At 66.3% G+C, this 54,319-nt stretch carries 61 protein-coding genes, 1 tRNA gene and 1 riboswitch (1 of these 63 cut by a window edge); of the genes, 47 read left to right on the forward strand and 15 right to left on the reverse strand.

The features are described 5' to 3' along the window. Positions 1 to 526: 526 nt before the first annotated feature. Entirely contained in the window at positions 527 to 2,002 is a 1,476-nt protein-coding gene (locus AC1RPL_RS17135; protein ID WP_493070971.1) for a lipopolysaccharide biosynthesis protein, read from the forward strand. Here AC1RPL_RS17135 and AC1RPL_RS17140 read toward each other — a convergent pair. The 5 genes from AC1RPL_RS17140 to hisS all read right to left on the reverse strand — a co-directional run bounded on the left by AC1RPL_RS17140 (position 1,999) and on the right by hisS (position 7,262). Further along, positions 1,999 to 2,427: a CBS domain-containing protein gene (locus AC1RPL_RS17140; RefSeq protein ID WP_493070973.1), complete on the reverse strand. Its 429-nt coding sequence runs from the start codon at positions 2,425 to 2,427 to the stop codon at positions 1,999 to 2,001. The two genes, AC1RPL_RS17135 and AC1RPL_RS17140, sit on opposite strands and share 4 nt — an antisense overlap. Before the next feature lie 169 nt (positions 2,428 to 2,596). Beyond that, positions 2,597 to 3,490, reverse strand: coding sequence for a DUF4167 domain-containing protein (locus AC1RPL_RS17145; protein WP_493070975.1), 894 nt, complete (start codon positions 3,488 to 3,490; stop codon positions 2,597 to 2,599). 270 nt (positions 3,491 to 3,760) lie between these two features. Beyond that, positions 3,761 to 4,624 carry a peptide chain release factor N(5)-glutamine methyltransferase gene (gene prmC, locus AC1RPL_RS17150; RefSeq protein WP_493070977.1) on the reverse strand — a complete coding sequence of 288 codons (864 nt, stop codon included), beginning with the start codon at positions 4,622 to 4,624 and terminating at the stop codon, positions 3,761 to 3,763. A gap of 329 nt (positions 4,625 to 4,953) precedes the next feature. After that, a complete protein-coding gene (gene prfA / locus AC1RPL_RS17155) occupies positions 4,954 to 6,024 on the reverse strand; it encodes a peptide chain release factor 1 (RefSeq protein ID WP_493070979.1) in 1,071 nt (356 codons plus the stop codon). Then, positions 6,021 to 7,262, reverse strand: coding sequence for a histidine--tRNA ligase (gene hisS / locus AC1RPL_RS17160; protein WP_493070981.1), 1,242 nt, complete (start codon positions 7,260 to 7,262; stop codon positions 6,021 to 6,023). The genes prfA and hisS overlap by 4 nt, the downstream gene beginning before the upstream one ends. A gap of 321 nt (positions 7,263 to 7,583) precedes the next feature. Here hisS and AC1RPL_RS17165 point away from each other — a divergent pair, with 321 nt between their 5' ends. The 5 genes from AC1RPL_RS17165 to AC1RPL_RS17185 all read left to right on the forward strand — a co-directional run bounded on the left by AC1RPL_RS17165 (position 7,584) and on the right by AC1RPL_RS17185 (position 16,882). Next, a complete protein-coding gene (locus AC1RPL_RS17165) occupies positions 7,584 to 8,795 on the forward strand; it encodes an efflux RND transporter periplasmic adaptor subunit (RefSeq protein WP_493070983.1) in 1,212 nt (403 codons plus the stop codon). 6 nt (positions 8,796 to 8,801) lie between these two features. Further along, a complete protein-coding gene (locus tag AC1RPL_RS17170) occupies positions 8,802 to 11,999 on the forward strand; it encodes an efflux RND transporter permease subunit (RefSeq protein WP_493070985.1) in 3,198 nt (1,065 codons plus the stop codon). Next, positions 11,996 to 13,420, forward strand: coding sequence for an efflux transporter outer membrane subunit (locus AC1RPL_RS17175; RefSeq protein ID WP_493070987.1), 1,425 nt, complete (start codon positions 11,996 to 11,998; stop codon positions 13,418 to 13,420). Before AC1RPL_RS17170 ends, AC1RPL_RS17175 begins: the two co-directional genes overlap by 4 nt. Positions 13,421 to 13,655: 235 nt before the next feature. After that, a complete protein-coding gene (locus AC1RPL_RS17180; RefSeq protein ID WP_493070989.1) occupies positions 13,656 to 14,438 on the forward strand; it encodes an enoyl-CoA hydratase-related protein in 783 nt (260 codons plus the stop codon). 100 nt (positions 14,439 to 14,538) lie between these two features. After that, positions 14,539 to 14,754, forward strand: a riboswitch (cobalamin riboswitch). Between the two features lie 181 nt (positions 14,755 to 14,935). Beyond that, positions 14,936 to 16,882, forward strand: a complete 1,947-nt coding sequence (locus AC1RPL_RS17185; protein ID WP_493070991.1) for a TonB-dependent receptor plug domain-containing protein — start codon at positions 14,936 to 14,938, stop codon at positions 16,880 to 16,882. Positions 16,883 to 16,954: 72 nt separating this feature from the next. Here the strand turns inward: AC1RPL_RS17185 and AC1RPL_RS17190 are convergent, their stop codons facing one another. After that, complete coding sequence (locus AC1RPL_RS17190) at positions 16,955 to 17,902, reverse strand: formylglycine-generating enzyme family protein (protein WP_493070992.1); 948 nt, start codon at positions 17,900 to 17,902, stop codon at positions 16,955 to 16,957. A gap of 208 nt (positions 17,903 to 18,110) precedes the next feature. Between AC1RPL_RS17190 and AC1RPL_RS17195 the strand changes: the two genes are divergently transcribed. Continuing rightward, positions 18,111 to 18,184 (forward strand) — tRNA-Gly (locus tag AC1RPL_RS17195). A gap of 641 nt (positions 18,185 to 18,825) precedes the next feature. On the opposite strand, the gene AC1RPL_RS17200 is transcribed toward AC1RPL_RS17195, so the two are convergent. Together AC1RPL_RS17200 and AC1RPL_RS17205 are read right to left on the reverse strand one after the other, a co-directional pair. Then, complete coding sequence (locus tag AC1RPL_RS17200) at positions 18,826 to 19,131, reverse strand: hypothetical protein (protein WP_493070994.1); 306 nt, start codon at positions 19,129 to 19,131, stop codon at positions 18,826 to 18,828. A 2-nt stretch (positions 19,132 to 19,133) separates the two neighbouring features. Then, complete coding sequence (locus AC1RPL_RS17205) at positions 19,134 to 19,574, reverse strand: hypothetical protein (protein ID WP_493070996.1); 441 nt, start codon at positions 19,572 to 19,574, stop codon at positions 19,134 to 19,136. Positions 19,575 to 19,645: 71 nt separating this feature from the next. Here AC1RPL_RS17205 and AC1RPL_RS17210 point away from each other — a divergent pair, with 71 nt between their 5' ends. From AC1RPL_RS17210 to AC1RPL_RS17220, 3 genes are all read left to right on the forward strand, one after another. Continuing rightward, positions 19,646 to 20,272, forward strand: a complete 627-nt coding sequence (locus tag AC1RPL_RS17210) for an SOS response-associated peptidase family protein (protein ID WP_493070998.1) — start codon at positions 19,646 to 19,648, stop codon at positions 20,270 to 20,272. Positions 20,273 to 20,333: 61 nt separating this feature from the next. After that, on the forward strand, positions 20,334 to 20,636 hold the full coding sequence (locus AC1RPL_RS17215; RefSeq protein ID WP_493071000.1) for a hypothetical protein: 303 nt from the start codon (positions 20,334 to 20,336) through the stop codon (positions 20,634 to 20,636). After that, positions 20,636 to 21,202, forward strand: a complete 567-nt coding sequence (locus tag AC1RPL_RS17220; protein WP_493071002.1) for a hypothetical protein — start codon at positions 20,636 to 20,638, stop codon at positions 21,200 to 21,202. Before AC1RPL_RS17215 ends, AC1RPL_RS17220 begins: the two co-directional genes overlap by 1 nt. Before the next feature lie 164 nt (positions 21,203 to 21,366). Here AC1RPL_RS17220 and AC1RPL_RS17225 read toward each other — a convergent pair whose 3' ends face one another. From AC1RPL_RS17225 to AC1RPL_RS17245, 5 genes are all read right to left on the reverse strand, one after another. Further along, positions 21,367 to 21,594: a hypothetical protein gene (locus AC1RPL_RS17225; protein ID WP_493071003.1), complete on the reverse strand. Its 228-nt coding sequence runs from the start codon at positions 21,592 to 21,594 to the stop codon at positions 21,367 to 21,369. A 197-nt stretch (positions 21,595 to 21,791) separates the two neighbouring features. Further along, positions 21,792 to 21,968 carry a DUF3606 domain-containing protein gene (locus AC1RPL_RS17230; RefSeq protein WP_493071005.1) on the reverse strand — a complete coding sequence of 59 codons (177 nt, stop codon included), beginning with the start codon at positions 21,966 to 21,968 and terminating at the stop codon, positions 21,792 to 21,794. A gap of 330 nt (positions 21,969 to 22,298) precedes the next feature. Then, complete coding sequence (locus AC1RPL_RS17235) at positions 22,299 to 23,099, reverse strand: DNA adenine methylase (RefSeq protein ID WP_493071007.1); 801 nt, start codon at positions 23,097 to 23,099, stop codon at positions 22,299 to 22,301. A gap of 138 nt (positions 23,100 to 23,237) precedes the next feature. After that, complete coding sequence (locus tag AC1RPL_RS17240) at positions 23,238 to 24,320, reverse strand: phage portal protein (RefSeq protein ID WP_493071009.1); 1,083 nt, start codon at positions 24,318 to 24,320, stop codon at positions 23,238 to 23,240. Between the two features lie 14 nt (positions 24,321 to 24,334). Further along, complete coding sequence (locus AC1RPL_RS17245) at positions 24,335 to 26,236, reverse strand: terminase large subunit domain-containing protein (protein ID WP_493071011.1); 1,902 nt, start codon at positions 26,234 to 26,236, stop codon at positions 24,335 to 24,337. A 166-nt stretch (positions 26,237 to 26,402) separates the two neighbouring features. Between AC1RPL_RS17245 and AC1RPL_RS17250 the strand changes: the two genes are divergently transcribed. The 24 genes from AC1RPL_RS17250 to AC1RPL_RS17365 all read left to right on the forward strand — a co-directional run bounded on the left by AC1RPL_RS17250 (position 26,403) and on the right by AC1RPL_RS17365 (position 44,680). Continuing rightward, on the forward strand, positions 26,403 to 27,245 hold the full coding sequence (locus tag AC1RPL_RS17250; RefSeq protein ID WP_493071013.1) for a GPO family capsid scaffolding protein: 843 nt from the start codon (positions 26,403 to 26,405) through the stop codon (positions 27,243 to 27,245). 47 nt (positions 27,246 to 27,292) lie between these two features. After that, complete coding sequence (locus AC1RPL_RS17255; protein ID WP_493071015.1) at positions 27,293 to 28,417, forward strand: phage major capsid protein, P2 family; 1,125 nt, start codon at positions 27,293 to 27,295, stop codon at positions 28,415 to 28,417. Between the two features lie 110 nt (positions 28,418 to 28,527). Further along, the gene (gene gpM / locus AC1RPL_RS17260; RefSeq protein ID WP_493071017.1) at positions 28,528 to 29,280 is read left to right on the forward strand and encodes a phage terminase small subunit; all 753 of its coding nucleotides are present in this window, start codon (positions 28,528 to 28,530) and stop codon (positions 29,278 to 29,280) included. Between the two features lie 105 nt (positions 29,281 to 29,385). Then, positions 29,386 to 29,886 carry a head completion/stabilization protein gene (locus AC1RPL_RS17265; RefSeq protein WP_493071019.1) on the forward strand — a complete coding sequence of 167 codons (501 nt, stop codon included), beginning with the start codon at positions 29,386 to 29,388 and terminating at the stop codon, positions 29,884 to 29,886. Further along, positions 29,883 to 30,095, forward strand: coding sequence for a tail protein X (locus AC1RPL_RS17270; RefSeq protein WP_493071021.1), 213 nt, complete (start codon positions 29,883 to 29,885; stop codon positions 30,093 to 30,095). The genes AC1RPL_RS17265 and AC1RPL_RS17270 overlap by 4 nt, the downstream gene beginning before the upstream one ends. 13 nt (positions 30,096 to 30,108) lie before the next feature. Further along, entirely contained in the window at positions 30,109 to 30,591 is a 483-nt protein-coding gene (locus tag AC1RPL_RS17275; RefSeq protein WP_493071023.1) for a phage tail protein, read from the forward strand. A 3-nt stretch (positions 30,592 to 30,594) separates the two neighbouring features. Continuing rightward, the gene (locus AC1RPL_RS17280; RefSeq protein WP_493071025.1) at positions 30,595 to 31,080 is read left to right on the forward strand and encodes a phage virion morphogenesis protein; all 486 of its coding nucleotides are present in this window, start codon (positions 30,595 to 30,597) and stop codon (positions 31,078 to 31,080) included. Between the two features lie 60 nt (positions 31,081 to 31,140). Beyond that, on the forward strand, positions 31,141 to 32,064 hold the full coding sequence (locus AC1RPL_RS17285) for a baseplate assembly protein (RefSeq protein WP_493071027.1): 924 nt from the start codon (positions 31,141 to 31,143) through the stop codon (positions 32,062 to 32,064). Then, on the forward strand, positions 32,061 to 32,612 hold the full coding sequence (locus tag AC1RPL_RS17290; RefSeq protein ID WP_493071029.1) for a phage tail protein I: 552 nt from the start codon (positions 32,061 to 32,063) through the stop codon (positions 32,610 to 32,612). The genes AC1RPL_RS17285 and AC1RPL_RS17290 overlap by 4 nt, the downstream gene beginning before the upstream one ends. A gap of 11 nt (positions 32,613 to 32,623) precedes the next feature. After that, the gene (locus tag AC1RPL_RS17295) at positions 32,624 to 35,134 is read left to right on the forward strand and encodes a gp53-like domain-containing protein (RefSeq protein WP_493071031.1); all 2,511 of its coding nucleotides are present in this window, start codon (positions 32,624 to 32,626) and stop codon (positions 35,132 to 35,134) included. Positions 35,135 to 35,155: 21 nt separating this feature from the next. Further along, positions 35,156 to 35,431 carry a hypothetical protein gene (locus tag AC1RPL_RS17300; RefSeq protein ID WP_493071033.1) on the forward strand — a complete coding sequence of 92 codons (276 nt, stop codon included), beginning with the start codon at positions 35,156 to 35,158 and terminating at the stop codon, positions 35,429 to 35,431. A 143-nt stretch (positions 35,432 to 35,574) separates the two neighbouring features. Beyond that, entirely contained in the window at positions 35,575 to 35,772 is a 198-nt protein-coding gene (locus tag AC1RPL_RS17305; protein WP_493071035.1) for a hypothetical protein, read from the forward strand. After that, positions 35,769 to 36,395, forward strand: coding sequence for a lysozyme (locus AC1RPL_RS17310; protein ID WP_493071037.1), 627 nt, complete (start codon positions 35,769 to 35,771; stop codon positions 36,393 to 36,395). Before AC1RPL_RS17305 ends, AC1RPL_RS17310 begins: the two co-directional genes overlap by 4 nt. After that, positions 36,392 to 36,736 (forward strand): hypothetical protein, encoded by a 345-nt coding sequence (locus tag AC1RPL_RS17315; protein WP_493071039.1) that lies wholly within the window; start codon positions 36,392 to 36,394, stop codon positions 36,734 to 36,736. Before AC1RPL_RS17310 ends, AC1RPL_RS17315 begins: the two co-directional genes overlap by 4 nt. Then, a complete protein-coding gene (locus AC1RPL_RS17320; RefSeq protein WP_493071041.1) occupies positions 36,733 to 37,122 on the forward strand; it encodes a hypothetical protein in 390 nt (129 codons plus the stop codon). Before AC1RPL_RS17315 ends, AC1RPL_RS17320 begins: the two co-directional genes overlap by 4 nt. 174 nt (positions 37,123 to 37,296) lie before the next feature. After that, positions 37,297 to 37,905 (forward strand): phage baseplate assembly protein V, encoded by a 609-nt coding sequence (locus tag AC1RPL_RS17325; protein WP_493071042.1) that lies wholly within the window; start codon positions 37,297 to 37,299, stop codon positions 37,903 to 37,905. 75 nt (positions 37,906 to 37,980) lie between these two features. After that, positions 37,981 to 38,346 (forward strand): GPW/gp25 family protein, encoded by a 366-nt coding sequence (locus AC1RPL_RS17330; RefSeq protein ID WP_493071044.1) that lies wholly within the window; start codon positions 37,981 to 37,983, stop codon positions 38,344 to 38,346. An 11-nt stretch (positions 38,347 to 38,357) separates the two neighbouring features. Next, positions 38,358 to 39,485 carry a phage tail sheath subtilisin-like domain-containing protein gene (locus AC1RPL_RS17335; protein ID WP_493071046.1) on the forward strand — a complete coding sequence of 376 codons (1,128 nt, stop codon included), beginning with the start codon at positions 38,358 to 38,360 and terminating at the stop codon, positions 39,483 to 39,485. Between the two features lie 40 nt (positions 39,486 to 39,525). Next, positions 39,526 to 40,035 carry a phage major tail tube protein gene (locus AC1RPL_RS17340; protein ID WP_493071048.1) on the forward strand — a complete coding sequence of 170 codons (510 nt, stop codon included), beginning with the start codon at positions 39,526 to 39,528 and terminating at the stop codon, positions 40,033 to 40,035. A 117-nt stretch (positions 40,036 to 40,152) separates the two neighbouring features. After that, positions 40,153 to 40,524 carry a phage tail assembly protein gene (locus AC1RPL_RS17345; RefSeq protein WP_493071050.1) on the forward strand — a complete coding sequence of 124 codons (372 nt, stop codon included), beginning with the start codon at positions 40,153 to 40,155 and terminating at the stop codon, positions 40,522 to 40,524. Then, positions 40,524 to 40,658, forward strand: coding sequence for a GpE family phage tail protein (locus AC1RPL_RS17350; RefSeq protein ID WP_493071053.1), 135 nt, complete (start codon positions 40,524 to 40,526; stop codon positions 40,656 to 40,658). Before AC1RPL_RS17345 ends, AC1RPL_RS17350 begins: the two co-directional genes overlap by 1 nt. After that, positions 40,655 to 43,291, forward strand: coding sequence for a phage tail tape measure protein (locus AC1RPL_RS17355; protein ID WP_493071055.1), 2,637 nt, complete (start codon positions 40,655 to 40,657; stop codon positions 43,289 to 43,291). The genes AC1RPL_RS17350 and AC1RPL_RS17355 overlap by 4 nt, the downstream gene beginning before the upstream one ends. Further along, positions 43,291 to 43,683, forward strand: a complete 393-nt coding sequence (locus AC1RPL_RS17360) for a phage tail protein (RefSeq protein ID WP_493071057.1) — start codon at positions 43,291 to 43,293, stop codon at positions 43,681 to 43,683. The genes AC1RPL_RS17355 and AC1RPL_RS17360 overlap by 1 nt, the downstream gene beginning before the upstream one ends. Position 43,684: 1 nt before the next feature. Further along, positions 43,685 to 44,680, forward strand: a complete 996-nt coding sequence (locus AC1RPL_RS17365) for a contractile injection system protein, VgrG/Pvc8 family (RefSeq protein WP_493071059.1) — start codon at positions 43,685 to 43,687, stop codon at positions 44,678 to 44,680. Positions 44,681 to 44,706: 26 nt separating this feature from the next. Here the strand turns inward: AC1RPL_RS17365 and AC1RPL_RS17370 are convergent, their stop codons facing one another. Both AC1RPL_RS17370 and AC1RPL_RS17375 read right to left on the reverse strand, forming a co-directional pair. After that, positions 44,707 to 45,213, reverse strand: a complete 507-nt coding sequence (locus AC1RPL_RS17370; protein ID WP_493071060.1) for a hypothetical protein — start codon at positions 45,211 to 45,213, stop codon at positions 44,707 to 44,709. Positions 45,214 to 45,220: 7 nt separating this feature from the next. Then, positions 45,221 to 45,880 carry an XRE family transcriptional regulator gene (locus tag AC1RPL_RS17375; protein ID WP_493071062.1) on the reverse strand — a complete coding sequence of 220 codons (660 nt, stop codon included), beginning with the start codon at positions 45,878 to 45,880 and terminating at the stop codon, positions 45,221 to 45,223. A gap of 83 nt (positions 45,881 to 45,963) precedes the next feature. Here AC1RPL_RS17375 and AC1RPL_RS17380 point away from each other — a divergent pair, with 83 nt between their 5' ends. The 13 genes from AC1RPL_RS17380 to AC1RPL_RS17440 form a co-directional block, all read left to right on the forward strand. Then, positions 45,964 to 46,293, forward strand: coding sequence for a transcriptional regulator (locus AC1RPL_RS17380; protein WP_493071064.1), 330 nt, complete (start codon positions 45,964 to 45,966; stop codon positions 46,291 to 46,293). A 91-nt stretch (positions 46,294 to 46,384) separates the two neighbouring features. Next, complete coding sequence (locus AC1RPL_RS17385) at positions 46,385 to 46,834, forward strand: hypothetical protein (protein WP_493071065.1); 450 nt, start codon at positions 46,385 to 46,387, stop codon at positions 46,832 to 46,834. 35 nt (positions 46,835 to 46,869) lie between these two features. Beyond that, complete coding sequence (locus tag AC1RPL_RS17390) at positions 46,870 to 47,211, forward strand: ogr/Delta-like zinc finger family protein (protein ID WP_493071067.1); 342 nt, start codon at positions 46,870 to 46,872, stop codon at positions 47,209 to 47,211. Between the two features lie 83 nt (positions 47,212 to 47,294). Further along, the gene (locus AC1RPL_RS17395) at positions 47,295 to 47,627 is read left to right on the forward strand and encodes a hypothetical protein (protein ID WP_493071069.1); all 333 of its coding nucleotides are present in this window, start codon (positions 47,295 to 47,297) and stop codon (positions 47,625 to 47,627) included. 179 nt (positions 47,628 to 47,806) lie between these two features. Continuing rightward, positions 47,807 to 50,281: a toprim domain-containing protein gene (locus tag AC1RPL_RS17400; RefSeq protein WP_493071071.1), complete on the forward strand. Its 2,475-nt coding sequence runs from the start codon at positions 47,807 to 47,809 to the stop codon at positions 50,279 to 50,281. 11 nt (positions 50,282 to 50,292) lie between these two features. After that, a complete protein-coding gene (locus AC1RPL_RS17405; RefSeq protein WP_493071073.1) occupies positions 50,293 to 50,751 on the forward strand; it encodes a hypothetical protein in 459 nt (152 codons plus the stop codon). Further along, the gene (locus tag AC1RPL_RS17410) at positions 50,751 to 50,924 is read left to right on the forward strand and encodes a hypothetical protein (protein WP_493071074.1); all 174 of its coding nucleotides are present in this window, start codon (positions 50,751 to 50,753) and stop codon (positions 50,922 to 50,924) included. Before AC1RPL_RS17405 ends, AC1RPL_RS17410 begins: the two co-directional genes overlap by 1 nt. Then, positions 50,921 to 51,220, forward strand: a complete 300-nt coding sequence (locus AC1RPL_RS17415) for a hypothetical protein (protein ID WP_493071076.1) — start codon at positions 50,921 to 50,923, stop codon at positions 51,218 to 51,220. The genes AC1RPL_RS17410 and AC1RPL_RS17415 overlap by 4 nt, the downstream gene beginning before the upstream one ends. Next, positions 51,220 to 51,477, forward strand: coding sequence for a hypothetical protein (locus AC1RPL_RS17420; RefSeq protein ID WP_493071078.1), 258 nt, complete (start codon positions 51,220 to 51,222; stop codon positions 51,475 to 51,477). The genes AC1RPL_RS17415 and AC1RPL_RS17420 overlap by 1 nt, the downstream gene beginning before the upstream one ends. Continuing rightward, complete coding sequence (locus AC1RPL_RS17425; protein WP_493071080.1) at positions 51,477 to 51,830, forward strand: hypothetical protein; 354 nt, start codon at positions 51,477 to 51,479, stop codon at positions 51,828 to 51,830. Before AC1RPL_RS17420 ends, AC1RPL_RS17425 begins: the two co-directional genes overlap by 1 nt. After that, entirely contained in the window at positions 51,827 to 52,477 is a 651-nt protein-coding gene (locus AC1RPL_RS17430) for a DNA translocase FtsK (protein WP_493071081.1), read from the forward strand. The genes AC1RPL_RS17425 and AC1RPL_RS17430 overlap by 4 nt, the downstream gene beginning before the upstream one ends. After that, complete coding sequence (locus AC1RPL_RS17435) at positions 52,477 to 54,186, forward strand: DNA cytosine methyltransferase (protein ID WP_493071082.1); 1,710 nt, start codon at positions 52,477 to 52,479, stop codon at positions 54,184 to 54,186. Before AC1RPL_RS17430 ends, AC1RPL_RS17435 begins: the two co-directional genes overlap by 1 nt. Continuing rightward, positions 54,183 to 54,319, forward strand: the 5' portion of a protein-coding gene (locus AC1RPL_RS17440) for a hypothetical protein (protein ID WP_493071084.1). Its footprint extends 100 nt past the window's final position; only the first 137 of its 237 coding nucleotides appear in the window; the start codon lies at positions 54,183 to 54,185; its stop codon lies off the right edge, out of view. Before AC1RPL_RS17435 ends, AC1RPL_RS17440 begins: the two co-directional genes overlap by 4 nt.

Raw genomic sequence — 54,319 nt, forward strand, 5'->3', positions numbered from 1 at the left:
ATCCGACGCCTAGAAGCCGCCAGACCCGGGGCCGCCGCCCACATGTCCCTTCATCAAAATCACTATGTCAAAGAGCGCAAAAGACCGACGCCTTGGCTTACCCTCTTTTTGGAGGGCGACCCGGGCGCCTGATTTTTGGTGACCATCGAAGCGTTCCGGTGAGGAGCACCGCGTCGGTGGAGTGGCTTCTATGCGTGAGGTCCCGACCCGTCAACAGCGTTTTGTACTTTTCTGTCTTTCTTTCGAAACATGTCCAGAAAACGGGAGAATTCTGCGGTTTCTTGGCATGTGCAGCGCTGCGCACATGACGCTTTGGTGACCGTACCGAGCCCCGACTCGTCCGAATCACCCTCGAATCGGGGAGAATCGCCCCGCCCGACAGCCGTTCCGCCGCTCTACAGGTGATTCCGTCGGATTCGACTCACACAAGCCGATTCAATCCATGCGTGCCTGCGCATAAACGCACGCAAAAGCGTGGTTCCGCTAGTTTACGGCGCATAAACAGGAACGGGCGCATAGCGCGCGCATGAGTGAACCCGCGCTGGCCACCGAACCCGAAGACAGCACGCTGCAGCAGCAGGTGCGCAGCGCCGTGATATGGCGTTCCGGCACGCAGATCTTCGGCCAGTTGCTCACTTGGGCCGCCACCTTCATCGTCATCCGGCTGCTCGGCCCCTCGGCCTACGGCCTGTTCGCGATGACCCAGGTGATCCTGGTGCTGCTCAACATGCTGAATGGCTATGGTCTCGCCAGTGCGCTCATCCAGCGCACCGATGCCGGCCGTCATGCGCAGCGCCAGCTGTTTGGCATGCTGATCCTGTTGAACTTCGGGCTTGGCGCGGCCCAGTTCCTCGCCGCCCCCGCCGCCGCGGCCTATTATCGCCAGCCCATGGTGGCCGATCTGCTCCGCGTGCAGGCGCTTCTATATATAGCGACCCCGTTCATCGCCTTGCCCCAGGCTTTGCTCTCGCGCGAGATGGACTTCCGCAAGCAGGCGCTGGCCAACTTCGTCTCGGCGCTGGCCGGTGCAGTCACTGCGCTTGCCGGTGCGCTGATGGGATTGGGCGTATGGACGCTTGTCGCCGCGCCGATCGCCCTGTTCGCCACCCGTGCGATCGGCATGACGATCGCGGCGCGTTCGCTGATGTGGCCGAGCTTCGACTTTCGCGGCGCTGGCGACATCGCCCGCTACGGCGGGGTGATGGCCACCGGCCAGCTCTTCTGGTTCGCGCAGAGCCAGGCGGACGTGTTCATCGCCGGCCGCCTGTTCGATCCGCACATGCTCGGCATCTATACGACCAGCCTGTTCCTCACCCAGATCTTCGTCTCCAAATTCGTGCCGCCGCTCAACGAAGTCGCCTTCTCCGCCTATGCGCGGCTGAAGGACGACAGGGCTGCGGTCGCCGCTGCGTTCACCCGCTCGGCGCAACTGGTGATGCTGGTCGCCATGCCCTTCTATCTCGGAATGGCGGTCACCGCGGTTCCGCTGGTGGCGGTGGCGCTCGGCCCCAAATGGCTGGAGGCCGCCCCCGTGGTGCATTGGCTCGCGCTGGCCATGCCGATGATGACGCTGCAGGTACTCTATGCACCGGCGAGTGACGCGTGCGGCCGGCCGGGGATCAGCGCCCAGAACTCGGCGACCGGTGCGCTCTGCCTGCCGATCGCCTTTCTGATCGGGGTGCATTGGGGAGTGATGGGCCTGGTCGCCGCCTGGTTCGCGGCCTATCCGCTCTATCTCGCAGTCAGCACCTGGCGGACGCTGCCGGTGATCGGCGTACGCCTTGGCGCGCTTGTCGAGGCGATCGCGCCGCCGGTGCTCGCCGCCGCGGCGATGGCCCTGCTACTCAAGCTACTCGATTCGCTGCTGCCGTCCTTGCCGCCGCTGGCCCATCTCGCCGCGCTCGTCAGCGCGGGCGGCCTTGTCTATGCCGGGCTGCTCTTCCTGTTCGCGCGGCGGATGCTGGTCGAGTCGATCGCCCTAGTCCGCAACCGCGGTGCCTAGACCGCCTGGATATAGGCGCGCATCGCCTCGGCTTCCGATTCGATGCGCTCGATGCGATACTTCACCAGGTCGCCGATCGAGATGAAGCCGACACAGGCGCCGGCTTCGACCACGGGCAAGTGCCGGATGCGCCGCCGCGTCATCAAGGCAAGCGCGCCGAGCACCGATTCGTCGGGCGACACGCTGATCGCCGGGGCGGTCATCACGTCCTGCACCGTACGCTGGAGCGCCGCGGCGCCTTCGCGCTGGAGGCCATAGACCACGTCACGTTCGGAAAAGATGCCGGCCACCGCACCGCCGGCCATCACCGGCACGGCGCCGATGCGCTTCTCGGCGAGCAGCGCGACTGCGTCCGCCACGGTCCGATCGCCGTCGATGGAGACCACGTCGCGCCCTTTTCCCCCCAGGATCGCTGCGATTGTCACCGCCTTACTCCTCATTCGGGTTCAGGCGGTTGAGTCTCCCACACATCGACCGCAATTGCAAAAGATGGGCACGCCGAAGGGCCGGATCAACCCCGAAACAGATATCGGCGGCCGAGCTTTCGCCCAGCCGCCGATCCTGTTGCTTATATAGAGTATGGGCAGCGCCGGTTCAGGCGGCCGGTGCGTCCGCATCCTTGCGGGCGCGGGGACGGCGCAGCTTCTTGACCGGCTCTTCCGCCACCTCGGCCGGAGCGGCATCCGCCACTCCGAAGGCGGGCGGGAGCACCGCGGCGTCGATCGCATGGCTCTCGGTCTCGGCTTCCTCGCGGCGGGGGCGGCGCGTCCGGCGCGGCGCCTGCTCGTCACGCGGGGCAACCTCCTCACGGGGAGCGCGCTCTTCACGCGCTTCGCGCGGTGCACGCTCCTGGCGGGCTTCACGCGGCGCGCGCTCTTCGCGAGCCTCACGCGGTGCGCGTTCCTCGCGGGGCGCACGCGCTTCGCGGGGCGCACGCGCTTCGCGGGGCGCACGCTCATCGGAAGCCTCGAAGCCTTCGCCCTCGGCGGCGACGTAACCGTTGCTGTGACCGTTATTGTTGTTGCGGCCATTGCGGTCGTCGCGGTCGCGGCGGGGCTGGCGCTCCTCGCGGTCACGGCGGGGCTGCTGCTGCTGAGCGCGCTGCTGCGGCTGCGGCTGCGGATCTTCGCCGTCGTCGCGGTTGCCGTCGGCCTCGAAATCATAATCGTCATCGTCGCCGTCGAAATCGTCGCGCTGGCGGCGCTGCTGACCCTGGTTCTGGCCCTGGTTCTGCTCCTCGAAGCGCGAACGCGTCTCGCTCAGCACGCGGAAATAGTGATCCGCGAACTGGAGGTAATATTCGGTGTTGACCCGGTCGCCCTGCATCTGGGCGTCGCGCGCCAGATTCTTGTACTTCTCCAGCAGCTGGGCGGCATTGCCACGTGCACGGTTGTCGATGCGATTCCCGTTACCCTGGCCAGTGTTGCCACCCTGGCGCTGCTGCTGCCCGCCACGACCACGACGGCGGCCGGCCTGACGATTGTTCATCAAGGTCTGTTTGTCCTGTCTTGTTTACGCTGTCCGTCGGTCCAATTCATGGGTCCCGGATGCAGTTTACAAATGCGCGCCAACGCCTCGGGAGGCGTTGCTCGCCCGCCATGGCCACCGGACTGCAGCGGCACTCATGACATGGATTGGGGCAGTGCTTCTCACGGCCCAAAGTTTCAACGGCTTGGTTGAAAGTACCCTACCCCGTCGCTGTCTTAGCCGGTGCAGTATCAATCTCCAAGCACAAATATGTGTCGTTCTGCCGTCTTTTCAAGAGAGCAGCAGCGCCCGCGGCCTGCTTCCGAGGTCCTTGTACAAGGTCACGGCGAAACCGCACTTCCGGGCAATCGCGGATACGGATTCGGCCTGGGTCCAGCCGATCTCGAGCACCGCCGCCCCGCCGGGCGCCAGCAGCCGGCGCAGATCGGGGACGATCCGGCGATAATCGTCGAGCCCCTCGGCCCCGGCGAACAATGCGGAGCCGGGTTCATAGGCCCGGACCTGTTCGGGCAGCGCCTCTTCGGTGCCGATATAGGGCGGGTTGGCGAGGATCAGGTCGAAGCGCGCCTCCAGACCCTGCCCCCAGTCGCCGCGCTGGAAGCCGGCGCGCCTGGCCATCCCAAGCGCCGCGGCGTTGCGCCGGGCATAATCGAGCGCGGCATCCGAGGCATCGACGCCCAGCCCCTGCGCTTCGGGCCATTCGGCAAGCGCCGCGAGTAGCAGCGTGCCCGGCCCGGTGCCGAGATCGAGGATCCGCTCCGGCGTGCGCGCGCCGAAATATTCGATCGCCGCCTCGATCAGCGTCTCGCTGTCGGGCCGCGGGATGAGCACGCCGGGGCCGACCGCCAGCTCGATCGTCCAGAAGGCGCGGCTGCCGGTGATATAGGCGACCGGCTCGTGCGCCAGCCGGCGCTCGACCAGCGGCGCCAGCCCCTCGGGCACCGAGTCACCGAGATGGCGCAGGATCATCGTCTCGCGCGTCACGCCCAGCGCATGCGCCATCAGCAGCTCGGCATCGAGGCGCGGCGAATCGGAGACAGGCTCCAGCATGCGGGCGACTTCGTTGAGCGCGGCACGTACGCTCTGCCCGCCAACGGGTGGCACGACGCCAGCCAGGGGGTCAGAAGCCGACATGCCGGTCCTCGAGCGCTCCGGAAAAACATTGACTCCGTTGACTCGCCACGCGGGTACGCGGGCCACGCGTAGCCGGGCAATCGGGCAGGAGATCAGGCAGGAAGGGTGCGGCGCAGGCCATGCCGGAACCAAAGCAGAACATTTCCAACATTGCCAGCCCTTGCGTCGTGCAACCGCGAGTCAACATTTTACCCCGCCATACGCATCGAAACGCCCTGGCCACCTTCGTCACCCCGGCCTTGCGCCAACGTCCCGCTGCCTGCCGGGCCGAGAAGAAGCGGGATCCCGGCGCAAGGCCGGGATGACGAAGGGGATTGTCTGTTGCCAGCCTAGCCGTCGAGCTGCGCCAGCCGGTCCGCCTCGTCCTGCGAGATCAGCGCGCCGATCAGCTCGTCCAGCTCGCCCTCCATCACTTCGGGCAGGCGGTGGAGCGTCAGGTTGATGCGGTGATCGGTCACGCGGCCCTGGGGGAAATTATAGGTGCGGATGCGCTCCGAGCGGTCGCCCGAGCCGACCTGCGACGCGCGCGCGCCCGAGCGCTCCAGCGCCAGCCGGTCGCGCTCGCGCTCGTACAGGCGGGTGCGCAGCACCTTCATCGCCTTGGCCTTGTTCTTGATCTGCGAGCGCTCGTCCTGCTGGATGACGATCGTGCCCGTCGGCAAATGGGTGATGCGCACCGCGGAGTCGGTGGTGTTGACGCCCTGCCCGCCCGGACCCGATGCCCGGAAGATGTCGATGCGCAGATCCTTGTCGTCGATCTTGATGTCGGCGTCCTCGGCCTCGGGCAGCACCGCCACGGTCGCCGCCGAGGTGTGGATGCGCCCGCCCGCTTCGGTGGCCGGCACGCGCTGGACGCGGTGGACGCCGCTCTCGAACTTGAGCTTGGCGAACACGCCGGTGCCGGTGACGCTGAGCACGACTTCCTTGTAGCCGCCGAATTCCGATTCGGAGGCGGAGATCAGCTCGATCTTCCACCCCATGCGATCGGCATAGCGCTGGTACATGCGCAGCAGGTCCCCGGCGAAGAGCGCGGCCTCGTCGCCGCCCACGCCGGCGCGGATCTCGAGCATGGCCGGACGCGCATCGGCCGCATCCTTGGGGAGCAGCGACAGCGCGAGCCCACGCTCGGCATCGCCGAGCGCCGCCTCATTGGCGCGGAGTTCCTCCACCGCCATCGCGCGCAGCTCGTCATCCGACTCCAGCGCCATCAGCTGGAGCGATTCGGCCTCGGAACGCAGGCGGCGGACCACCCCGGCGGCAAGCGCCACCGGCTCGATCTCGGCATATTCCTTGGACACCGCGACGAAGCGGTCGCCCGACAGGTCGCCGGTCGCCATCATCGCCTGCAGCTCGTCGCGCCGCGCCTCGATCGCGGCAATCCGGTCGGCGGGGATTTTCATCGCGCGGCGCCAGACACCAGGGTGGCAACCGCATCCGCATCGACGGCGTCGCCGTCGATCACGCGCTGGCTGATCGTGACTTCGCCATTTCGAGACTGGAACGAGACGGTCATCGCCGGGCTCGCCTTCATCGCGCGGTCATAGCGCTTCTTGGGGCTGCCGCTGGCGAACAGCTCGGCGCTGACGCCGGCATTGCGCAGGCCGGCGAGCAGGCGAACCGATGCGGCTTCGACACCGGCGGCCTCGACGACCACGGCAACCTGCATCCGCTCCGCCGCCGGCTCCGCAATCAGCATGCCCAGCCGCTCGACGCCCGCCGCCCAGCCCACGCCCGGCGTCTCGGGGCCGCCGAGATTGCCGACCAGCCCGTCATAGCGCCCGCCGGCCAGCACCGTGCCCTGCGCGCCCAGCCGATCGGTGACGAACTCGAACGCGGTGTGGCGATAATAGTCCAGCCCGCGCACCAGCCGCGAGTTGCGCGTCCAGGCGACGCCGGCGGCGTCGAGCCCGTCGGTAACGGCCTTGAAGAACGCCGCGGCCTCCTCGGTCAGATAGGCGTCGATGTCCGGCGCGCTGTCGGCGATCGGGCGGTCCTTCGGATCCTTCGAATCGAGGATGCGCATCGGGTTCTTCTCGAGCCGGACCAGGCTGTCCTCGCTCAGCTGGTCCTTGTGCGCTTCGAAATGCGCGACCAGCGCGGTCCGCCAGGCGTCGCGCGTTTCCGCGTCACCCAGCGTGTTGAGCTGGAGCGTCACGCCCTCGATGCCCAGCTCGCGCAGCAGTTGGTCGGCGAGCACGAGCAGCTCGACATCGGCTGCCGGCTCGGCCGCGCCGATGATCTCGGCGTCGAGCTGGTGGAACTGGCGGAAGCGGCCCTTTTGCGGGCGCTCGTAGCGGAACACCGGGCCCGAGGTGACCAGCTTGATCGGCGCATATTGCTGCCAGCCCTCGGTGATATAGGCGCGGCAGATGCCGGCGGTGAATTCCGGGCGCAGCGTGATCAGGTCGCCGCCCTTGTCCTCGAAGGTGTACATCTCCTTCGAGACGACGTCGCTGGTCTCGCCCATCGACCGGGCGAACACGCCCGTCGCTTCGAACACCGGGATGTCGACGCGCTGGAAGCAATAGAGTTTGCGGACATGGTCGAAGGCCTCGAGAACGCGGGCGAACCTGCGCTGCTCTTCGCCAAAGATGTCCTGGGTGCCGCGAATGCGGTTGGGCGTTTCGATACGTGCCATTGGCGCGCGCCAATAGGCTGGTTCCGTGTTCCTCGCAACGCGAAAGCCTGTCGCGTGGATGTGTCCCAACAGTCGGTGGAGCAGCGGCGACGAGCTCCGCAAAGAATTCGTCACCCCGGCTAGGAACCCGATAGCGCCGGGGAACATCGCGGCGGAGCCCATTGTTGCACGTAGTAACCATATCGTGGAAACGTGCCCCTCGTTGACGCAGTGTTTCGCGTTTCCCGCATGTTTCTTGTGTTGCGCCTGCTCAGGCCGCTGCCCAAGAGCGTTTCCGCATAGAACCGCGCCCGAGTCGGCGCCTTGATCCGGGTTGAAGAATTGCGCCGAATCACCCCAGGCGGACACCGCCTTCCTGCTTTCGCACTCCTTTCCGCAACGCTGCTTCTCGCCTCCTGTGGCAGCGGCAGCCAGACCGCCCAGAAAAAGGGCGCGGGCGGCCCGCCGACGGTGGGCTTCGTCGTCGTCCAGCCGGGTGAAGTGCCCGTGGTCGCCGAGCTGACCGGCCGGGTGAACCCCTATCAGGTCGCCGAGATCCGCCCGCAGGTCGCCGGCATCGTGCGCAAGCGCTTCTTCACCGAAGGCTCGATCGTGCGCCAAGGCCAGACGCTCTACCAGATCGACCCCAGCCTCTATTCGGCCAGCGTGTCCGAAGCGTCGGCCAACCTGCAGAATGCCCAGGCCAATGCCGAAGCGGCGCGGATCAAGGCCGAGCGCTACAAGCCGCTCGCCGAGGCCGAAGCGGTGTCGAAGCAGGACTATACCGATGCGACCGCCGCTTCGCGCCAGGCGAGCGCGCAGGTGGCGCAGACCAATGCCCAGCTGCGCACCGCGAAGATCAATTTGAACTTCACCCGCGTGCCCGCGCCGATCACCGGCCGCATCGGCCGCTCGCTGGTCACCGAAGGGGCATTGGTCACCAGCAGCCAGGCCGATCCGCTCGCCGTGATCCAGCGGCTCGATCCGATCTATGTCGATATCCAGCAGTCGAGTACCGACCTGCTCGCGCTGCGCCGCTCGCTCGCCCAGCAGGGCGTGAGCCCGGGCAGCGCCGGCGTGCGCCTCAAGCTCGAGGACGGCAGCGAATATGGCTCGGTGGGCACTGTCCAGTTTTCCGAAGTGATGGTCGACCAGACCACCGGCACGGTGACGCTGCGCGCGCGCTTCCCGAATCCCGAAGGGCTGTTGCTGCCGGGCATGTTCGTCCGCGCGGTCTTCACCCAGGCGATCGACACCCGCGCCTTCCTGGTGCCGCAACAGGCAGTGTCGCGCGATGCCAAGGGCCAGGCGCAGCTCTGGGTCGTCGGCGCGGACAACAAGGCGGTGCGCCGCGACATCGTCGCGGACCGCGTCCAGGGCGCCAACTGGGTGGTCACCGCCGGGCTCAACCCGGGCGACAAGGTGATCACGCAAGGGGTCGCCAACCTGAAGCCCAATGCCGCCATCAAGCCGGTTCCGGCCGATACCCCGCAGAAGATCGAGGCGCCCCGCAAGGGCCAGGGCACCGGCGCTGCCAAGTCCAAGGGCGGCTAAGCTCCCATGTCACGCATCTTCATCGATCGCCCGATCTTCGCCTGGGTGATCGCGATCATCACCATGCTGCTCGGCCTGGGCGCGATCTTCACGCTGCCGATCGCGCAATATCCCGATATCGCGCCGCCCCAGGTCAATATCCGCGCCACCTATCCGGGCGCGTCGGCGGAGACGGTGCAGAATTCGGTCGCCCAGGTGATCGAGCAGCAGCTGACCGGCATCGACGGGCTGCTCTATTTCAGCACCTCGTCCAGCTCGCGCGGCCAGGTCACGATCTCGGCGACCTTCCAGAAGGGCACCGATCCGGACATCGCCCAGGTCCAGGTGCAGAACCAGGTCCAGCAGGGCCTGTCGCGCCTGCCGCAGCAAGTCCAGCAGCAAGGCGTGCGCGTCACCAAGTCCAATCCCGACTCGCTGCTGCTGGTCGGCGTCTATGACGAGACCGACAAGGCGACTAACCGCGACGTCTCGGACTGGCTGACCTCGAACCTGCAGGACCCGCTCGCCCGCCTGCCGGGCGTGGGCGACATCAACGTGTTCGGCTCGTCCTATGCAATGCGCATCTGGCTGAACCCGGAACGGCTGGCGAGCTATTCGCTGATGCCGAGCGACGTGATCACTGCGATCACCAACCAGAATACCGAGATCGCGGCGGGCGAGATCGGCGGCCAGCCGATGCCGAGCACGCAGATGCTCAACGCGACGGTCACCGCCCAGTCGCGCCTGCAGACGCCGGACCAGTTCGCCAAGATCATCCTCAAGACGCAGACCAACGGCGCGCACGTGCTGCTGAAGGACGTGGCGCGGGTCGAGCTGGGCTCGGAGAGCTACAACGCGGTCACCCGCGTCAACGGCCATCCCGGCTCGGGCATCTCGATCAGCACCGCGCCGGGCGCCGACGCGCTCAAGACCGCGGACCTGATCAAGGCGAGGGTCGCGCAGCTGTCGAAGACCTTCCCGGCCGGCTATCAATATGCCTACGCCAACGACACCACCGAGTTCATCAAGCTGTCGATCGAGGAAGTGGTGAAGACGCTGGTCGAGGCGATCATCCTGGTCGTCATCGTGATGTTCGTCTTCCTGCAGAGCTGGCGCGCCACGCTGATCCCGATGATCGCCGTGCCGGTGGTGCTGCTCGGCACCTTCGCGGTGTTCGCGGCGCTGGGCTATTCGATCAACACGCTCACCCTGTTCGGCCTGGTGCTGGTGATCGGCCTGCTCGTTGACGACGCGATCGTCGTCGTCGAGAATGTCGAGCGCCTGATGGAAGAGGATCCCGAGCTCACCCCGCGCGAGGCGACGATCAAGTCGATGGACCAGATCCAGATCGCGCTGGTCGCGATCGCACTCGTGCTCTCGGCGGTGTTCCTGCCGATGGCGTTCTTCGGCGGATCGACCGGCGTGATCTATCGCCAGTTCTCGGTGACGATCGTCTCGGCGATGATCCTCTCGGTGCTCGTCGCGCTGATCCTGAGCCCGGCGCTTACCGCCACGGTGCTCAAGCGCAAGAAGGACCAGGTCGCGCCGGAAGACAGCTGGATGGGCCGCCGCTTCCCCGCGGTCGGCCGCTGGATGCGCACCGGCTCGGACAAGTTCAACCGGGGCTTCAACTGGACGGTCGAGAAATACACCGGCACGATCAGCTATGTCGTCGACCGCAAGTGGATCTTCCTGCTGATCTACCTGCTCGTGTGCGCCCTGCTCGTGCTGATGTTCTACCGCCTGCCCACCGGCTTCCTGCCGACCGAGGACCAGGGCGCCGCGCAGGTGCAATGGCGCCTCCCCGCCGGCGCCACCCAGGCGCGCACCCAGGAAGTGCAGCTCGCGGTCGAGAAATATTTCCAGGGCCAGGAAGGCAAGAACGTCCGCACGATGTTCAGCGTCACCGGCGGCGGCGGCGGCGGCGGCGCGAGCGGCCAGAATACCGGCCAGGGCTTCATGAACTTCGCCCCCTGGAGCGACCGCCCGGGCACCAAGAACGGCGCCGACGCGATCGTCCAGCGTGCCTCGGGCGCTTTCCGCAACTTCCGCGACGCCCAGGTCTTCGCGCTGGTCCCCGCGGCGATCCGCGGCCTGGGCCAGTCCAACGGCTTCACGATGGAGCTCCAGAATTCGAGCGGGATGAGCCGCGAGGACTTCGTCGCCGCGCGCGACAAGCTGCTCGCCGCCGCGAACGCCGATCCGGACCTGGCCAATGTCCGCCTGTCCGACCTGCCCGACGTGTCGACGCTCAAGGTCGACATGGACCAGGAGAAGCTCGCCGCGCTCGGGCTCAGCCAGTCGAGCGTCAACTCGACGCTGTCGACCGCCTGGGGCGGCTCCTATGTCAACGACTTCATCGACCGCGGCCGTGTGAAGCGCGTCTATGTGCAAGGCGACGCGCAGTTCCGCGATTCGCCGGACAGCATCAACCAGTGGTTCGTCCGCGGCTCCACCGGCGTGATGACGCCCTTCTCGTCCTTCGCCTCGACCAGCTGGTCGACCGCGCCGACCACGCTTTCGCGCTTCCAGGGCATCCCCAATTTCGAGATCCAGGGCCAGCCGGCCGCGGGCAAGAGCTCGGGCGACGCGATGAAGCGGATCGAGGCGCTGGCCGCGCAGATCCCAGGCACCAGCATCGCCTGGGCCGGCCTTTCCTACCAGGAGCGGCTCGCCGGCGGCCAGGCGCCGCTGCTCTACGGCATCTCGCTGATCGTCGTCTTCCTCTGCCTGGCGGCGCTCTACGAGAGCTGGTCGATCCCGGTCGCCGCGATGCTCGTCATCCCGCTCGGCCTGATCGGCGCGGTCTTCGCCGTGATGCTGCGGGGCTTGCAGAACGACGTCTATCTCCAGATCGGCCTGCTCACGACCATGGGCCTGGCGACCAAGAACGCCATCCTGATGATCGAGTTCGCCGAGCGCGCCGAGAAGGAAGGCAAGCGCGTGATCGAAGCCGCGCTCGAGGCCGCGCGCATCCGCTTCCGCCCGATCGTGATGACCAGCCTGGCCTTCATCTTCGGCGTGCTGCCGCTGGCGATCTCGACCGGCGCGGGCGCCAACAGCCGCATCGCGATCGGCACCGCGGTGATCGGCGGCATGGTCACCGCGCTGATCCTCGCCATCTTCTACATCCCGCTGTTCTTCGTCCTCGTCCGCCGCGGCGTGCGCGACGCGTTCAAGGCCGTACGCGAACGGCGGGCCCGCAAGCGGGAGGCGCAGGCATGAAGCGCACGATTCTGACCCTGCTCCTCGGCACGGCGCTCGCCGGCTGCTCGATGGACCCGAAGCTCGAAGTGCCGGCGGCGCCGGTGCCCCAGAGCTGGCCGGCGGGCGACGCCTATCTTAAGGCCAATGAGGCGGCGCTGCCCAGCGTCACCTATCAGGACATCTTCCGCGATCCGCGCCTGCAAAAGCTGATCGAGCAGGCGCTGGCCAACAACCGCGACTTCCGCATCGCCGCCGCCAACATCGCCGCGGCCCGCGCGCAATATCGCATCCAGCGCGCCGACCAGCTGCCCGGGCTCGACGCGGGTGCCGGCGCGACCGTCAGCAAGGCGAGCGGCGACGGCAGGCAGACCAGCTTCTCGGGGAATCTCAGCATCCCGGCCTTCGAGCTCGACCTGTTCGGTCGCGTCGCCTCGCTCACCCGGGCCGAGCAGAACAACTGGTTCGCCACCGAAGCCGCGGCTCGCGCCACGCGGCTCGCGCTGGTCGGCGACATCGCCAGCGCCTGGCTCAACTATGCGGCGGACGCGAGCCTGCTCAAGATCGCGCAGGACACCATCGCCAACGCCGAGCGGGCGGTGAAGCTCACCGACATGCGGCTGAAGGGCGGCATCGCCCCGCGCACCGACCTCGCCCAGGCGCAACAGACGCTCGCCAGCGCCCAGTCGGACGTCGCCCAGCAGAAGACCGCGCTGGCACAGGACATCAACGCGCTGCGCCTGCTCGTCGGTGCCGAGGTCGATACGGCGCTCCTGTCCTCGGCGATCGAGGAAGCCGCGCCCACCGTCGCGGAGCTGCCCGCCGGCGTCGATTCGGGCGTGCTGCTGCGCCGGCCGGACGTGGTCCAGGCCGAATATCAGCTGCGCGCCGCCAATGCCGAGATCGGCGCGGCCCGCGCCGCGCTGTTCCCGCGCATCTCGCTGACCGGTCTGCTCGGCTTCGCGAGCAACGCGCTGACCGGCCTGTTCTCGGGCGATGGCTTCCACTGGAGCGGCGGCGCCGCCGGCAGCTACCCGATCTTCAACGCCGGTGCCGGCCGTGCGGGCGTCCAGCTCAGCGAAGCCCAGCGCGACGCCGCGGTCGCGACCTATGAGAAGTCGATCCAGACCGCCTTCCGCGAAGTCGCCGATGCGCTCGCCCGGCGCGGCACGATCGACGATCAGCTCAAGGCGGACACGGCGAACCTCGCCGCGGCGCAGGACAGCTACCGGCTGTCCGGGGCGCGCTATCGCGGCGGCATCGACAATTTCCTGGCGAACCTGGTCGCACAGCGCTCCTATTATTCCGCGCAGCAAGGCCTGGTGCAGACCCGGCTGATCGAGGCGACTAATCTGGTGACGCTGTACCGCACGCTCGGCGGCGATTCGCTGCTGACGGTGACGCCTTCGGGGCCGCAGCCGGCGGTTTCGGCTGCGCCTTAGAGCGACGACTTAGGCGGCACGCTTCTATCGTCATCCCCGCGAAGGCGGGGATCCAGGGTCACAAGCACATCGCGCGCGGCCAGCTTGGACATCTTCGGTGCCCGACAGCTCGGTGGCGCCGCTTGTTCTGCGCTACCCTGGATCCCCGCCTTCGTGGGGATGACGAATATATGCACAACACTTCCCCCCCTGCGCCCGCCCCGCTATCGGTTGCGAAGCGAAACGGGAGTTGAAGATGGGCTATGAGACGATCCTGACCGAGCGGGCCGGCGATGTGCTGGTGATCACGCTCAACCGGCCCGATCGCCTCAATGCCGCGCCGCCGGCGATGTTCGACGAGATCCGCGACGCGCTGGCAAATCTCGACGGAGCCCGCGCGGTGCTGATCCAAGGTGCCGGCCGGGCCTTCTGTTCCGGCGCCGATGTCGCGAGCGGCGCGCTCGCCTCCGCCGATCCGGGTGCCGCGACGCATGCCGCGCTCACCGACCACTACAACCCCGGCATCCTCGCCGTCGCCCGGGCAAGCGTGCCCGTGGTCAGCGCGGTGCGTGGCCCCGCCGCCGGCATCGGCTGCAGCCTCGCGCTCGCCGCCGATTTCTGCGTGGCCAGCGACAATGGCTATTTCCTCCAGGCCTTCATCAACATCGGCCTGGTCCCCGATGGCGGCGCCACCTGGCTGCTGCCGCGCCTGGTAGGCCGGTCGCGTGCCGCCGAGATGATGATGCTCGGCGAGAAGCTGCCCGCGATGAAGGCGCGCGACTGGGGCCTGGTCCACGGCGTCGTCTCCGACGAGCAGCTCGAACATGAAGCGCTGGCACTCGCCACCCGCCTTGCCGCCGGACCGACGGTGGCGCTCGGCATGATCCGCCAGGGGCTGGGCCAGGCGCTCGATTCTACGCTGGAGGAGACGCTGGCGATGGAGGCGGACCATCAGCGTGCCGCGCGTGGCACCGCCGACGCGGTCGAGGGCGGCATGGCCTTCCTGCAGAAGCGCAAGCCCGGCTTCACCGGCAAATAGCGGCACGGCGGGGCGCGGCGCGCCGAGCATATAAAGACATCTTTATATTGCCGATGGGCATGCAAGCGCCTATTGGCCGCGTCGAGGCCTGGGGCAACCCAGCCCTCATGATCGCGCCGGTGCCCGAAAGGGCTTAAAATGGGAACGCGGTACGGGCGAGGTTTCGCCCCAATCCGAGGCTGTCCCTGCAACTGTAAGCGGTGAGCGCGATGCACTTGCTCTCTTCGAGAGAGCAGCCACTGGGTCTTGGCCCGGGAAGGCGTGCATCGCGCGATGACCCGCGAGCCAGGAGACCTGCCAGCGCAACGGTCGCTCTTGCCTAGTCCAGGGGATGGCGAAGGCACGGTATCTCCGTCTGAGCGACGACCAAGCGGCCGGGGCCGCTTCGGTGCTGCGTGTCAGGCGTCCAGGCGCCCGCCGTCACGCGTGCACCGGTCGTTCGCGTGCGCGTTCGGCAGGACCCGGCCCTCGTTGCACAGGCGCCCGGGGGGATACCCATGTTGAAGACCAGTTTCGTTTCGCTGATCGCGATCGCCGCGGCCACGCCGGCCTTTGCCCAGACCAATGATCAGACCGTTGCCGATCCGAAGGACGAAATCGTCGTCACGGCGTCGCGTTCGGGAGAGGGCGTGGAGCTCAGGAACCTGCCCGCCTCCGCCACGGTGATCGACGCCACCGCGCTCGACGCGCGCCAGACCCGCATCGTCTCCGACGTGCTGCGCGACGTGCCGGGCGTGGCCGTGAGCCGCACCGGCGGCGTCGGCAGCCTCACCCAGATCCGCATCCGCGGCACCGAAGGCAATCACGTCCTCGTCCTGATCGACGGCATCGAAGCCGCCGATCCCTATCAGGGCGAATATGATTTCGGCACGCTGATCGCCGACCCGTCGGCCCGCATCGAAGTGCTGCGCGGCCAGCAGTCGTCGCTCTACGGCTCGGACGCGATCGGCGGCGTGATCAGCTACACCACGCTTTCGGGCGCCGAGGCGCCGGGCTTCTCGGCGCGTGCCGAAGGCGGCTCGTTCGGCACGGTCAGCACCGCGGCACGCGCGGCAGGCAACACCGGCACGCTGGATTATGCGGCTTCGGGCACCTGGTATCACACCAAGGGCTATGCCACCGCGCGCGGCGGCAACCGCGACATCGGCTCCGACAATGTCGGCGCCAGCGCCAAGCTGAACTGGAAGCCGTCGGACAATTTCAAGCTGACCGGCGTGCTGCGCTACAGCTACACCGATGCCGAGACCAACGACAGCGACGGCAATCCGGCCAGCCAGACCTTCGGCTATACGATCGACAGCCCGGGCACCTATTTCACCAACGAGGCCTTTTACGGCCTGCTCAGCGCCGAGTTGACCGGCCTGGACGGCCGCTGGACCAACACCGCATCGGCGCAGTTCGCCGACACCAGCCGCACCGGCCATAATGCGTTCGGCATCGGCTTTGGCGACAAGGGCCAGCGCTACAAGGGCTCGTTCGTGTCGAGCTTCCGCTTCGGCACCGACGCGATCACCCACCGCATCACCGGCGCGGTGGACGTCGAGCGCGAGCAGTTCCGCAACACCACGCCGTCGAGCGGCTCGCCCTACGATGCCTTCACCGGCAAGCGCACCACCGACAATCTCGGCCTGGTCGGCCAGTATGAGCTGACCGCGGGCGGCTTCACCGGCGGCGCCTCGATCCGCTACGACGACAATAACCGCTTTGCCGACGTCACCACCTGGCGCGTCCAGGCCGGCTATCGCCTGCCGACCGACACCCGCGTCCACGCGGCCTATGGCACCGGCGTCAAGAACCCCGGCTATTACGAGCTCTATGGCTTCTCGGACGGCAAATATATCGGCAACCCGAACCTGAAGCCGGAGAAGTCCGAGGGCTGGGAAGTCGGCATCGACCAGAGCTTCCTCGACGGCAAGGCCAATATCGGCGCGACCTATTTCGATTCGACGCTGACCGACGAGATCTACACCACCTATCCCGCGCCGCTCTATGTCGCCACGCCGTCCAACCGCGCGACCGACTCGAAGCAGCACGGCGTCGAAGTGACGGCGAGCCTCGTTCCGGTGCCCCAGCTGCGGATCGATGCGGCCTATACGCACCTCACCGCCAGGGAGAACGGCGTCACCGAAGTCCGCCGCCCGGGCGACACCGCCAGCTTCAACGCGACCTTCTCGACCAAGGACGAGCGGTTCTCGGGCACGCTGACGGTGCGCTACAACGGCCGGATGACGGACATCACCTTCACCGATCCGACCTATGCCACCTCGCCGGTCGTGTCGCTGAAGCCGTTCACGCTGGTGAACCTCAACGCGCAGTACCGGATCAGCAAGAATTTCTCGGTGTTCGGCCGGGTCGAGAACCTGTTCGACGCGGACTATGAGGAGATCTTCAGCACCGCGACGCCGGGCACCGCGGCCTATGGCGGCGTGCGCGTCGCCTTCTGACCTCGCATCACCCGTCGCGCTGCCGGTTCAGGCCGGCTGCGCGGCGGGTTCGCTTTGGCCCCGCGGGGCGCGTCAGACCTTCCGCGAGATGCAGCGAAAGCCGATATGGCTGGTCGCGCTGTCGATATGCTGCGGATGCCGCGCCGCCGGCCGGTAGCGCTGGCAGTAGTTGACCGCGCATAGGTGCGATCCGCCCTTCAGCACGCGCCGGCCGATCTTCGATCCCGGCGCATTCGACTCATAACTGTCCCCGATCGTCGCACCACGCGGATTGGCCGCTTCGCAGCAGCTCCCCTTGATCGGCTGCGGCGTGCCGTACCAGTCGCGCGTCCACTCCCAGACATTGCCGATCATGTCGAACAGGCCATAGCCATTGGCCGGGAAGCTGCCCGTGGCGCTGGTGCGATACTGGTCGCCGGGCTTCAGCGTCGCGAAGGGGAACATGCCCTGCCAGTAATTGGCGAGGATCGCGCCGTCGGGCGCCAGTTCGTCGCCCCAGGCGAATTCCTTGTCGACCAGCCCGCCGCGCGCGGCGAACTCCCATTCGGCCTCGGTCGGCAGCGCCTTGCCCGCCCATTTGGCATAGGCATCGGCATCCTCGAACGCGACATGGACGACCGGATGGTCCTCGAGCCCGTCGATGCTGCTGTCCGGCCCGGTCGGGTGCCGCCAGTCGGCGCCGGGCACGAACGCCCACCACTGCGCATGATCGCCGAGCGGCACTGGTTGCGCGGTGCGCTGGAAGACGAGCGATCCTGCCACCGCCAGCGCCGGATCCATCCCGGGATAGTGTTTCGGGTCGGGCGGGATCTCCGAAAAGCTGCGATAGCCAGTCGCCTCGACGAACGCCGCGAACTGCGCGTTGGTCACCGGGGTCTCGTCGATCCAGAAGCTGTCGACCCGCACGCGGCGCAGCGGGCGCTCCTCCTCGTAATATTGCTCGGAACCCATGGTGAAGCCGCCGCCGGGGATCAGCTGCATGCCTGCATGCGAAACGGGACGGGACACGACCTTCTTCATGGCATCGTTCATAGCCGGGCGCCGCGCCGCGCCAATCAAGCTTTTGGCTCGGTCCGAAAAGCCGGCCTTGCCGCCGCCCTCGGCATAGCGCGCCCGGTCCTTGTTGACCACCACGCGGTCCTTGTGGCACTTGGCGGCCGCATCGCTGCAAAACGGTTTGCAAAACGCACCGGCGGCGGCGCAGGAAACTGAGATAAATCAGGCTCTTGCGGGTATAGCACAATGGTAGTGCAGCAGCCTTCCAAGCTGAATACACGGGTTCGATTCCCGTTACCCGCTCCACCGTTATCACATGTTTCTGACCGCCGGGCACTCCTGAGACAGGGGCCCGGCCGCGCCGGCAGCGACAACCGACCGGGCGCATAGAACCGCAAAGCACGATTCGGATGGAGCGCGATCGGCCGTGATCGCGACAGCGCATTGACGCGCCGAGAGCGCCCGGCGCGGCTGCGAAGCGAGGCGGGTATGCGCCGCAACCCGGTTACATTGGTAATGGTCTAGGAAAGTCAGGCGCTTAAGCGGCAATATAAAGGGTTACACCGTGGTAATCAGATAACTAACATTTCAAGTTATATACTGACTATGAAAAATGTCTAATTCTCAAAGACATAACTGAAACCGGTGCAAGACATTGCCGCACCGTAACCACTCGAAAGTTATCCCAGAAACCGCAGTTTTCTGCGACTTAGAGCGCTGGGTGACACCCCGGATTACCGATGTAACCGGTCGGCGAGCCCATGGGGGCGGCCTCGGCCGCTGAGATACCCTGCCCACTTGCAAAGAAATCGACGAAAAAGGAGCAAGCGAGGTGTGGGGGCGAGCGCCGCGCGAAGGGCGCAAGTGCCAACCCGGTGCCCCGGCGCAATATTGTTACGCCACGTGATTGATCTGTTGCCGGTCGACTTTGTCGGGAGCGCCTCGCTCTAGCCGCGAAGGCCTCGCACCAGGCGCTTCCATCCCTCCTCGTTGGCCGGGAAGCGCCCGCGCGCGGTATCAGGAAGGGCTGACGTCGCCCGAATACGAACCGCCGGCGGCTTCCCACCACAGCCCAGGCAGTACAGGTGCTGGCGCAGCGCGGAGATCGTGTTCGGCCACATGTGGCACATGTACCAGCGGTCCATCTTGGCCGCGTCGATCACCCCCTTGTGACCGCACCGGCATTCGATCTCGACGTTCCACCCACGACGCACAATGTCGCCGAGGGTCTCGATCTTGATGTTCGCGCCCATGATCAGGGCCAGATCGGCTGCAGCGCATAGGGTTTGATCTCAAAGCAGGGATAATTTGGCCGCGGCTCCATCTCCTTGGCTGACGAAAGCACGAAGTATGGCGCGAGCGCGTCGGCCAGCAGGATCGCAGCCGCTTGCCGCGCGTCGGCTTCGTGCGCGGAGATCCGCGATAACCACAGCTTGCCGATCGCGCCGGGGAAGGCGCGGATCGCGGGCACGAAGATTGCTGTGAGCTCTTCGATCGACAGTGTGTGCCGCGGCGTATTCGGGTCGATTATCTCGACACGGCGCAGCACGGTTGCCACCATCTGGGCCGGGATATGTTCCGGGCAAGCGAGGGGGTCGCTGCTCGGCTTGAATATCGCGCGTCGATAGCTGACGCTCCAGTTGCGCAGCTCGTGATAGATCACGAAAACCAGCTCCTCGCGATCGACCTTCCGCATATTCCCTCCGACTCGATAAGCCGGATCGTTCGCACTTTGTTCCGATATCCTTCAAGGCCTCGACTCATGCGGTGGGCCGCGCCAAGCTGTGGATTATGTGCAACGATTACCGCGACCACGTACTGCTGGACGATCTCCGGGCCAAGTTTTCGGAGGTCCGCATCCCGGTGCATTTCCCTGAAGGCGCGCCGAACCGCGAGCCGCGCGACGACATCAGGATCACAGATACCGGCTCGATAATCAGGGCATCCGGGCAAGAGGGCGGAGTCGAGCTGGTCGCAAGGCGCTGGAGCTGGCCGGGCCCTGGTGCAGGCAAGCCCGTCTACAACTTCCGCTCGGAGGGCCGCGAGTTCCCGGTCGGGCGCTGCCTGATCGTAACGGACGGGTTCTACGAGTTCACCACCCCCGTGACGATCGAGGGCGAGCCGAAGAAACGACTGAAGGACAAATGGCTGTTCACGATGCGCGGCGAACCGTTCTTTGCGATAGCCGGCTATTGGCGAAGCGACGCGCCGGTGGGCGAAGCCTTCACGATGCTGACGACCGAACCGGGGCCGGACGTCGCCCCCTATCACAGCCGGCAGATCGTCCCCCTTGCCTTCAAGGATTGGGCGAGCTGGCTGAACCCGGCGATCCCCGCCCGCGAGATCCTGCGCCCCTCGCCAGCAGGCAGCTTGGACGTCGTGCAGATAGGCTGACTCGTCTTTGTTCTGATTTTGTTCTATAGATCCCTTCCCGAGTCGTATGGGACAAGAGACTATGAACGCGCCGAAAATTATTCCGTCGGAAGAGTTGGCCTATCTCGTCCACGGTAGTGTGATGATGGAGCTGAGCCACATCGGTGAGAAGGTGATGCTCGAGTTCTTGCCCACGGTAGATGCGCTGATGCAGGTCGTCGCGCAGATGGCCGTCGAGACCGGCTTTCTGCAATCGGCCAAGGACGAGAGGGTGTTCGGCGACCGCATGCGCGATGCGCTGAAGGGGCACATTCGCGACGCCAAGAATCGACCGCCCGAGCAGCGCTGGGCATATCCGGTTCAGACCAGCGGGGCGGCGAACTGATGGAACTGCTCGGTCTTGAGGGCGGCGGCATGAACCCGGCTCCCGCCTGGTCCCTATCGGTCGCCGAGCTGGAAGCCATTGGGCTCAGCCAGCGCGCAGCCCAGCTCGCCACGGGCATGTCACCGGGCTTCGCGCTCGATGGGCAATGGGTGATGCTGATTGACGATCAGCCCTATAATTCCGAGCGCGCCCGCATCATCCAGATCAGCGGCGATAGCGCGGCCTGCAATTCGGGCGCGATCGGCACCGTGGCCCGACTGCCCAAGAAAGCGCTGATCCGATTTCCCGCCGCCGATGATGACCATGACGATGAGTGCATTGTGATCAGCGCCGCCCAGGCGAGCGATTTCGCAATCGGCATGGTCTATCACGGCCGCGACCTGCCTCATGGCGATCCGGGCGAGCTTCTCCGGGAGCTGGAAGAGGCCGAGGAAAATGATCGTGGCGGCGATGAACTACCCGCGGCAGATTGCGCCTGGCTTTACCGGCTAGAGACCATAGAGGAGCGATTTTCCGATGAGCGCGCTCGCGTAAGCGCCTCGCTCGAGGACTTCGGGAAATGGTAAGCGCCGGCGCCGTCCCGCAGCGCTTAAATTTCGAAGTTTGCGATCAGGAGCTAGCCGACATGCTTCCCGGTACCGGCGGCCTGGTCGCCGAAGATGTAAGTCGTTTAAACCTCTCGCATCACCTCTGGCACATCATGCCCGCCGCGAACGACGAATAGCAGCCGTCACTGCACACTCTGCGAACCGCCAGCCTTAAACACGCTGGTGTGTCGCCATAGGCCCGCGCCTAATATAACCAGCTGCCCCAGCAGATCCTCATCTGCTTGGACGCGCTCGCTTTCGAGTATGTTCGCTAGCGAAATGCACAACACTTCCAGGGGCACGTCGGCGGCCTGCTCGGCAAGGTCGCTCATCACGGATAATATCGCATGGGCGGGGAGGTCGTCGGCCATTTGCTATCCTTAAACGGAGCGCTTTGTTCGCGTCCTCCCCGTGCGTGATAAGCCAATCTTACCGAGCCGCCTATCGATAGCCTCGCCGGAACGCGAAAGCGCCGCCACCATTTCTGGCAGCGACGCTCCGCTGAGTAGGAGAGCCCTGAGCTGCTCGTCCTCCTCTTCCGTCCAAGGTAGGCCCCGGCGGATCCGGATCACTTGTTCAGATATGCGCGAACCGCATCCGCGCTGTTCCCGACAGCATTCACTGCCTCTTGCAGGCGCTCCTTCGAGACGCCGAGCGACTTGGTCCAATCCTGAACCTCATAGTCCTCGCTCATGTTAATGCGGTCGCGATCGGGCGAACCAACATTGCCTTTGTTGTCAGACATCTACACCTCCTTCGATAACCTGCGTTGAATCCACCACGCCGACCTGTGTTCCCGGGGAGTCGAGACGAATTCGCTAGCGGAACGTTCGCCGTCGCCACCCGCTTGATCGAAGGGACCATTTTGGGAGCATTTCGAGCGTTCGAATGTCAGATGCTGTCGTCTACTACCGCGCACGCGCTACACGAGAACTGGAAATCGCTGAGGCGCTGGGACAGCGCCCCAGCGCCCGTGCACACCGCGAACTCGCCAAGCTCTATCATTACCGGGCCGACGAAGCTGAAGAGCGGGCCCGCACCGCGAAATAGCGCCCCGGCGAACGGGGCGCGAGGTTCAAAGGTCGAAATTCGAGATCAGCAGCTCGGCGGCCTTCGCCGCCGGCCCCTTGGCGACGGTATAGGTCGTTTCGATCTCGCGCAGCTGGAAGCCGGCGAACACCGCGCGCACGCCCGGCGTGTCGTTGATGCTGAGCACGAAGCGCCCGCGGATGCCGGCGAGTTGGGCCGCCAGATGCTCGAAATCAGCCCGCGCGAACGCCTCAGGGCCGTAATCGTCCTCGCAGCCCCAATATGGCGGGTCGAGGTAAAATACCGTCCCAGGGCGATCGTAGCGGGCGATGAACGCAGCATAGCCCAGCTGCTCGATCACGACACCGGCAAGCCGCTCGTGGATGTCCGCGAGCATTGGCTCGAGCTTGGCGATGTTGAAGAGCGCGCCCTGGGTGACATCGACGCCGAAGTTTCGCCCGCTCACCTTCCCACCGAAGGCGAGGCGCTGCAGATACAGGAAGCGCGCCGCGCGCTGCAGGTCGGTGAGCCGCTCGGGAGGCAGGGCGCGTAGCCGCTCGAATTCGGCCCGGCTCGCCACCCTGAAGCGGAGCATGTCGATAAAATAGGGGAAATGCTCCTGCAGCACCCGGAAGAAGGTCGCCACGTCGCCCGAGAGATCGTTGATGATCTCGGCGCGCGGGCGGCGCCGGCGGCGCAGGAAGATGCCCCCCATGCCGACGAACGGCTCGGCATAGGCCTCGCACTCGAGGCGATCGAGGATCCGCACGATCCGGCCCGCCAGGTTGCGCTTGCCGCCGATATAGCCCGCCGCGGGCGCGACGGGCTGAACGCAGGTACTTGTCATGTTGGAAATCTCGCTCTTCTAGGATCCCCGCCCGGCGCTGCCGGGTGCGGGGCGGCCAACAGGCCAGTTGGTTGTGGCGAGATCTCCCCTCGTCGGTGTTCCGGGCCCGACACCCGGTTCCCCCCGCGGCCCTGGCCGCTAGGCGATCCGCCCAGGCGGAATTTCGGTGCCGTCCTGCCGGATGATGGTGCCGTCGCTGCAGCGATAGTCGCGGAAGGCGATCAGCGGCACGCCGAAGAAGTCGTTGGCGCGCAGGAGCCTCCCGATCAGTGGGATGATCTCCATGCGATAGAAGGCGTCCCGCGTCTCGCCGACCTTACCGAAGCCGCCATTGTTCTGCGGGATAACGCCGATCAGCTGCGGCGGCGTGCGGTGGCCGGCGAGCATATCGTCGCGGCTGATGTTCTTCACCGAGGAAAACTCGTCCTTGGCAGTCACATCGGCGATCGGGATGATCTGCACGCCATCCTTCTTCCCCTTGGGGATGTGCACGAACAGGTTCTTGAAGTTGCCGACGCCCTTAGCCTTGCCCAGCTTCTCCGCGATCTGGTCCGCCGTCTTCGTGTCGGCCAGCGGCTCGTTGAGGTAGAAGACGAAGCCGGCATGGGCGCCGTTCAGATAGTAGCGGCGCCGGAATAGCGTCGCGTTCTCGCTCAGAAGGCCGCTCTGCAGCGCCGCCAGCCACTCGGGCAGGCCGTAGATCTCCTGCGCCACGTCAGGCTGCATCAGGTGGAACACGCGGCCAGCGTCGAAGCGGTGGCAGGCGCCGATCGGGCCGTTCACGAACCAATAGACGCCCGCCTCGAGGCCCGGGCGCATGTGCACCGCCGGCGAATGATCGGCACGGGCGAGCCTGCCGGCGTTGTTCGGGATCCACTCGAGATAGCAGTTGCCGAGCTGCAGGAAGTCGAGCGCGAACCGTTCGAAGGCCTCGGCGCCGAGCCAGCGCGACGGCGCCTGCTGCGCGACCAGCATGTTGAGCTTCAGCGCGATGGCGCTGCGGTGATAGGGCGACATGTTGAAGGCCTGGGCGAGCCGCCCAAGCGGAAGCGGCGGCTCATACCAGCGGCCATTGTGCCAGATCTCGAAATAGTTGGAGATCTCGCGCCGATCGAGAACGCTCTCCGGGTCGCCGAAGCTATACACGGTCCCGCCCTCGCTCATCGGCGCCGCGGCCTCGGCGGGCTGCTCGATCAGGGCCAGTTCGGTAGAGTCGGTCATTGGGAAGCGGCTCCTCAGTCGAAGAAAATGATGGTGCCGCCCTGCGCTTCATCAGCGCTGGCGACGTCGAGCGGTTCGTTGGAAAGGGCGTGCAGGATCGCCCAGGCGATGTCGGCATGGCCAATCGCGCCGTTGCGGCGGGCGACATAGGTGACGCCCTTCTGGCTGGCGGTAAGCGACGGGCGGATCGCCATGAATGCCTGCATCACGTCGGTCCAACCTGCGTCGAACTCGATGCGCTGCTCCCGGAAGACGTTCTGCCCCTTGATCACCAGAGCCGTCTTGGTCGCCACCGAATATTCGATCTTGCGGGCGAGCGGGAACCACTTCGACACCAGCTCCCACACCGCGAGGCCGTGCCCCGTGGTGTCGATCGAGATGTCGGTGACGTTGTACCGCTCGGTGACCGACCTGATGAAAGCGGCCTGCCCGGCGAAGTCCAACCCGTTGAGCCGGTATTTCTCGAGGACGCGGAACTTGCCTTTGCCCGGGGTCTCTGGCGGCGCCAACACCACGAGTGCGGCATCGTCGCGCCCCTGCTTGTTCGGGTCGTATCCCAGCCAAACCGGCTTGTCGCCGAACGGGCGGCCGCCCGGGATTTCGATTAGCGCCGGCTTGAAGTCGCGCCATTTGTAGAAGCTGTCGACGCGCGCCGGCGCGATCCGCGCATAGGGGAAGCTGCTCTCCGCGTCGTCGATGTCCTCGCATTCGAAGAGATTGCGGAACTCGTCCTCGGAATATTCGAGCCGCAGCTCGTCGACGTTGACCAGCTTGCCCAGGCCGCGCGCCACCGCGTCGTGGATGGTGACGATCTGCTGCCACGATCCGTCGGGCATGATCGCGCCATCGCGCAGGTTGCGGTGCGACAGGTCGAACGGGCGCTGGTCGGCCTTCGCCTTGCCGGCGTTCCATTCCTCGCCCGACCAAAAGGCATAGGATCCGTGCGTCTTGGTCGATGCCGAGGAGAAATAGGTGCGCGTGTAGATGGTGTGCGTCGCCATTGCGCTGGCGACCTTCTTCAGCTCGGCGAAACCATGCACCCAGGCATATTCGTCGAAGTAGAAGTCGCCGCTCTCGCCCTGGGCGGTCGCACTGTTGGTCGACAGCGGATACAGGCCTACCGAGTCCAGCGCCGGCCCCGCGCCGCTCTCCTCGCCCGGCTCGGCCGAGGGCGTGAAGTCGAGGATGATCGGGTTGCCCTTCAGCTCGACGCCGGTGACGCGCCGGACCCAATTGACGATTTCGCGCCGGAACTTGTTCGCCTGCCGCTGCGATGCCGACAGGAAGATCTGGTTACGCGGCTGCTCGCCCTCTAGGACGGCCTCGCCGATCTTGGCCAGCGCTTCGCGCGCGAAATACCAGGTCGCGCCGACCTGGCGGCTTTTCCGGATCTTGCGGGTGCGCTGGTTGCGCTGGCTCCACCAGATCTCCTGATATTCGAAGTTCTTCTCGTGGAAATCGTCGAGCAGCGCCTCCCACTGCTCGGGGGTGAGGTGGTTCTTGCGCTTCTCGGCTCGCTTCGCCTTCGCGGTGTCGTCGTTGCGCTTGGCGACTTTGGCGTTGAGATCACCCTCCTTGCCGGTCTCGCTATATTTGCGGATCCGCGCGCCGCGCTCCATCTGGCGCATCAGGAAATCGACGCGCTTCATGTCCCCTTCGGTGAAAGGATCCTTGTCGAGCAGCGTGGCGATCTTCGCCTCGATCCGGTCCTCGATCACCGTGATCGGTGCGGCGGCGTCCCACTCCTCGCGGCTCTTCCATGACGCGACGGTGCCATAGGCAACGCCCACTTCCTCGGCGATGTGATTGAGCTGCCACCCGCGCCAATAGAGCGACCGGGCCTCCCGGCGCTGCGCACGCGCCACCTGCCGGCTGATCGCCGCTTCGTCGTCGGGTCGGGTGGCTTCGCGCTGCATGGCGATACGCCATGCACCCCGCGCGGCCCGCTCGGCGCCCTGTTGCCCGGGTAGACCCCGGCGTCACCCGCGCCGCGCGTTGCAGGATGTGCGGTTCGGCGGCCTTTAGGGGATCAACACGGGAGACGCCGAGCGGCTCCCAAATCGACCCAACGGGAGCTGACCGATGAAGACCAAGGCTTTCCTGCTCGCCACCGCCGGCTCCACCGTCGACGGCCGCGTGATCGACGACAAGATGATCGAGGAGATGGCCTCGAGCTACGACCCGAAGACCTACGGCGCGCGCCTGAACATCGAGCACATCCGCGGGTTCGACGGCAACGGCCCCTTCCGCGCCTTCGGGGACGTGCTGGAGCTGTCCACCGGCGAGACCGAGGTGAACTTCAACGGCAAGATGGAGAACCGGAAGGCGCTGTTCGGCGTGTTCGATGTCACCGACGACGCGAAGAAGCTGAACGACGCCAGCCAGAAGGTCTATCCGTCGATCGAGATCGAGCCGAATTTCGGCGGCAAGGGCTTCGCCTACATGATGGGCTGCGCGCTCACCGACAGCCCGGCGTCGATCGCCACCGAGCGCCTGCAGTTCAACCGCTCGCTCCCGGGCACGATCCGCCTGTCGCATGATACTTCGGCCGCCCTCGAATTCGCTGGCGACGATGACGCTGGCGGTGTCGGCGGTGGTTTCCTCAGCGCGCTGACCGGAGTGCTGGACAAGTTCGCCGATAAGTTCGGGGGTAAGGAACCGGTGACCCCGCCGGCGCCGCCCGTCAGCGACCCCGCGCCGGCCACCACGTTCGACTTCACTGCCCTCCGCGGGATGTTCACCGAGTTCGGCCAGACCGTCTCGGCCAGTATCGACGGGCTCCGCAATGAAGTGCGCGACGAACTCGACGGCTTCGGCGTGAAGCTGAGGAAGATCGAGGACGAGCAGGAGGCGACCCCCCAGGCCAGCTTCCGCGCGCGCCCGCAGGCCAACGGCAATGCCGGCGACTACTCGAAGGTGTTCTGACCTTTCCCGCCGCCAGCCCCGCCTAGCTCCAAGAGGTAACGACTGACATGACCTATCTTCTTTCCGACCGCGGCCGCGTGGCGCTGGACGGCCTCTTCGCCGCCATTGCGCAGCGGAACAATGCCACCCGTGGCGTCGCCCATCAGTTCGCGCTCGATCCGACCGCCGAGCAGATCCTCGAGGATCTTCAGCGCGAGAATGTCGGCTTCCTCAGCCGAATCAACATGCCCACGGTCGGCCAGCTCGGCGGCCAGGTGATCGGCATCGGAACCAAGAACATGGTCGGCCGCCGCACGAGCCGCGCCAATCTGCCGCGCAAGCCGCAGTATGCCGGCAACCTCAGCGACCGGAAGTACGAGCTGTTCCCGACTCAGTTCGACACCATGCTGCCCTGGGAGCTGATCGACTCCTGGTCGAAGTTCAAGGACTTCGCCGAGCGCTATGCCAAGCACGTCGCGATCTCGATCGGCCTCACCCGGATCACGGTGGGCTGGAACGGCATCGTCGCGGCGGCCGATAGCGATCCCGAGGCCCACCCGCTGGGCGAGGATCTGAACATCGGGTGGCTGCAGAAGCTGCGCCTCGAAAAGGCCGCGCACGTCATGGGCCGCAATATGGTCACCGCCAACGGCGTCACCACCGCCACCGGCACCGCCAAGCCGATCTACATTGGCGCCGAAGCGGACGAGGCGGACGGCGACTACAAGAACATCGACGCGCTCGCCTATGATCTCATCTCGGGCATGCCGAGCTGGGCGCGCAACTCGACCGATCATGTCGTCATCGTCAGCCAGGACCTGGTCGATGAGAAGTACTTCCCGATGATCAACCGCAAGCTCGCGGATACGATCGACGGCGGGAAGTCGATCAGCGACCAGACCGTCTCGGACATCGTCATGTCCGACAAGCAGATCGGCGGACGTCCTGCAGCCATCGCCCCCTTCTTTCCGGACGGCACGATGCTGGTCACCCCGCTCGGCCGACCCAACGCGACCGACACGAGCAATCTGTCGATCTACTCTCAGGAAGGTTCGGCGCGCCGCTACATCAAGGACGAGCCCGAGAACATGGCCGCGCTGGTCGACTACAACAGCATCAACGAGGGCTACGTGATCGAGGACACCGACTTTGCGGTGATGGCCGAGAACATCACCTTCGGTGAGCGTCCGTAATACCGGGGGGGCCCCGACGCGATGCGCTGCCGTGGCCGGCGGCCTTCGATTAGCCCGTCACACGAGGAGGGAGGCCACAAGCCCTCCTCGACTATTTTCAGGAGCTTCCGATGGTTAGTCCCTTCCGCCGCCACCAGCTGATGGTGCATGGCCTGGTCAGCGGCCTTGCCGCGCCCGCACTCGCGGAGGCGGCACCGCCCGAGCCCAGCGCGGATACGCCCCAGGGGCAGGAATACGCCGCGCTGCGCGTCCTGCTGCACGACAACCTGCGCCAGCTGTCCGACGTGGCGAGCATCGAGGCGCGCAACCCGATGAAGGCAGAATTCGCCAAGGCGTTCGCGCCGTGGATCGAAGGGGTGCTTCTCGCCGGCCTCGAGGGCGACGCGGTGCAGGACGAGATCCTGATCCAGAACATGATCTGGGCGATCGACTATCGCGACTTCGACTACGCGCTCGACCTGGGCGAGCATGCCATCAAGCACCGCCTGGTCATGCCGGAGCGCTTCAACCGCACGGTGGCGTGCTTCCTCGCCGAGGAGATCGCGACGATCTCGCTCGATCATCACGCGCTGGTCTCGCACGAGCAGCTTTACCGTGTCGGCGCGCTGGTGGACGGCCACGACATGCCGGACCCGGCCAAGGCCAAGCTCTGCAAGGCGTTCTCGCGTAGCTTCAGTCGCAAGGCGGATGCCTTCGATCCGGCGGCAGACAACGCCCCCGCCGGCGGCAAGGCGAGCTTCCTCGAGGCCGCGCTCGAGTCGGCAAAGCGGGCCTTCGCGCTCGACCGCAACGTCGGCGTGAAGAAGGACATGGAGCGGCTCGAAGGCCAGCTCAGGAAACTCGCCAGCGAAGCCGCTGGCTAACAGGACGCCCCACGGCGCTCGGGGGGCGGATGGAAACGGAGCGGCGCCGCTGCGGCAACGCGCTCGATCTCCATCCCCACCCCCCGAAAATTTTCGCGAGGAAGCATGAACGGCCTGGTCTCCTCTCCCGCCCCGCTTCCCGATCCCGAAAACGCCTCGGTCGCGGCCGATGGCTGGTTCCCGCCGATCGCGGTCGCCGATGTGCGAGACCGCATCCGCCTGGGCGGCGGCTCGATCACGCACGGTATGTTGGTCGAGGCGATCGAGGGCGGCATGCTCCATGCCTTCCGCGAGCTGGGCGCGTGGCGCTCCGCACGAGCCACTGAGGGCGCGGCCTCCCTCGCCGAGGTGACAGAGCTGACGCTCAACGGGCGCAACCGCGCCGTTGTGCTGTGGGAGCGCGTGGTGCGCTATTTCGCCGCGGCCGAGCTGTTCTCCGAGAACCGCGACATCTCCGCGACCGACAAGGGACTCGATCGCGCCGAGGAGAAGGAAAGCTCGGCCGATGAATTTCGGCGCAACGCTCTCGCGGCCGTGGCGGATCTGCGCTCGATCGGCCTGCCCGAGGGTGAGGAGGTGGCGCGGAATCGCGTCGACCTGATTTGATCGAGCCCTCGCGCGCCAACGAAACCGTCGACCAGATCTGCTGGCGCGTCCTCGGCCGCACCGACCAGGTCACGGAACAGGTGCTGGCGCTCAACCCCGGGCTCGCGGATCTAGGGGCCGTCCTGCCCACCGGCACGCCGGTCACGCTACCCGATCCCGCTACCGTCGCGCCGATCATGCGCGAAACCATCACCCTTTGGGACGATTGAAGCCGTGCAGAAGATGACAAGCCTGCGAACCGCGATCATCGCTGCGGTGCCCGAACTGGCTGCTCATCCCGCTCGTCTGAAAATGTGGATCGAGCAGGGCTCGGCCCAATCGCGGCAGACCGCGTCGTTCGGCTTTACCTTCAGCTATCGCCTCTCGGTCTACCTAGAGGATTTGGCGACCGACATCGCCGTCGTATCGCTGGCGCTCTTCCGCTGGCTCCGCGTCAACCAGCCCGAATTGCTCTCGCCCGGGACGGACGGGTTCACCTTTGACGCCGATGTGCTCGACAATGGCACCGTCGACGTGATGTTCCTCATGAAGCTGACCGAGAATGTCGCGGTCACGCCGCGTAACGACGGCAAGTTCGACCTCAACTACCTGCCCGAGCCGAACCCCATGTGGGACGATTTCCTCGGCGCGGGCGGCGCAGATCCGATTCCCCCGCTATCGGCGATCGTGCTTTCCGGCGGCTCGGTGATCGAGCCGGAAGGCTGATCGGTGGCAGACGAGGATCTCCATCGCTTCGAGCAATGGTTCGGGCGGATCATCGCCGGCCTCGCGCCTGAGAAGCGCGCCCGGGCATCGGTCAAGCTCGGGCAGGAGCTGCGCCGCGCCAACCTGAAGCGCATCGCCGACAACGTCGAGCCCGACGGCTCGGCGATGGAGGGCCGACGGAAGCGGCTCGATCGCCGCGGCCGTCTGCGCGCGCGCGCCGGCAAGCGCATGTTCCGGGGCCTGAAGGCCCTGCGAAACTGGAAGCTTTCGGCCGATGCCGAAGGATTGGAAATCACACCGGTCAACGGCCTGGTCGATCGCATCGCCTCGGTAAGCCAGTTCGGGGAAACAGCCACGGTCGGCCGCACCTATGACGGCCGAAGGATCCGCCACCGCTACGCCATGCGCCGCCTGCTCGGCTTCTCGACCGACGACGAAGCTACGGTGATCGATGTCGCCGCCGACCTGATAGAGGGCGGGCTTCGGTAGAGCAGCCCGTCACCGGGGCACCACCTCCCCAGCCTCGCGCCCGCGCGTCATTCCCGCGGAATGGCCGACACCTCTGCAACCTTCACCGCCGTCGATCTCTCGCGACTCCCGGCGCCGAGCGTGATCGAGTCGCTGAGTTTCGAGCAGATCCTCGGCGAGATGGTCGCCAGCCTTCAGACGATCGCAGCGCAGGATCCCGATAGCGCGGTAGTTTTCGATGCGCTGTTAGACTCCGACCCGGCGATGATCCTGCTGCAGATCTTCGCCTATCGTGAGCTGAACATCCGCGCCCGTATCAACGACGCGGCCAAGGCGGTGATGCCGGCCTATGCGGTGGGCGCGGATCTCGACAATCTCGCGGCGCTGATGAACGTCGACCGCCTGATGCTGGATCCCGGCGATCTGGCGGCGGGCATCGGCCCGACCTATGAAAGCGACGCGGATCTCCGCAGCCGCTTCGTGCTGGCCCCGGAAGGCTTCTCGGTCGCCGGCCCCGAAGGCGCCTACATCTTCCACGCCCGCTCGGCATCCGGCGATGTGCTGGACGCCTCGGCGATCAGCCCGGCCCCCGGCGAAGTGCTGGTCACTGTGCTGGCCCGTGCCGGAGACGGAACCGCGTCGGCCGAGCTGCTCGACGTAGTGGCCGCTCACGTCTCCGATGAAACGGTGCGCCCCCTCACCGATGCGGTCACGGTCCAGGCCGCGACGATCGTGCCCTATGCGATCACCGCCACGGTGAAGACGTTCGCCGGTCCTGACGGCTCGATCGTCATCGCGGAATCGATTCGCAGCGTCACCGAATATGCCGCGCGTCAGCACCGGCTTGGTCTCGACGTGACTGTCTCCGGCCTCCACGCGGCGCTGCATGGGGAGGGCGTGCAGAACGTTATCCTTACCTCGCCGGCGGCCGACATCATCATCGACCGGGAAAGCGCGAGCTGGTGCAGCGCTATCAATGTCGTGCACGGGGGCGTCGCCGAATGACGGCAAGCCTGCTGCCCCCCAACGCATCCCGCCTCGAGCGTGCGATCGAGCAAGTCATGTCGCGGGTCGCCGAGCTGCCGGTTCCCCTGCCCCGGCTCGTCTCGCCCGATGAATGCCCGCTTCCGCTGCTTCCCTATCTGGCCTGGGCGCTCTCCATCGACAGCTGGTCGAGCGATTGGCCCGAGCCGGTCAAGCGCGCCCGGGTGCGCCGTGCGATCGAGATCCAGCGCCGAAAGGGCACGTCAGAGTCGGTCCGCGCCGTGGTGGAAAGCTTCGGTGGCGCTGTAGCCGTGCGCGAATGGTGGCAGACTGAGCCGCGCGGCGAGCCGCACACCTTCAACCTAGCGGTCACGCTCGCTGGCGAAGGCGGCACCGAGGCGAGCGCAGCCTTCGCCGACGCGGTGATCGCCGAGGTCCGCCGCACCAAGCCGGTGCGCAGTCATTTCACTTACACCCAAGGCGTCAACGCCTCGCAGCGTCTCGGCATCGTCGGCGGCGCCCGCCCCGCAACCTTCGCTCGCCTGCAGCTCGAAGCCCCGGCGGCCTGATCGGAGATCCCATGGCAATTCAGATCATCATCACCGATGCGGGACGCGCCGCGCTGATCGCTGCACAGCATAACGGCACCAACGCCGTGACGATCGCGCAGGTCGGGGTTTCCGGCACGCCGATCGTCGCGACGCCGGCGACGGCGGCGCTCCCCGGCGAAGTGAAGCGGATCGCGACTATTTCGGGCGGCGCCGTCGCGGCCGACACGATGCACATCGTCGTTCGCGACGAGAGCGGCGATGTCTATTCGACCAGGTCGTTCGCGCTCTACCTTTCCGATGGCACCCTCTTCGCCGCCTACGGCCAAGCCGGCGTGATCGTGGAGAAGTCCGCCCAGGCGCTGATGTTGCTCGCAGTCGATGTGCAGTTTGTCGATGTCGCCGCCGCAATGATCACGTTCGGCGATGCGAACTTCCTCAATCCGCCGGCGACGGTCGACACCGCCGGCGTCGTCAAGCTAGCCACCGATGCCGAAGCGATCGCGATGGCGAACGCCCTGAAGGCGCTAACCCCGCGCGGGATGGCTCTCGCCTTTACCGCGGCGAATGTGCTGGCGCGGCTGCTTACGGTCGATGGTGCGGGCTCGGGCCTCGACGCGGACCTGCTCGATGGGCAGGACGGCAGCTTTTACACCAATATCGTCGGGCGTCTGGGCTACACGCCCTTGAACGCGCTTACCTACACGGCAAGCGACATTCTCGGAAAGCTCGTGACGGTCGACGGATCCGGCTCGGGGATAGACGCCGATCTGCTCGACGGTCTCCATGCTGGAGCGTTCGCGCAACTCGCCAGCTCTCCCTCTTTTGCTGGTGCCGTCACTGCCGCGCGCTTTATCGGCGCAAACGCGGACAGTGAGAGCCTGCGCTCCACGGGCACTGCGCCCTACATCACCTTTTACAACGCGGCTCAGACCACGATGTTTGGCTACCTTCAGCACGACGGAACAACGCTCCGGCTGGTCAACGTCGCGAATGGCGAGATCTCTTTCTACACCAACAACACCTATCGTGGCGGGTTTACGAACAGCGGCGCCCTTACCATCCAGGGTGCAATCTACCGGGCAGGCAACACCGTCTGGGATGCCGGCAACGACGGCGCAGGCTCGGGCCTAGATGCCGATTTGCTCGACGGGCGGCAGGCGGCGGAATTCGCGTTCTTGTCGGGGTCATATTTCACCGGCCCGGTCGCCGCCTTTCCTACCGTGAACCCCACCACGCCAACCGCCGCCACGCAAATTCAGGTGGGGGAAGGTTCTCAGAACCCGGCCTATCGCCTGAGCATGGGCTATTGGCTCAACGGCGGCCAATGGTCTGGCGTCCTCAACGCGCTCGCGAACAATATCGGAGCGCCTCTTAACATCCAGCCTTCGGGCGGCTCGGCGGTTTTCGGCGGATTGGTCTCCGTAGCTGGCGCGCTCACCCGCGGCGGCAACACCGTATGGGATGCCGCGAATGATGGCGCAGGCTCCGGCCTCGATGCCGACCTGCTCGACGGCCGCCAAGCCGCTGAGTTCGCACTGCTGTCGGGCGCGACGTTCTCGGGAAATATCGGCCGTGACGGCACCTTCCTTCTGAGCCTGCCCACTGGCAACTATCCCACGGTCCAATTCGACGCCAACGACTTCATTACTTTTGATCGCGGCTTCAACGCCTACCAGCATTACATCGCGGGTACGTTGCGTCATCAGCTCAGCGGCAGCGCAGCTGAGTTCTACGTGCCGGTCTTGGTCAACGGAAACGCTGCGTGGCATACGGGAAATGACGGCTCGGGATCTGGTCTCGACGCCGACCTGCTCGACGGTCTGCACGCGTCGGCATTCGCGCTGCTCTCGGGAGCGAATTTCACCGGTTCGCTGGGGATCGGCGTGCCTGCACCCGCATCGCCGCTCCATTTGCGTCGCGCGGACCAGCTCGAGGCGCGCATCACGGTTGAGAACACGGGCGCGGGCGGTCGCAGCTATCAGATTGTTGCTGGTGTCGCGGGCGTAACCCAATCCGGATTTTCGATATTCGATGCTACGGCTGGGGTTACGCGGGTAACTTTAGATGCAGCGGGCGCATGGTCGTTCGGGGGCTCTGTTGCCGCCCCCGCGTTCACGCGAGCAGGCAGCACGGTCTGGGACGCGGCGAACGATGGCTCGGGCTCGGGCCTTGACGCCGATCTCCTTGACGGCCAGCACGCCAGCGCGTTCGCCTTGCTCACCGATGCCACCCGCGCGGGGTCCAATGCCTATGGCTATTGGGAAAAGCGGCCCAACGGCGTGATCGAGCAGTGGGGATCGCTGCTCGGCACCTTCGGCGAACAACAAGTCGTCGTCACGTTTCCGATCGCCTTCACGGACATTAACTCGATCAACGTCATGGCCACCGGCGTGAATGGCCTGGGCAACAACCGGCAGGACATGATCGTGCAGGTGATGGAGCATCACCTCGATCACTGCGTGCTCTACGTTCAGTGGACCGCCGCAGCGAGCAGCCTTGCCCAGCTCGACTCGATCAACTGGCGCGCGATCGGCCGCTGAACTTCAACGAGGAGCCCACCCATGGAAATTAAGGTCAACGGCTACAACGCCGACACTCGCTCCGTCTCGGTCACCTTCGACCACGAAGGCGTCACCCACACTCGAGACGTGAACGCCTGCCACGACAGCGACGGCGCCTATGACCCCGACGCCACGGCTGACCGCCTCCTGGAGGTCGCCCCTGGCGTCGCCGCGAAGATCGCGGCGGGCGCGATCACCAACCCGCCGCCCTCCGAGGAGGAGGTTGCCAAGACGCCCAAACCGCGCAAGGGCAAGAAGACGGCCGACGCCGCCTGATCGAACCACCTCGGTCACCATCGCGCGGGTCGGCGAGCTGCACGAGCAGACTCACCGGCCCGTGCTTTCGTTGGTCCGGTAGCGCGCGCCGCAACCGGACCGGCCAATTTACCCACGCGCGCGACATCCGCACTGATCGGCGCATGGACAACGCCTTCGCTACGCTCCCGCACGGGATCAAATGGGTGATCGATCTCACCTCGGTCGCCGCGCTGCTCGGCTCGCTCGCGAGCGTCCTGCCCCCCATCGCCTCCGCTCTCACCGTCATCTGCATGACGATTCGCATTTGCGAGTCGGCAACGGTCCGGGGGTGGCTGCGCCGCCGAAAGGAACGCCGATGACCGATGTGCTGGGATCCGCCCAGGCCAAGCGCCTGTTCGCCGCAATCCGGCAGATCAAGGGCGCGCCGCTCACCCAAGGCGACGTGGATCTCGCGAACAGTGCGCTCGCGGCCGATGTCGCGGAGGCGCACACCGAGGGGATGAAGGCCAGCGCCGCCTGCATCGCGCTCATCCACAGCTTCGAATCGTTCCGCGAGACCACCTATCCGGATCCCGGCCCCACCGGTAGGCCCGTCACCGGTGGCTGGGGATCGACGCGCGACGAAGCCGGCAAGCCGCTCATGCTCGGCGTGACCCATGATCGCGCCTATTGGGACCGCCTATTCGCTCGCGACCTTTCCAGCGTCGAGATCGGCGTCAACCTTCTGACCAAAGGCGCGCCGACCACCCAGGCACAGTTCGATGCCATGGTTTCCTTCGCCTACAATGTCGGCCTCGACATGGACGGCGATGGCAAGGCCGAGGGCCTCGGCGATTCGACGCTGCTGAAGAAGCACCTGGCCGGCGACTATGCCGGTGCCAAGGCGCAGTTCGCGGCGTGGAACAAGGCCGGTGGGATTGTCCTTCCCGGCCTCACCCGCCGCCGCGCGGCCGAGGCGGCCCTCTACGGGGCAAAGGCATGAACATGCCAGCATGGCCACCGCGAGACTGGCGCGCCTTTCTCGCCCTCGTCTTCTCGATCCTCGGCGCCGTGGTGCTGAGCCTGTTTGTCTGGTGGGCGTACGCCCAGCTCTTGCCGAACAAGGGTTGGTCGGCCGCCAGCGAGGTCAACCGGGCGATCACGCTACGCTGGGTGGTCTGGATCGCAATCGGCTCGATCGGGCTGGTGCTGCTCTCGCTCGGCATGGCGATCAACCGCCGCCAGTTGAAGGGGCGTTGGGGCGACAAGACGCTCGAATTCGCCGGCGGCGATGATGACGATGCGCCGCGTGTACGGCCCGAGCCGCCGCGGCCGAACCGATGATCGCGGCGCTGGTCACCCTGCTCGTCCGCGTCGGCTTGTCTGAGACGGTCGCCAAGCGCGCCGCGCCCGTGGTGCTGGCAATCGGCGTCATCGCTGCCATGGTCATCGGCGCGAAGCTTTGGCTTTCGCTCCACGACGCCCATGTCGTCGCCCAGCACGAAGCCCAACTCGACCAGCGCGCCGCGCCAGCCCGCGACAATGCCGCCGAGCAGCGCGCGGTCGATGCGGAGACCATCCACCAACAGGAGCGATCCTATCATGACGCAATCGCGAATTCCGTTGGCGACGGCCCGCCTGATCCTGCTGCTCTCGCTCTCAACTGCGAGCGCCTGCGCCGGGCCCGCGTCCCGCTTCCCGCCGCGTGCGGACCTGGTCGCGGCGACTGAGGCCAAGCCCCGCCCCACCGCTGCCATCGCCACCGATGCCAAGGCTTCTGCGGAATACAACGCCGCCGTGGAAAGCTGGGGCGACCGCGTCGGGGCCGCCGGCGGGCGCCTATGCCGCTATTTCCGCGATCTGGGCATGAAGGTCGATTGCCCCGAGCAGACCGCTCCCTGACGATGCGGGACGAGGAAGACATCCCCGAGGATCTATCGACGCTGATCCGCCTGGGCACCGTGATCGAGGTGACGCTCGCGCCGCCGCGCTGCCGTGTGCGCTACGGCGATCCGGACGGTGATGACGGCGAGACCGAGACGCCGCCGATCCGGTGGTTGAGCGGGCGGGCCGGCAAGACGAAGAAATGGTCGCCTCCCAGCGTCGGGGAGGAGGTGCTGTTGCTCGCACCGGATGGGCAGGTCGGGAACGCCGTCGCGCTCACCGGCCTGGTCAACGACAGCAACCCGGCCCCTTCCGATCAGGATCTCGATCTTTGGGAGTTCGAGGACGGCGCCAAGATTTCCTACGATCCCTCCGCGCACGCCCTTGTCGCGATGCTGCCGGCGGACAGCTCGGCGCGCCTCGAGGCGAAGACGATCACCCTGGTCGGCGACGTGACGATCGAAGGAAAGATGCACGTCACCGAAGACGCGCAGTTCGATGCCAAGGTCACGGCCACCGGCAAGATCACCTCGAACGACGATGTCGTCGCCGGCAACATCTCCCTCAAGACGCACAAGACCAGCGGCGTCACCGCCGGCACCGGCACTTCGCAGGTCCCGATCCCTTAAGGGCGGGGCGGTAACGCCTCGCCCTACCTCCCCGCTCTATCGCTTCGCGCGCGCGGTTCTGGCTTTCCATTCCCCATGATCGGAATGTCGGCCTCCACCGGAAAGCCCCTCTCGGGCGCTGCGCACATCGCGCAGTCGATCGGTATCATCCTCTCCACACCGCTCGGTTCGCGCCCGATGCGGCGCGACTTCGGCTCGCTGATCTTCGAGCTGATGGACCAGCCCTCGAACGCGGCCACGATGATGCTGCTGCGCGCCGCGACGGCCGAGGCGCTGCGCAAGCACGAGCCGCGCATCAAGCTGACCCGCGTCCAGTTTTCCGGCGACTTCGCTGCCGGCGCGCCCGTCGTCACGATCGAAGGCAACCGCACCGATCTCGGCACCTCGCCTCCCTTCCTCTCCCTCTCCATCCCCCTGCGCCGCGATCTCACGGCCAGCTGAAGGAAACCGCGATGCACAGTCTTACCATCATCGAATCCACTTCGGGCGCCCGTGCGATCAAGACCGCGAGCATGGCGATCATCGGCCTGGTCGCCACCGCGACCGCGCCGGTGGGCGCCGAAACGGCCGCGCTGAACGCCGCTTTCCCTGTCGGCCAGCTGACGCTGGTCACCAGCCTCGACGCCGCCATCGCAGCCGCCGGCACCGGCGGCACGCTCAAGAACAGCCTCAAGGCGATCGGCGACCAGTGCACCCCCATCATCGTGGTGTCGCGCGTTGCCGAAGGTGAGGACGAAGATGCGACCGAGGACAACGTGATTGCGGGTCTGCAGCTCCTGCTGTCTGCCAAGAGCGTCGTCGGCGTCCGCCCTCGTATTCTCGGCGCTCCTGGCCTCGACACCCTCGCTGTGGCCACAGAATTGGCGACCGTCGCGAAGAAGCTTCGTGGCTTCGCCTATGCCCAGGCCATCGGTGCGGATGATGCCGCGCAGATCCTGTATCGCAACAGCTTCTCGGCGCGCGAGCTGATGCTGATCGGCCGCAACACCAACGGCGTCCCGGGGGATGCCGTGGCCCGCGCGCTCGGCAAGCGCGCCGAGACCGACGAAAAGGTCGGCTTCCACAAGACGATCTCCAACCTGCCGCTGAGCGGCATCCTCAGCATCGATCGTCCATGCGAGTTCGACCTGCTCGATTCCTCGACCCAGGCGGGGACGCTCAACGCGGCCGAGGTGACTGTGGTCATCAACGAGAATGGCTGGCGCTTCTGGGGCAACCGCACCACTGCAAGCGAAGGTCAGCCGGAGTTCGCGTTCGAGAGCGCGGTGCGGACGAACTACGCCCTGCAGGACATCATCGCCGCGTCGTTCCAGCCCTTCTTCGATCAGCCGATGACTGTGGCGCTGATCAAGGACACGCTCGAGACCGTCAACGCGGCCTTCCGTTCGCTGACGCTCAAGGGCCAGCTCATGGGCGCAAAGGCGAAGTTCCCCCCTGAGGTGAACAGCTCCGAGCAGCTGGCCGCGGGGCGCCCGACGTTCCAGATCGAATTCACGCCCGTCGCCCCGCTTGAGGATCCGACGGTCAACCTGGTCATCTCCGATCTCTTCTACACCGGCTTCGCCGATCAGCTGACCTGATCGGCGGACGCGATCCCCCTCCCAGAAAAGGAACTCCCAAATGGGTTACGTCCGCAGAATCATGGACATCAACGCCTATGTCGACGGCGACAGCTATCTCGGCATCGTCACCGAGTTCGACGAACCGAAGCTCGCCATCGCGTCCGACGACTATCGCGGCGGCGGCATGCTCGGCTCGATCAAGATCGACAAGGGCCTCGAGGCGATGGAAGCCGGCATCACGATGGGCGGCCACGAAGCGCGGCTCTTCCGCAAGTTCGGCACCACCCAGGCCGACGGGGTCCGCATTCGCCTGGTCGGCGCATATCAGTCGAACGACGGCACGAGCCCGCAGGCGGTCGAGGTCTTCATCGGCGGTCGTTTCAGCGAAATCGACCCGGGCACCAGCAAGGCCGGCGGCGAGACGGCGCACAAATACAAGGTGCCGCTCGTCTATTACCGCCGCGTCGTCGATGGCGTGGACGAGATCGAGATCGACTTCCTGGCGGGCGTGTTCATCGTCGACGGCATCGACCGCTACGGCGAAATCATGTCGATCCTCACCAGCTGATCTTCACCAGACCCGCGAGCCGGTCCTGTTGCGGGGCGCCGGTTCGTGGTGGCCGGGGGCGTGGTTTCTCCACACGCCCCCGGCCTCACCGCCCCGCCAGCCCAATAGGAGCCCCGCATGGCCGACGAAGCCGACACCCCCATTGAAACCGAAGGCGCTGCCCCGCCCAAGAAGAGCCGGTTCGCCACTATCACCCTCGCCGAGCCGATCGTTCGCGGCGCTACTGAAATCGCGGAGATCACGCTGCGCAAGCCCCGTGCCGGGGAGCTGCGCGGCCTCACCGTGCAGGAGCTGATCGCAACCGATGTCACCACGATCCTCAAGCTGATCCCCCGGATCAGCAACCCGCCGATCACCCAGCACGAGGCGGACGCCCTCGAGGCCGACGATCTCACCGAGATCACCGGGGCGATCCGCGGTTTTTTTATGACGACGGCGGAAGTGAAGCTGTTCGAGCAGATGATCGAGGAACATCAGCCGAGGAGTTGATGGCGCAGATCGCGGCCGTCTTTCACTGGCCGCTGCATGAGCTGGAGCGCCTCGAGCTCGACGAACTGATCGATTGGCGGGACCGCGCGGTGAAGTGCTGGAACCGCATGCACGGGGACGGGAAGGACGAATGAGCAACAAGCTCTCCCTGGTGGTCAATTTCGCCAGCACGGGCCTCAACCAGATGTCGGCCGGGCTCCGCACCATGGTGGGGCTCGGCCGCAACGGTTCGCAGGCGCTTCGGGCGCTCAACGGTGACGCCCGCCGGCTGCAGCGCGAAATGCGCGAGGTGAGCCGCGAGCTGTCCCGCGGCAGCGGCAATGTCACCGAGCTGGTCAACCGCGAGCGCGAACTCGAGCGGGCGCTCGCCGGCGTGAACCAGCAGCTCCTGCGCCAGAAGCGGTTGCGTGCGATCGCCGCCGATCGCGCCGCGATGCGCGCCCATGCCGGGGATCTGAAGGCCAAGGGCACCGATAATGTGATGTCGGGCGTCGCGCTCGCCGCGCCGCTGATCCTCGCGACCAAATCGGCGGCCGAGTTCACCAGCGGCCTTGTCGATATCCAGCAGAAGGCGGACCTTACGGATAAGGCAACCGACGCACTCGCAAGCCGCATTATCATGCTCGCCGATCGTGCAAAGCAGATGCCCGAGGATATGCGCGCTGGGCTCGACATCCTGCTCTCTGCAGGCATGAAGATCGACCCGGCGACCGAGATGCTCGCGCCGATCGGCAAGCTCGCCACCGCCTACAAGGTCGAGATCCCGGACGCGGCCAATGCCGGCTACGCCGCGATGATGAATTTGAAGATCCCGGCCAAGCAGGTCGGGGTGGCCTTCGCCATCATGGCCCAGGCTGGGAAAGACGGCCGCTTCGAAATCTCCGATATGGCGCGGCAGTTTCCCTCGCTCACCGCCCAGATGCAGGCGCTTGGTGAAATCGGCCCGCGCGCCGCGGCCGATCTGTCGGCCGCGCTGCAGGTCGCAATGCACACCGCCGGCAACGCCGATGAAGCGGGCAACAACATCCAGAACCTGCTGTCGAAGATCAACGCGCCGGGAACCATCACCGCGTTCAAGAAGAATTTCGGCATCGATCTGCCGGCGGCGATGGCGAAGCTCGAAAAGCAGGGCTATTCCTCCATGGAGGCAATTGCCCTGCTCACTGAGAAGGCGACCAAGGGCGACACGAAGAAGCTCGGCTTCGCGTTCGAGGATCAGCAGGCCCGCATGGGCCTCCTCGCCATCATCCAGAACATGAAGGAATATCGCGATATCCGGGCATCGGCGATGGCCGCCGGCGCGGGCGCTGCGAAGGGCGGCGGCCTGGTTGACCAGCAGTTCGACCAGCGCGCCGCGCGCGACGCCACCGTGAAGTGGCGCGCCTTCCTCGGCACCGCCAGCTCGCTCGCAATCGTGCTGGGCACCACGCTCCTGCCGGTGATGACGCAATCGCTCGGCTATCTGCACGATGCCGCCGCGGCCGTGATGGTGTGGTCGCAGCACAACCCCGCGCTCGCCGCTACGCTTGTGAAGGTTGCCGCCGGGCTGATCACCGCCCGGATCGGCATCGGCGCGCTGCAGATCGCGTTCGGCGGCTTCCTGGGCCCGGCGGCCAACGTCATCGCCTTCTTCCGCAAGGTTGAGGGCATTTCGAAGTTCACCCAGCTGCTTGGCCTGCTCCGGGGCGGCGTCGGCACCACCGCGATGGTGCTGGTGCGCGCGTTCGGCGTGATGCGGGTCGCGACGATGTTCCTCGCCCGCGGCGTGATGCAGGCCGGGCTTATGATGCTCGCGAACCCGATCGTCCTGGCGATCACTGCGATCGTGCTGGCCGTCGCCGGTGCCGGCTATCTGATCTATCGCAATTGGGGGACGATCAAGGCGGCCTTTGTGACGGGCGTGGCCTGGGTGAAAGGCGTGCTGGCCGCCGTTCCGGCATGGCTGAGCAACATCGGATCGATGATGATGCAGGGTCTGTTGATGGCGCTCAACCCGATGATCCTCGCCCAACGGCTCCTGTCGATCGCCAAGAGCGGCATCACCGCCTTCAAGAACTTCTTCGGCATTAAGTCGCCGTCCCGGCTCTTCATGGAGATGGGCGGCCACATGACCAGCGGACTAGCTCAGGGCATCGACCGGGGCGGCGCAGCGCCGAAGCGCGCGCTATCTACGCTGATGACCGGCATTGCCCTCACCGCCGCGGTGCCCGCGAATGCGACGCCAGCGGCGGACACCCCTGCCGCAACCACGCCGGCAGGCCCCCGCCTCGCCGTTGTGCGAAAGGCGCAGGTCGAGCCCCGTCCGGTCGATTCGGCGGCGGCATCGCCTCGCCGGATCCCGGCGCCCGTGCCGCGCCGCCCGGCCGTCTCCACCATGCAGCTCGCGATCGGCGCCCGCCTCGAGGCGTTGCTGTCGTCGAGCCGCGCAGCCGTGCCGCGTGTCCCGCGAACCGACACGCGACCGGCGGCACTGGGCGACGGATTGCGCGCGATGCTGGCTAAGCGCGACCTATCGGGGGCGAGCGGCCCCCAAACCAGCACGCCACAAGTCGCCGAGCGCAGCCTGAGCGCCCGCCTGCAGGCGTCGCCGTCGATCCAGCCATCGGCCCGGGCGCCGCGGCCGATCGCGCCGGCGCCGGCGCCGATCACCGTGCATGTCTATGGAGCGCCGGGGCAGGACGTTCGGGCGTTGGCGAAGCAAGTCATGCGCGAGATCAAGCGCGCCACCGGCGTCGAGGCCCGCAGCTCCTACGAAGGCGACCGCTGATGACCGTCTCCCCCCTCCACCTGCTCACCCTCGGCATGTTCGTCTTCGGCATGGAGACGGTGCCCTATGATGACCTGGTGCGCCGCGTGTCCTGGCGGCATGGCGAGAGCGAGCGCTTTCAGGCGCGCGCGGCCTCCCAGTTCCTCGGCCCGGGTGAAGACTCGGTGATCATCAACGGACTGATCGTGCCCGAGGTCGCCGGCACCTATTCTTCGCTCGATACCCTCCGCGCGATGGGCGACACCGGCGACAGCTGGCAGTTGCTCGACGGGCTCGGCCGCGTGCTGGGCCAATATAGACTCGAGTCCGTCGAGGAGGGGCATCGCGGCGTAATGGCCGGCGGCATCCCGCGGGGTAAAGCCGTGTCGATCGAATTGAGGCGGGTCGACTGACATGGCCGCGAATGTCGCCGACGTGCGCCTGATGGTCGATGGCGGCGCGGATCTCACCGCCAAGGTGAACCCGCGCCTGCTAGAGCTGACGCTCACCGAGAAGCGCGGCGGCGAGGCTGACGAACTTTCGGTCACCCTGCAGAACCATGATGGGCTGCTCGCCGCACCGTCGAAGGGCAAATATCTGTCCCTGCAGCTGGGCTGGGCCTCGGGCGACGACGTGTCGGTCGGCCTGGTGGACAAGGGCCGGTTCAAGGTGGACGAGGTAAACGAGAGCGGCCCGCCGGATATCATCACGATCCGCGCCCGCTCGGCCGACCTGACCGGCGACTATCGCAAGCGCCGCACCCAGAGCTGGCGCGACAAGACGCTTGGCGAGATCCTGAACGCGATCGCCCGACGGAATGGCGCCGTCGCCCAGGTGCACCCCGATCTCGCCGGCAAGCAGATCGCCGTGGTCGAGCAGCACAACAAGAGCGACATGGCCTTCGTGAAGGATCTCGGCAGTCGATACGACGCGCTGGCGACGTGGAAGGACAAGAAGCTGCTGTTCATGCCCGTCGGCAGCGCCACCACCGCCGGCGGCAAGGCGATTCCGCAGATCACGATCGCGCGCACCGATGGCTGGACGTGGAGCTTCGGCGACGCCGATCGTGATCAGCATGATGGCGCCGAGGCGCAGTGGCACGACAAGGCCGCGGGCAAGCGGAAAACGGTGAAGCGCGGCGGTAACAACCGAAAGCGGCTCAAGCGCGTCTATGCCAGCCAGGCCGAGGCCGAACAAGCGGCCGACGCCGCGGCGTCGAAGGGCAAGCGCGGCGCGCGCAAGTTCGAATACGAGCTGGGCTATGCGCTCCCGGCCCTGCAGCCGAACGGGAAGGTCAAGCTCACTGGCTGGAATGCGCGCATAGCGGCGCTGACCTGGTTGGTGGAGAGCGTAGAGACCACCCTCTCCGACCGCGGGCTCGAGCAGCGTCTCAACCTCGAAAGCGCCTGAAGGGCGCGCTCGCTGTTCCGGTCTGGTTACTTCTCCAAGGCTCTCTTGCAGAACGCGCCGCTGGAGTGATCATCGCAATAGCTCCGGATCACGTCGTCATTCGCCGGCGTCCACCACCCCAAGTCGTCGGCGCTGGCGAGTAGCGTGTCGTCATCCCCGCCGAAATGGATCGTCTGGCGCAAGTCCTTCTCGCCGTAAGTCAGATGCATGATCTTGTTGCCGACGCTTCCGGAATTCTCCGCGGCAGGGCCGATGACAGTGAAGTTGATCGCCTTGAATTCGCCGGGGACGGGCGGCTTGCCGGCGATCAGGTCCGTGCCGATCTGGCGGACCGCTCGCCCCGCCAACACCACCAACTCCCCATTTCGCTGTGCCCGGTTGATCTTGATCGTCATGTTCACGACAGGATTGACCCCGGAGACGAACGGCTGATCCACCGAAACGGAGTATGGTGGGCCCTTCTGACCTGGCTCGCCACCGCAGCCGGAGAGACCGATCGCCAGTGCGATCCCGATAGTCGCTACGCGCACCATCGCCCCCTCACATCTTCCTCAGGTTGCCACACACGCGGCCGATGATGCGCAGTTCGTCCATCCCGAACACTTCGTCGCTGACCTGCTGGTTGTCCGACATGACCTTGATCTGCCCGTTGCCGATCGAGCGCAGGCGCTTGAGCCCGCCCAGGTCGCCATAGCCCACTGCCCAGATCTCGTCCTGACGCGTCATCCGGGTCTCGCCCATGTCGATCAGCACCAGGTCGCCGTCCAGGATCGTGGGGTACATCGAATCACCGCGGCCCCGCGCGAAGCGCAGCAGCGCCGGAGGCGAATTGGTGAAATGCGCGATCCAGTCGCGCGGCAGATAGCGCCGAATGGTCTCGTGTTCGTCGTGGAGGAAGGTCGAGCCCATGCCGAATTCGAGCGTGATCTCGTCTACCGGCACCAGGTCGAGCTGCTCGGCCATGACCTGCGGCGATGCCGGCGGCGTGGCGTCTGGCGCGGCGTCGTCGCTTTCGCCTTTCAGATAGGCGACGTTCGTCTGCAGCGACGTGGCGAGGTCATAGACCCGCGCGGTGTCGGTAGTGCCGCCCGTTACCAGCTTACTTACGGCCTGCGGGGTTACGCCGATCTGCTTCGCAAGCCATGCTTGCGGCTTCCCCAAGGCTTCCAGCCTTGCACGAATCCGGTCCCCCACGATCATGCGTCGGCTGTCTCAACTTTAGTTGCGATGTGACAGACAAATCTGGTTGACGACCGCAACTACGGTTGCTAGTCGCATCAACCATGGTTGATGACAGCACCAGATACGACGGACTGACCCCCTACGAGGCGCTAACCTCGGCGGTCGAAATCCTAGGCTCGCAAGCCGAACTCGCCCGCGTTTGCGGTGTGTCGGCGACTGCGGTGTGGAAGTGGGTCCAGTCGGGCAAGCGCGTCCCCGGCGAGTTCGTTCTCGCCGTCGAAGAAGCGACCGGCATCCCCTGCTACGTCCTGTGTCCCAGCACCTATCCCCCTGCTCGTTTCCGCCCCAATCAGCGCTTTCTGGGAGTAGATCGGCGGGCGCCGCGCGTCTCTTTCAATAGCGAAACGATTTTGAAGGGAGCGCAGGCATGAACCGCGCCCTTTCTCGCCCCGCGGGTCGCGCGGAGCCGGTTGCCCTGCGCGTTCTCCCTGCCTGGGGCAACCGCAAGGCGGAGGCGCTGGCATGACGAAGCGCCGCGAACCGCTGACCTATCAGCACACCCTCGAGAAGGTCGGCAGCGCGATCGGGTGGGAGCGTGCCGGCGCCATCTGCGGCGTGACGGCGCGCGCCGTGCGTAACTGGTCGGATCATGACTGCGAGACCGAGATCCGCATGATCGACGCCGAGCGGCTCGATGCGGCTTTCCTTGAGCAGGGTGGCGACCATGCCCCCTTTCACCGCCTGATGTCCCTGAGGCTCGACATCGCCGAGCGTCAGCCCGTCCGCGAGCAGCTGACCACCCATGCCGCCGAGGCCGCCGTCGAGGCCGGACAGGCGGTCGCGGCGGTCATCGCTGTCGCTGTCGACCCGCGGAACCCGGAGAAGCGCCGGAGCGCGCGGAAGGAAGTCGAAGAAGCCATCGCCGCGCTCACCGATTGCGCGGCCGATCTGCAGGAAGAAGGAGGTAGCTAGATATGGTCCCGGGGGGGAAACTTTCAGGTCAGCCGTTGATCGAAGCTCCTCTTGAGTTTCGCCTTCGGTCCGGCGGTGCGCCGGCGAAGGACGCGGCGTTCATCACCTGCCCGAAATGCGAGGCGCCCTGCTTTATCCGGCGGTCCGAACGGATCACCGAGCGGGTCAAGCACCTCCATGCCCACTGCACCAACACCGGGTGCGCCCACACTTTCCTGGCCGAGGTGAGCTTCGTGCACAGCTTCAGCCCGGGTCTGCTCGAACGGACGGATCTCGATCTGCCGGTCTGCCCCCGGGACAAGGTGCCGCACGTCCTGCCGCCGCGCGGCGGTGACGATCACCCCGACCAGCACAGCATGTTCGGCACCGGCACCTAGCCGGGCTCGAGTCCGCCCCTCCCCAACCTGACGCCACCTGCCCCTTCGGCGGGACCGGCACCCCCTTGCCCGGAGAAATCGACGTGAAAGATCGCACCCTGGTCTCGAACATGCGCTTCCAGCTGCACGATATGCGTGACGAGCTGACCGGCGTCCGGATGCGCGTCACGCACGCTGCCAGCACTGCGGCGATCGAGCGAGCCCGCCAGCATTTACAGGATGCCGCGGCCGCGCTTGAGGCGGTTTTAGGCGGGCCCCTTGAGGGCGACCGCGCCGGGGCCGCTGGCGCCTCCAATCCCGATCGTGAAAAGAACGTGGAGGCGTTCCTCGACTGGGCATTCAGCGCGCCGATTGTCATCGGCATCGACCTGGCCCGCCCCGACCCTGCCGACCTGACCGGAGACGCCTCCAAGTGAGCCTCTCCGACCAGATCATTGATGGACTGAAAGCAAAGTTCCGTTTTCGGAAGCCCGGCGGCGAATGGATGCAGGAGGGCCAGTGCCCGGAATGCAACCGCTGGGAGGCCTATTGCGCTGCCAACGAGCCCAAGGTGGTCCGTTGCGGCCGACAGGAGAATTGCGGGTGGGAGGAGAGCGTGCGCTCCCTCCTGCCCGATCTGTTCGAGGACTGGTCGAAGCGCTTCAAGGTCAGCGAGGAACGGCCCAACGCCGCCGCTGACGCATATCTGCAGTTCGAGCGCGGCTTTGATCTGAAGCTGCTCGCCGGCTCCTACACCCAGGAGCTGTATCGCGATCCCGACAGCAACGCGACCAGCGCCACCGTCCGCTTCACCGTTGGCGGCACAACCTGGGAACGGCTGATCGACCGTGCTGGTCGGTTCGAGAAGAAGGCGCATTTCCGCCGGGGCGGCGCCTGGAAGGGCCATGTCTGGATCCCGCCGCGGCTGACGATCGACGATCTCGCCCAGGCCGACGACATCCTGATCGCTGAAGGCATCTTCGACGCGCTCGCCCTGCACCACGTCGGCAAGCACGCCGTGTCAGCCATGTCGGTGAATGTCTGGCCGGAGATCTTCTTCGAAGAGCTGCGCGCCGCCCTGGTGCGCGCCAAGCGCGCCGATCGCCCCCGTATCGTCTTCGCCTTCGATGTCGGCCGCGCCGGCGTCGAGTGGACCCGCAAGTTCGTCGACAAGGCCGAGGAGCAGGGCTGGGACGCCACCGCCATGCAGGTCCGCCCCGATGGCGAGGGCACCAAGCTCGACTGGAATGACCTGTGGCTGAGCCACAAGAACTGGAAGGGCGACCCGGACAAGGCGCCGCTCTCCACCGCGATGTTCGAGGAATACCTCTGGAACGGCGCGGTCACCATCGCGAAGAAGCCACGCGACAAGGCGCGGCTGATCGCCGACCGCAAGGCGCTGGCATCCTTCGAATTTCGCCACGGCAACCGCCTGTGGTGGTGCAAGGTCCGCTACGACGAAGACCAGAACCGCACCCTCGATGTCGAGGAGATCGCGAACTGCGCCTTCCGCCTGCTCTACCGCGAGCGGGACGAGATCGCCGACCAGACCGACTATTTCCTGCAGGTCGATTTCCCATACGGCCAGCCTAGCGTGAAAGCCCGCTTCTCGGCCGCCGCCTGCGCGAACAGCGGCGAGTTCAAGAAGCGGATGATGGCCTTCGCCGGCATGTGGTCGGGCACCGGCGAGCAGCTCGACCGGCTGATGCGCAACCAGACGCGCCAGCTGAAGGTGGTCGAGCCGATCTATTTCACCGGTTACTCGCACCCCCACCGCGCGTGGATCCTCGGCGACATCGCCGTGCGCGAGGGCCGGCTCATCAACATTAACCGCGAAGCTTATTTCGATTTCGGCAAGGCGGCGGTGAAGCCGCGCAGCGCCGAGCGCCTCCTCGAGGTCGCTTACGACCAGGACAAACTGGATTTCGCATGGCTTCCGGACGTGTGGACGGCCTGGGGCCCCAAGGGCCTGGTCGCCACCGCCTTCTTCGTCATGTCGCTCTTCGCGGTTCAGATCCGGCTGCGCGAGAAGTCGGTCGGCTTCCTCGAAATCACCGGCGAGCCCGGCTCGGGCAAATCGACGATCGTCGAGTTCCTCTGGAAGACCTTCGGCCGCCACGGATACGAAGGCTTCGACCCGAACAAGGCGACGCCGGCGTTCATCGCCCGCAGCCTGATCAAGGTGTCGAACCTCCCGGTCGGCCTGGTCGAGGGCAAGCGCGACGACAAGGGCGGCGGCTATCGCCAGTTCGACTACAACGATCTGCTCGTGCTGTTCAACGGCCGCTCGCCCCGCGGCACCGGCCAGAAGTCCAACGGCTACGAGACCAGCGAGCCGCCTTTCCTCGGAACGATCTATCTCGTCCAGAACGACCGGATCGACGCGATCCCGGCGGTGCTCGAACGCCTCATGTCGATGTCGATCGACAAGGACGGGCGCACCGATGCGACCCGCGAGGCCGCGATCCGACTCGAGCAGTGGCCGATGGAGGAAGCCTCCGGGACGATCATCCATATCGCCCGGCACGAAGAGCAGTGGCTCAATTTCTATTTTGAGCGCTCAGCATTCCATGATCGCGATCTGCGGCGCCGGTGCGAGGGCCTGCACAACGACCGTATTGTCAAGAACCACCGCCAGCTCTGCGCCGCGGTGGAGACCCTGCCCAAGCTCTTCCCGAATTGCCGCCCGGAATGGGTGCAGGAGACGATCCGCTTTATCGACGCGATGGCGCTCGATCGCCAGCTCAGCACCGGCGGCGACCATCCGAAGGTGGCCAGCTTCTGGGAGCGAGTGGACTGGCTGCTGAAGCGCGAGACGCTCGACGCGCACCTCGACGGCAAGTCGATCAACCAGCACCGCAACCGCGACAATCTGATCGCGATCAACCTCATTGAGTTCGAGGCGCGGTGCCGCGCCGCCGGGCTCGCCACGCCCGACATGGACGAGCTGAAGAAGCTCCTCCGGGGCAGCAAGAGCCGGAAGTGGATGGCGACCAAGAAGGTCAACAACCCCGCCGGCTCGATCGTCTCCTGCTGGGTCTTCCAGCAGCCCGCGGCCTCGAAGGCCGATCCCTCCCCGCAAGACGACTGAAAGGACGCATGATGTTGCACGTCCCCCAATTCCTCGCGACCTGCACGCCGCCGCCCGTCGCCGGCGCCAAGCTGCCGCCCCTCGCGCCGGCGGAATATCTGGCGCTTCGCCGCGCGGCTTCGGGTCAGTCCCTCGACCAGGTCGCCGCGCGGATCCTCGCCAGCTTCCAGTTCGGAAAGAAGATGGGCAAGTCGGCCGCCCGCGCCGAGATCCTCGCTTTGCTGCGCCTCGCCGAGCGCCGCGGCGTCGTCGTGCGGGACAAGGCAACGCTCGACCGGATTCGGCGCGGATACGAATTCGATCCGCACGTCTACCGCCAGCTCGCTACCGCGCCGGCCAAGCGTCACCCCAAGATCTGCCGCGGCTGCGGCTGCAGCGATCACGATCCTTGCCACTCGGCCGACATGAACCCCTGCCGCTGGACGGGGCCGGCAACCTGCTCGCGCTGCACCTACGGGGATGATGAGTGATGGAGCGCCCGGTCTGGCGCGAGCATCGCGCTTCCCTCCCCCTGCAGCCCTTGGAGCCCGCCGCGCCGCCGGCGTCCATCTGGGACCGCGTCTGCTATTCGATCGCCGCGCTCGGCCTGCTGATGCTGGTCGGCCGCGCGCTAGTCGCCCTCTTCTTCGGGGCCGGCCAGTGAACGCGCCCGTCGCCCGGATCTGCGACCTGGGCGCCTTCGGATGCGGCAACGCCACGCGAGGCCGCGCACGGCTCTGCACCGATTGCTTCGTCAAGCTGCCCGGCTTCATCCGGCTCGGCATCAGCGAGGCGCACTACGAGCGCCGCTGGAACGACTGGCACGAGCTGAAGGCCGAGGCAGCCGCCTTCCTCAATCTGAAACCCGCACCGCGCGCCATCGCGCCGGTCGCGCCCTCGATCACCCCGCAACAGGCCTTCGTGATGACGGCCCGCATCCTTGGAGAAAGGGAAGACTGATGACCATCACCGTGATTTATGGCCCGCCGGCGAGCGGGAAGACGGTCAATGCCGACCGCCTGCAGCAGCACTACGGGTGCCAGCGCGTCGTTGACGATTGGTGGGTTCACCGCGGCAAAGCCGTCACGAAGGTCGAGCCCCGCGATGGCGATCTCGTCCTCACCAACGTCGACGTCCCCGAGATCCTGAAGCACTTCCCGCGGGCAAACATCATCTCGATCGCGTCCGCGCTCGCCTCGATTGGGGGTGCTGCATAATGGGCGCGCTCCTCACTCCCGAACAGCTCGAGCTGGCGCACACGCACCTGGTGCCCTGGCTCGGCTCCCGCAGCCGCGTCACCGTGGTCGAGGCCGCCCAGGCGACGCTGGCGAGCATGAAGGCCGCCTTGGTGCCGGCGGCCGATCGCGGCGCGGCCGAGCCCCGCTCGATCGCCACGCTGCTGCGGCTGAAGGGCTTCTACGAAGGCCCGACCGCCAACGGCGACACCGTCTTCCTTCGTCGCGGCACCCAGTCGGCCGAGCGTCAGCGCGGCCTGTCCTATGCCCGCGATTGGCGGGAGCGGACCCGGCCCGAATTCGACGCCCTCTTCGGCGCGGGAGGTCAGGCATGATCGGGACCGATCAAGATCGCTACGCGGAGGCGTTGGCCGTCGTTCGCGACGCAGAGAAGCCGTCGTGCAGTTTCGTTCAGCGCAAGCTCCAAATTCGCTATGCCGAGGCTGCTGGATACATCGAGCGCATGCAGGAAGCCGGATTGGTGTCGCCGCCGAACAACTACGGCGCTCGCACGTGGCTCGGTGACAGCTCGGCATCCGCCGCGCCCGTTCAGATGCCCAGCGCGCCGCCGAGGGCATGCGATTGCATCAAGACCTTCAACGCCCGGCTCGCCGAGCATAACACTCGCATCGCCACCGGTCTGATGCGCATCAATGGCGACTGGGTCGAACGCCCCACGATCGCCAGCGAGCAGATCGAGACGGGCCGCGGCAAGAAAAAGGCGGTGTCGGTTGTGCCGACCTTCTGCCCGTTCTGCGGTGAGCGTTACAACCCCGAGCCCCTTCCGGAATGGAAGCCGATCGACGAAGCGCCGCGCAACGGCCAGCTCCTGCGCTTGGCCGACGGAGCGGGCAACCGCGCGGTCGCGATGTGGGCGGGCGAGCTGGGCTGGGCATGGAGCTTCGGCGAGGGCGAGCAGCCCCGGCCCATCGACTTCACACCGACTCGATTCAGCGCCCTTCCGGCAGAGGAGGCGCGCTGATGTTCCTCGAGGGTCTTTTTATCGACGGCTTCGCCGGCGGTGGCGGTGCCAGCACCGGCATCGCCCAGGCTATCGGCCGCGAGGTCGATATCGCCGTCAATCACAGCGAAACGGCCATCGCCATCCACAAGGCGAACCACCCCGGCACCGAGCATTTCTGCCAGGACATCCGCGCCGTCTGGCCGCGCGCGGCGACCAGGTTGCGTCCGGTCGCCGGCGCGTGGTTCTCCCCCGACTGCAAGGAATACAGCAAGGCGAAGGGCGGTCCCGTAAAGGACCGCCACATTCGCGCGCTGTCGGACGAGGTCGAGGTCTGGCTGAAGGAAGTCGAGCCCCGCGTCGCCTATCTCGAAAACGTCGAGGAATATCAGACCGCCGGCCCGCTCGACGAAGAGGGCCGCGAGATCAAGGAAATGCGCGGCAAGCCCTTCAAGCGGCGCGTCGCACGCTGGCGCCGCCTGGGCTACACCGTCCGATGGTGGAAGCTGCGCGCCTGTGACTATGGCGCGCCGACGATCCGCCGGCGCCTCTACATCGTCATGCGCCGAGACGGTCTGCCAATCGTCAAGCCGAAGGCCACCCATGGCCCCGCCGACCATCCCAAGGTCAAAGCCGGCAAGCTTCTGCCCTACCGTACTGCGGCGGAATGCATCGATTGGTCGATCCGATGCCCCTCGATCTTCGACCGCAAGCGTCCCTTGGCCGAGGCCACAATGCGCCGGATCGCCGCCGGCGTGATGCGCTATGTGGTGAACGCAGAGCATCCCTACATCGTCGGCGATCGCGCCAGCCACATCACCAAGTTCCACGCCACGAACGTCGGTTCCCCGATGTCCGCGTCGATGCCGACCGTGACGGCGAATGGTGCTGCAGCTCGCCAAGCCGGAGCGGTTCCGCTGGGCCTGGTCGACGCCGAAATCGCGCCGTTCATCAGCTATGGGCAGCAGGGCGGGTTAAACCGGCCGGTTGACGCCCCTCACCACGTCGTCGCCGCATCGCCAAAGGACACGAACGGCCTAGCCGCCGCTCTCCTGCACAAGATGGCGCAGAACGGCGTGGGCAAGGATCCGCGCGTGCCGCTCGACACTGCCATGGCGGGCGCCGCGAAACACGGCGTCATCACCGCTCATATCGAGCAGGCCAATACCGGAATGGTCGGCCACACCCCGCGCAAGCCGTTCAGCACCATCGTGGGCAAGGGCTGCACCCAGCGGATTGTGGAAACGATGCTGGTCGAAGAAGGCGCCCTGCCCCCGGCGATGCTGTCTCGCGCAACCGCCGTCGCCGCATTCCTGGTCAAATACTACGGCACCGATGGCGAGAGCGAGGCCGCCCAGATCCAGCCTGTCGATCGCTCCCTTGACACGGTTACCACCAAGGCGCGCTTCGCCGTCGTGACGGTGACGATCGACGCCACCACCTATGTGATCGTCGACATCGGCCTGCGGATGCTCACGCCCCGCGAGCTGGCACGGGCGCAGGGCTTTCCCGACAGCTACGTGCTTGATCCCGAGTGCTGGTACACGACCGACCCGTCGAAGAAATTCCCGAAAGGGCAGCGGAAATTCGGGCGCCTGCCCGTCAGCTACCAGATCAGCGCCATTGGCAACAGCGTCTGCCCGCCGGTCGCGCGCGCGCTGGTCGCCGCCAACCAGCCCGGGATCAATGACAACGAGGCGCCGGGGGACGGCCAGAGGTGGGCGGCATGACCGGCGTGCTTCAGCTCGAGGAGCCGCCCAAGCTCCTCCGCCAGCACCCGGGCGTCCGCACCCTTCCGGCGCTTCGCATGGCGATCGACGATCTCCTCCGCGAGGCCGATGACCTTGGACACAAGGGCCCAAT

The organism is Sphingomonas sp. GW821-FHT12D09, from assembly GCF_058807215.1.

Excerpts from the sequence above, each read along its gene's own strand:
- AC1RPL_RS17235 (WP_493071007.1), bottom strand. The coding sequence starts at position 23,099 with ATGACAAGTACCTGCGTTCAGCCCGTCGCGCCCGCGGCGGGCTATATC.
- AC1RPL_RS17285 (WP_493071027.1), top strand. The coding sequence starts at position 31,141 with ATGGCCGACACCTCTGCAACCTTCACCGCCGTCGATCTCTCGCGACTC.
- AC1RPL_RS17175 (WP_493070987.1), top strand. The coding sequence starts at position 11,996 with ATGAAGCGCACGATTCTGACCCTGCTCCTCGGCACGGCGCTCGCCGGC.
- AC1RPL_RS17430 (WP_493071081.1), top strand. The coding sequence starts at position 51,827 with ATGATCGGGACCGATCAAGATCGCTACGCGGAGGCGTTGGCCGTCGTT.
- AC1RPL_RS17265 (WP_493071019.1), top strand. The coding sequence starts at position 29,386 with ATGAACGGCCTGGTCTCCTCTCCCGCCCCGCTTCCCGATCCCGAAAAC.
- AC1RPL_RS17360 (WP_493071057.1), top strand. The coding sequence starts at position 43,291 with ATGACCGTCTCCCCCCTCCACCTGCTCACCCTCGGCATGTTCGTCTTC.
- AC1RPL_RS17340 (WP_493071048.1), top strand. The coding sequence starts at position 39,526 with ATGGGTTACGTCCGCAGAATCATGGACATCAACGCCTATGTCGACGGC.
- AC1RPL_RS17315 (WP_493071039.1), top strand. The coding sequence starts at position 36,392 with ATGAACATGCCAGCATGGCCACCGCGAGACTGGCGCGCCTTTCTCGCC.
- AC1RPL_RS17170 (WP_493070985.1), top strand. The coding sequence starts at position 8,802 with ATGTCACGCATCTTCATCGATCGCCCGATCTTCGCCTGGGTGATCGCG.
- AC1RPL_RS17135 (WP_493070971.1), top strand. The coding sequence starts at position 527 with ATGAGTGAACCCGCGCTGGCCACCGAACCCGAAGACAGCACGCTGCAG.
- AC1RPL_RS17385 (WP_493071065.1), top strand. The coding sequence starts at position 46,385 with ATGACGAAGCGCCGCGAACCGCTGACCTATCAGCACACCCTCGAGAAG.
- hisS (WP_493070981.1), bottom strand. The coding sequence starts at position 7,262 with ATGGCACGTATCGAAACGCCCAACCGCATTCGCGGCACCCAGGACATC.
- AC1RPL_RS17255 (WP_493071015.1), top strand. The coding sequence starts at position 27,293 with ATGACCTATCTTCTTTCCGACCGCGGCCGCGTGGCGCTGGACGGCCTC.
- AC1RPL_RS17320 (WP_493071041.1), top strand. The coding sequence starts at position 36,733 with ATGATCGCGGCGCTGGTCACCCTGCTCGTCCGCGTCGGCTTGTCTGAG.
- AC1RPL_RS17240 (WP_493071009.1), bottom strand. The coding sequence starts at position 24,320 with ATGACCGACTCTACCGAACTGGCCCTGATCGAGCAGCCCGCCGAGGCC.
- AC1RPL_RS17330 (WP_493071044.1), top strand. The coding sequence starts at position 37,981 with ATGATCGGAATGTCGGCCTCCACCGGAAAGCCCCTCTCGGGCGCTGCG.
- AC1RPL_RS17435 (WP_493071082.1), top strand. The coding sequence starts at position 52,477 with ATGTTCCTCGAGGGTCTTTTTATCGACGGCTTCGCCGGCGGTGGCGGT.
- AC1RPL_RS17405 (WP_493071073.1), top strand. The coding sequence starts at position 50,293 with ATGTTGCACGTCCCCCAATTCCTCGCGACCTGCACGCCGCCGCCCGTC.
- AC1RPL_RS17295 (WP_493071031.1), top strand. The coding sequence starts at position 32,624 with ATGGCAATTCAGATCATCATCACCGATGCGGGACGCGCCGCGCTGATC.
- AC1RPL_RS17180 (WP_493070989.1), top strand. The coding sequence starts at position 13,656 with ATGGGCTATGAGACGATCCTGACCGAGCGGGCCGGCGATGTGCTGGTG.
- AC1RPL_RS17380 (WP_493071064.1), top strand. The coding sequence starts at position 45,964 with ATGGTTGATGACAGCACCAGATACGACGGACTGACCCCCTACGAGGCG.
- AC1RPL_RS17325 (WP_493071042.1), top strand. The coding sequence starts at position 37,297 with ATGCGGGACGAGGAAGACATCCCCGAGGATCTATCGACGCTGATCCGC.
- AC1RPL_RS17190 (WP_493070992.1), bottom strand. The coding sequence starts at position 17,902 with ATGAAGAAGGTCGTGTCCCGTCCCGTTTCGCATGCAGGCATGCAGCTG.
- AC1RPL_RS17345 (WP_493071050.1), top strand. The coding sequence starts at position 40,153 with ATGGCCGACGAAGCCGACACCCCCATTGAAACCGAAGGCGCTGCCCCG.
- AC1RPL_RS17310 (WP_493071037.1), top strand. The coding sequence starts at position 35,769 with ATGACCGATGTGCTGGGATCCGCCCAGGCCAAGCGCCTGTTCGCCGCA.
- AC1RPL_RS17200 (WP_493070994.1), bottom strand. The coding sequence starts at position 19,131 with ATGGGCGCGAACATCAAGATCGAGACCCTCGGCGACATTGTGCGTCGT.
- AC1RPL_RS17370 (WP_493071060.1), bottom strand. The coding sequence starts at position 45,213 with ATGGTGCGCGTAGCGACTATCGGGATCGCACTGGCGATCGGTCTCTCC.
- AC1RPL_RS17250 (WP_493071013.1), top strand. The coding sequence starts at position 26,403 with ATGAAGACCAAGGCTTTCCTGCTCGCCACCGCCGGCTCCACCGTCGAC.
- AC1RPL_RS17375 (WP_493071062.1), bottom strand. The coding sequence starts at position 45,880 with ATGATCGTGGGGGACCGGATTCGTGCAAGGCTGGAAGCCTTGGGGAAG.
- AC1RPL_RS17275 (WP_493071023.1), top strand. The coding sequence starts at position 30,109 with ATGACAAGCCTGCGAACCGCGATCATCGCTGCGGTGCCCGAACTGGCT.
- AC1RPL_RS17365 (WP_493071059.1), top strand. The coding sequence starts at position 43,685 with ATGGCCGCGAATGTCGCCGACGTGCGCCTGATGGTCGATGGCGGCGCG.
- AC1RPL_RS17185 (WP_493070991.1), top strand. The coding sequence starts at position 14,936 with ATGTTGAAGACCAGTTTCGTTTCGCTGATCGCGATCGCCGCGGCCACG.
- prmC (WP_493070977.1), bottom strand. The coding sequence starts at position 4,624 with ATGTCGGCTTCTGACCCCCTGGCTGGCGTCGTGCCACCCGTTGGCGGG.
- AC1RPL_RS17225 (WP_493071003.1), bottom strand. The coding sequence starts at position 21,594 with ATGGCCGACGACCTCCCCGCCCATGCGATATTATCCGTGATGAGCGAC.
- AC1RPL_RS17145 (WP_493070975.1), bottom strand. The coding sequence starts at position 3,490 with ATGAACAATCGTCAGGCCGGCCGCCGTCGTGGTCGTGGCGGGCAGCAG.
- AC1RPL_RS17335 (WP_493071046.1), top strand. The coding sequence starts at position 38,358 with ATGCACAGTCTTACCATCATCGAATCCACTTCGGGCGCCCGTGCGATC.
- AC1RPL_RS17305 (WP_493071035.1), top strand. The coding sequence starts at position 35,575 with ATGGACAACGCCTTCGCTACGCTCCCGCACGGGATCAAATGGGTGATC.
- AC1RPL_RS17220 (WP_493071002.1), top strand. The coding sequence starts at position 20,636 with ATGGAACTGCTCGGTCTTGAGGGCGGCGGCATGAACCCGGCTCCCGCC.
- AC1RPL_RS17350 (WP_493071053.1), top strand. The coding sequence starts at position 40,524 with ATGGCGCAGATCGCGGCCGTCTTTCACTGGCCGCTGCATGAGCTGGAG.
- AC1RPL_RS17215 (WP_493071000.1), top strand. The coding sequence starts at position 20,334 with ATGAACGCGCCGAAAATTATTCCGTCGGAAGAGTTGGCCTATCTCGTC.
- AC1RPL_RS17410 (WP_493071074.1), top strand. The coding sequence starts at position 50,751 with ATGGAGCGCCCGGTCTGGCGCGAGCATCGCGCTTCCCTCCCCCTGCAG.
- AC1RPL_RS17245 (WP_493071011.1), bottom strand. The coding sequence starts at position 26,236 with ATGCAGCGCGAAGCCACCCGACCCGACGACGAAGCGGCGATCAGCCGG.
- AC1RPL_RS17420 (WP_493071078.1), top strand. The coding sequence starts at position 51,220 with ATGACCATCACCGTGATTTATGGCCCGCCGGCGAGCGGGAAGACGGTC.
- AC1RPL_RS17355 (WP_493071055.1), top strand. The coding sequence starts at position 40,655 with ATGAGCAACAAGCTCTCCCTGGTGGTCAATTTCGCCAGCACGGGCCTC.
- AC1RPL_RS17300 (WP_493071033.1), top strand. The coding sequence starts at position 35,156 with ATGGAAATTAAGGTCAACGGCTACAACGCCGACACTCGCTCCGTCTCG.
- AC1RPL_RS17290 (WP_493071029.1), top strand. The coding sequence starts at position 32,061 with ATGACGGCAAGCCTGCTGCCCCCCAACGCATCCCGCCTCGAGCGTGCG.
- AC1RPL_RS17425 (WP_493071080.1), top strand. The coding sequence starts at position 51,477 with ATGGGCGCGCTCCTCACTCCCGAACAGCTCGAGCTGGCGCACACGCAC.
- AC1RPL_RS17230 (WP_493071005.1), bottom strand. The coding sequence starts at position 21,968 with ATGTCTGACAACAAAGGCAATGTTGGTTCGCCCGATCGCGACCGCATT.
- prfA (WP_493070979.1), bottom strand. The coding sequence starts at position 6,024 with ATGAAAATCCCCGCCGACCGGATTGCCGCGATCGAGGCGCGGCGCGAC.
- gpM (WP_493071017.1), top strand. The coding sequence starts at position 28,528 with ATGGTTAGTCCCTTCCGCCGCCACCAGCTGATGGTGCATGGCCTGGTC.
- AC1RPL_RS17205 (WP_493070996.1), bottom strand. The coding sequence starts at position 19,574 with ATGCGGAAGGTCGATCGCGAGGAGCTGGTTTTCGTGATCTATCACGAG.